General features: G+C 73.6%; 50 protein-coding genes, 1 tRNA gene and 2 riboswitches (1 of these 53 running past the window's edge). Of the genes, 30 read left to right on the top strand and 21 right to left on the bottom strand.

Annotated features, from left to right (window positions below; all coding sequences use genetic code 11):
- From Q6347_RS12895 to Q6347_RS12925, 7 genes are all read left to right on the top strand, one after another.
- Positions 1-1497, top strand: the 3' portion of a protein-coding gene (locus tag Q6347_RS12895) for a DUF2142 domain-containing protein (RefSeq protein ID WP_304607560.1). 99 nt of this gene lie to the left of the window's left edge; 1497 of the gene's 1596 nt are visible here — the last part of the coding sequence; its start codon lies beyond the left edge, outside the window; the stop codon is at positions 1495-1497.
- 57 nt (positions 1498-1554) lie between these two features.
- Complete coding sequence (locus Q6347_RS12900) at positions 1555-2517, top strand: glycosyltransferase family 2 protein (protein ID WP_304607561.1); 963 nt, start codon at positions 1555-1557, stop codon at positions 2515-2517.
- On the top strand, positions 2514-3701 hold the full coding sequence (locus Q6347_RS12905; RefSeq protein WP_304607562.1) for a glycosyltransferase: 1188 nt from the start codon (positions 2514-2516) through the stop codon (positions 3699-3701). The genes Q6347_RS12900 and Q6347_RS12905 overlap by 4 nt, the downstream gene beginning before the upstream one ends.
- The gene (locus tag Q6347_RS12910; protein ID WP_304607563.1) at positions 3698-5461 is read left to right on the top strand and encodes a class I SAM-dependent methyltransferase; all 1764 of its coding nucleotides are present in this window, start codon (positions 3698-3700) and stop codon (positions 5459-5461) included. The genes Q6347_RS12905 and Q6347_RS12910 overlap by 4 nt, the downstream gene beginning before the upstream one ends.
- Positions 5458-6198, top strand: coding sequence for a bifunctional 2-polyprenyl-6-hydroxyphenol methylase/3-demethylubiquinol 3-O-methyltransferase UbiG (locus Q6347_RS12915; RefSeq protein ID WP_304607564.1), 741 nt, complete (start codon positions 5458-5460; stop codon positions 6196-6198). The genes Q6347_RS12910 and Q6347_RS12915 overlap by 4 nt, the downstream gene beginning before the upstream one ends.
- Positions 6199-6404: 206 nt before the next feature.
- Positions 6405-7073, top strand: coding sequence for a response regulator transcription factor (locus Q6347_RS12920; protein ID WP_304603175.1), 669 nt, complete (start codon positions 6405-6407; stop codon positions 7071-7073).
- Positions 7074-7148: 75 nt separating this feature from the next.
- Positions 7149-9422, top strand: a complete 2274-nt coding sequence (locus Q6347_RS12925; protein WP_304607565.1) for a serine protease — start codon at positions 7149-7151, stop codon at positions 9420-9422.
- A 59-nt stretch (positions 9423-9481) separates the two neighbouring features.
- Here the strand turns inward: Q6347_RS12925 and Q6347_RS12930 are convergent, their stop codons facing one another.
- From Q6347_RS12930 to Q6347_RS12940, 3 genes are read right to left on the bottom strand one after another with little or no spacing between them, the layout of a single operon-like run.
- Positions 9482-10471 carry an LCP family protein gene (locus Q6347_RS12930; protein ID WP_304607566.1) on the bottom strand — a complete coding sequence of 330 codons (990 nt, stop codon included), beginning with the start codon at positions 10469-10471 and terminating at the stop codon, positions 9482-9484.
- Entirely contained in the window at positions 10468-12093 is a 1626-nt protein-coding gene (locus Q6347_RS12935) for a glycosyltransferase family 4 protein (RefSeq protein ID WP_304603178.1), read from the bottom strand. The genes Q6347_RS12930 and Q6347_RS12935 overlap by 4 nt, the downstream gene beginning before the upstream one ends.
- Positions 12090-13568 (bottom strand): glycosyltransferase family 4 protein, encoded by a 1479-nt coding sequence (locus Q6347_RS12940; protein ID WP_304603179.1) that lies wholly within the window; start codon positions 13566-13568, stop codon positions 12090-12092. The genes Q6347_RS12935 and Q6347_RS12940 overlap by 4 nt, the downstream gene beginning before the upstream one ends.
- A 237-nt stretch (positions 13569-13805) precedes the next feature.
- On the opposite strand from Q6347_RS12940, the gene Q6347_RS12945 reads away from it, so the two are divergent.
- Complete coding sequence (locus Q6347_RS12945; RefSeq protein ID WP_304603180.1) at positions 13806-14819, top strand: LCP family protein; 1014 nt, start codon at positions 13806-13808, stop codon at positions 14817-14819.
- A 136-nt stretch (positions 14820-14955) separates the two neighbouring features.
- Here Q6347_RS12945 and Q6347_RS12950 read toward each other — a convergent pair whose 3' ends face one another.
- Positions 14956-15423: a hypothetical protein gene (locus Q6347_RS12950; protein ID WP_304603181.1), complete on the bottom strand. Its 468-nt coding sequence runs from the start codon at positions 15421-15423 to the stop codon at positions 14956-14958.
- Positions 15424-15507: 84 nt separating this feature from the next.
- On the opposite strand from Q6347_RS12950, the gene Q6347_RS12955 reads away from it, so the two are divergent.
- The gene (locus tag Q6347_RS12955; RefSeq protein WP_304603182.1) at positions 15508-16821 is read left to right on the top strand and encodes an MFS transporter; all 1314 of its coding nucleotides are present in this window, start codon (positions 15508-15510) and stop codon (positions 16819-16821) included.
- A gap of 42 nt (positions 16822-16863) precedes the next feature.
- Here Q6347_RS12955 and serC read toward each other — a convergent pair whose 3' ends face one another.
- Positions 16864-17991: a phosphoserine transaminase gene (gene serC, locus Q6347_RS12960; RefSeq protein ID WP_304607567.1), complete on the bottom strand. Its 1128-nt coding sequence runs from the start codon at positions 17989-17991 to the stop codon at positions 16864-16866.
- A 39-nt stretch (positions 17992-18030) separates the two neighbouring features.
- Here serC and Q6347_RS12965 point away from each other — a divergent pair, with 39 nt between their 5' ends.
- The 5 genes from Q6347_RS12965 (at position 18031) to Q6347_RS12985 (ending at position 23386) form a co-directional block, all read left to right on the top strand.
- On the top strand, positions 18031-18732 hold the full coding sequence (locus Q6347_RS12965) for a metal-dependent transcriptional regulator (protein ID WP_304603184.1): 702 nt from the start codon (positions 18031-18033) through the stop codon (positions 18730-18732).
- Positions 18733-18867: 135 nt separating this feature from the next.
- Positions 18868-19031: riboswitch (cyclic di-AMP (ydaO/yuaA leader) on the top strand.
- A gap of 2 nt (positions 19032-19033) precedes the next feature.
- Positions 19034-19831 (top strand): C40 family peptidase, encoded by a 798-nt coding sequence (locus Q6347_RS12970; RefSeq protein ID WP_304603185.1) that lies wholly within the window; start codon positions 19034-19036, stop codon positions 19829-19831.
- A gap of 262 nt (positions 19832-20093) precedes the next feature.
- A riboswitch (cyclic di-AMP (ydaO/yuaA leader) is annotated at positions 20094-20258 on the top strand.
- 2 nt (positions 20259-20260) lie between these two features.
- A complete protein-coding gene (locus Q6347_RS12975; RefSeq protein WP_304603186.1) occupies positions 20261-21103 on the top strand; it encodes a C40 family peptidase in 843 nt (280 codons plus the stop codon).
- A gap of 201 nt (positions 21104-21304) precedes the next feature.
- Positions 21305-22255: a universal stress protein gene (locus tag Q6347_RS12980; RefSeq protein ID WP_304603187.1), complete on the top strand. Its 951-nt coding sequence runs from the start codon at positions 21305-21307 to the stop codon at positions 22253-22255.
- Positions 22256-22378: 123 nt separating this feature from the next.
- Positions 22379-23386: a DUF559 domain-containing protein gene (locus tag Q6347_RS12985; protein ID WP_304607568.1), complete on the top strand. Its 1008-nt coding sequence runs from the start codon at positions 22379-22381 to the stop codon at positions 23384-23386.
- A 58-nt stretch (positions 23387-23444) separates the two neighbouring features.
- Here the strand turns inward: Q6347_RS12985 and Q6347_RS12990 are convergent, their stop codons facing one another.
- Together Q6347_RS12990 and Q6347_RS12995 are read right to left on the bottom strand one after the other, a co-directional pair.
- On the bottom strand, positions 23445-24269 hold the full coding sequence (locus tag Q6347_RS12990; RefSeq protein ID WP_171247090.1) for an ABC transporter permease: 825 nt from the start codon (positions 24267-24269) through the stop codon (positions 23445-23447).
- Positions 24266-25285, bottom strand: coding sequence for an ATP-binding cassette domain-containing protein (locus tag Q6347_RS12995; RefSeq protein WP_304603189.1), 1020 nt, complete (start codon positions 25283-25285; stop codon positions 24266-24268). The genes Q6347_RS12990 and Q6347_RS12995 overlap by 4 nt, the downstream gene beginning before the upstream one ends.
- Positions 25286-25391: 106 nt before the next feature.
- Between Q6347_RS12995 and Q6347_RS13000 the strand changes: the two genes are divergently transcribed.
- Complete coding sequence (locus Q6347_RS13000; protein WP_304607569.1) at positions 25392-26870, top strand: serine hydrolase; 1479 nt, start codon at positions 25392-25394, stop codon at positions 26868-26870.
- A 19-nt stretch (positions 26871-26889) separates the two neighbouring features.
- Here Q6347_RS13000 and Q6347_RS13005 read toward each other — a convergent pair whose 3' ends face one another.
- Entirely contained in the window at positions 26890-27645 is a 756-nt protein-coding gene (locus tag Q6347_RS13005; protein WP_304603191.1) for a GntR family transcriptional regulator, read from the bottom strand.
- A 240-nt stretch (positions 27646-27885) separates the two neighbouring features.
- On the opposite strand from Q6347_RS13005, the gene ehuB reads away from it, so the two are divergent.
- Genes ehuB through Q6347_RS13025 form a run of 4 tightly spaced genes read left to right on the top strand, consistent with a single transcriptional unit; the run spans position 27886 to position 31063 of the window.
- Complete coding sequence (gene ehuB, locus Q6347_RS13010; protein WP_304603193.1) at positions 27886-28848, top strand: ectoine/hydroxyectoine ABC transporter substrate-binding protein EhuB; 963 nt, start codon at positions 27886-27888, stop codon at positions 28846-28848.
- Between the two features lie 4 nt (positions 28849-28852).
- On the top strand, positions 28853-29605 hold the full coding sequence (gene ehuC, locus Q6347_RS13015; RefSeq protein ID WP_304603194.1) for an ectoine/hydroxyectoine ABC transporter permease subunit EhuC: 753 nt from the start codon (positions 28853-28855) through the stop codon (positions 29603-29605).
- Complete coding sequence (ehuD, locus tag Q6347_RS13020; RefSeq protein ID WP_171247095.1) at positions 29602-30246, top strand: ectoine/hydroxyectoine ABC transporter permease subunit EhuD; 645 nt, start codon at positions 29602-29604, stop codon at positions 30244-30246. The genes ehuC and ehuD overlap by 4 nt, the downstream gene beginning before the upstream one ends.
- A gap of 28 nt (positions 30247-30274) precedes the next feature.
- Complete coding sequence (locus Q6347_RS13025) at positions 30275-31063, top strand: amino acid ABC transporter ATP-binding protein (RefSeq protein WP_171247096.1); 789 nt, start codon at positions 30275-30277, stop codon at positions 31061-31063.
- Positions 31064-31208: 145 nt separating this feature from the next.
- On the opposite strand, the gene Q6347_RS13030 is transcribed toward Q6347_RS13025, so the two are convergent.
- The 6 genes from Q6347_RS13030 to Q6347_RS13055 form a co-directional block, all read right to left on the bottom strand.
- The gene (locus Q6347_RS13030) at positions 31209-32273 is read right to left on the bottom strand and encodes a hypothetical protein (RefSeq protein ID WP_304607570.1); all 1065 of its coding nucleotides are present in this window, start codon (positions 32271-32273) and stop codon (positions 31209-31211) included.
- 259 nt (positions 32274-32532) lie between these two features.
- Positions 32533-33819 carry an aminotransferase class I/II-fold pyridoxal phosphate-dependent enzyme gene (locus tag Q6347_RS13035; protein ID WP_304607571.1) on the bottom strand — a complete coding sequence of 429 codons (1287 nt, stop codon included), beginning with the start codon at positions 33817-33819 and terminating at the stop codon, positions 32533-32535.
- Positions 33820-33829: 10 nt separating this feature from the next.
- The gene (locus tag Q6347_RS13040) at positions 33830-34657 is read right to left on the bottom strand and encodes a hypothetical protein (RefSeq protein ID WP_304603197.1); all 828 of its coding nucleotides are present in this window, start codon (positions 34655-34657) and stop codon (positions 33830-33832) included.
- A 10-nt stretch (positions 34658-34667) separates the two neighbouring features.
- Positions 34668-35150 carry an SRPBCC family protein gene (locus Q6347_RS13045; RefSeq protein ID WP_304607572.1) on the bottom strand — a complete coding sequence of 161 codons (483 nt, stop codon included), beginning with the start codon at positions 35148-35150 and terminating at the stop codon, positions 34668-34670.
- An 11-nt stretch (positions 35151-35161) separates the two neighbouring features.
- A complete protein-coding gene (locus Q6347_RS13050) occupies positions 35162-35629 on the bottom strand; it encodes an OsmC family protein (protein WP_171247100.1) in 468 nt (155 codons plus the stop codon).
- Between the two features lie 36 nt (positions 35630-35665).
- Positions 35666-36268 (bottom strand): hypothetical protein, encoded by a 603-nt coding sequence (locus Q6347_RS13055; RefSeq protein WP_304607573.1) that lies wholly within the window; start codon positions 36266-36268, stop codon positions 35666-35668.
- Between the two features lie 42 nt (positions 36269-36310).
- Here Q6347_RS13055 and Q6347_RS13060 point away from each other — a divergent pair, with 42 nt between their 5' ends.
- A complete protein-coding gene (locus Q6347_RS13060) occupies positions 36311-37129 on the top strand; it encodes a thymidylate synthase (protein ID WP_304607574.1) in 819 nt (272 codons plus the stop codon).
- 2 nt (positions 37130-37131) lie between these two features.
- Entirely contained in the window at positions 37132-37746 is a 615-nt protein-coding gene (locus Q6347_RS13065) for a dihydrofolate reductase (RefSeq protein ID WP_304607575.1), read from the top strand.
- 73 nt (positions 37747-37819) lie between these two features.
- On the opposite strand, the gene Q6347_RS13070 is transcribed toward Q6347_RS13065, so the two are convergent.
- Together Q6347_RS13070 and xylA are read right to left on the bottom strand one after the other, a co-directional pair.
- Entirely contained in the window at positions 37820-39316 is a 1497-nt protein-coding gene (locus tag Q6347_RS13070; protein ID WP_304607576.1) for a xylulokinase, read from the bottom strand.
- A gap of 124 nt (positions 39317-39440) precedes the next feature.
- Positions 39441-40604: a xylose isomerase gene (gene xylA, locus Q6347_RS13075; protein WP_304607577.1), complete on the bottom strand. Its 1164-nt coding sequence runs from the start codon at positions 40602-40604 to the stop codon at positions 39441-39443.
- 95 nt (positions 40605-40699) lie between these two features.
- Here xylA and Q6347_RS13080 point away from each other — a divergent pair, with 95 nt between their 5' ends.
- The 4 genes from Q6347_RS13080 to Q6347_RS13095 all read left to right on the top strand — a co-directional run bounded on the left by Q6347_RS13080 (position 40700) and on the right by Q6347_RS13095 (position 44216).
- Complete coding sequence (locus Q6347_RS13080) at positions 40700-41938, top strand: ROK family protein (RefSeq protein ID WP_304607578.1); 1239 nt, start codon at positions 40700-40702, stop codon at positions 41936-41938.
- 84 nt (positions 41939-42022) lie between these two features.
- Positions 42023-42095: transfer RNA gene (locus Q6347_RS13085), tRNA-Arg, on the top strand.
- 46 nt (positions 42096-42141) lie between these two features.
- Positions 42142-43581 carry a transposase gene (locus Q6347_RS13090; protein ID WP_304607579.1) on the top strand — a complete coding sequence of 480 codons (1440 nt, stop codon included), beginning with the start codon at positions 42142-42144 and terminating at the stop codon, positions 43579-43581.
- A 119-nt stretch (positions 43582-43700) separates the two neighbouring features.
- Positions 43701-44216 carry a DinB family protein gene (locus Q6347_RS13095; protein WP_304607580.1) on the top strand — a complete coding sequence of 172 codons (516 nt, stop codon included), beginning with the start codon at positions 43701-43703 and terminating at the stop codon, positions 44214-44216.
- 104 nt (positions 44217-44320) lie between these two features.
- On the opposite strand, the gene Q6347_RS13100 is transcribed toward Q6347_RS13095, so the two are convergent.
- Positions 44321-45535: an MFS transporter gene (locus Q6347_RS13100; protein WP_246246580.1), complete on the bottom strand. Its 1215-nt coding sequence runs from the start codon at positions 45533-45535 to the stop codon at positions 44321-44323.
- Between the two features lie 296 nt (positions 45536-45831).
- Here Q6347_RS13100 and Q6347_RS13105 point away from each other — a divergent pair, with 296 nt between their 5' ends.
- Together Q6347_RS13105 and Q6347_RS13110 are read left to right on the top strand one after the other, a co-directional pair.
- Entirely contained in the window at positions 45832-49962 is a 4131-nt protein-coding gene (locus Q6347_RS13105) for a hypothetical protein (RefSeq protein ID WP_304607581.1), read from the top strand.
- 31 nt (positions 49963-49993) lie between these two features.
- Positions 49994-50209, top strand: coding sequence for a hypothetical protein (locus Q6347_RS13110; protein WP_304607582.1), 216 nt, complete (start codon positions 49994-49996; stop codon positions 50207-50209).
- Between the two features lie 64 nt (positions 50210-50273).
- On the opposite strand, the gene mscL is transcribed toward Q6347_RS13110, so the two are convergent.
- From mscL to Q6347_RS13125, 3 genes are all read right to left on the bottom strand, one after another.
- Positions 50274-50675: a large conductance mechanosensitive channel protein MscL gene (gene mscL / locus Q6347_RS13115; RefSeq protein WP_369810854.1), complete on the bottom strand. Its 402-nt coding sequence runs from the start codon at positions 50673-50675 to the stop codon at positions 50274-50276.
- 167 nt (positions 50676-50842) lie between these two features.
- Positions 50843-51502, bottom strand: a complete 660-nt coding sequence (locus Q6347_RS13120) for an SAF domain-containing protein (protein WP_304607583.1) — start codon at positions 51500-51502, stop codon at positions 50843-50845.
- Between the two features lie 94 nt (positions 51503-51596).
- Positions 51597-51914: an FmdB family zinc ribbon protein gene (locus Q6347_RS13125; RefSeq protein ID WP_171247111.1), complete on the bottom strand. Its 318-nt coding sequence runs from the start codon at positions 51912-51914 to the stop codon at positions 51597-51599.
- A 71-nt stretch (positions 51915-51985) separates the two neighbouring features.
- Here Q6347_RS13125 and Q6347_RS13130 point away from each other — a divergent pair, with 71 nt between their 5' ends.
- Positions 51986-54643, top strand: a complete 2658-nt coding sequence (locus tag Q6347_RS13130) for a penicillin acylase family protein (RefSeq protein WP_369810855.1) — start codon at positions 51986-51988, stop codon at positions 54641-54643.
- Positions 54644-54659: 16 nt separating this feature from the next.
- Here Q6347_RS13130 and Q6347_RS13135 read toward each other — a convergent pair whose 3' ends face one another.
- Positions 54660-55316, bottom strand: coding sequence for a 5-formyltetrahydrofolate cyclo-ligase (locus Q6347_RS13135; RefSeq protein ID WP_171247112.1), 657 nt, complete (start codon positions 55314-55316; stop codon positions 54660-54662).
- Positions 55317-55380: 64 nt separating this feature from the next.
- Here Q6347_RS13135 and Q6347_RS13140 point away from each other — a divergent pair, with 64 nt between their 5' ends.
- Complete coding sequence (locus Q6347_RS13140) at positions 55381-56019, top strand: GNAT family N-acetyltransferase (RefSeq protein WP_369810856.1); 639 nt, start codon at positions 55381-55383, stop codon at positions 56017-56019.
- An 80-nt stretch (positions 56020-56099) separates the two neighbouring features.
- Positions 56100-57251 carry a DUF4231 domain-containing protein gene (locus tag Q6347_RS13145; protein ID WP_304607584.1) on the top strand — a complete coding sequence of 384 codons (1152 nt, stop codon included), beginning with the start codon at positions 56100-56102 and terminating at the stop codon, positions 57249-57251.
- Positions 57252-57272 lie beyond the last annotated feature (21 nt).

A 57272-nucleotide genomic window follows, 5' to 3' on the forward strand; every position in this document is an offset into this window, starting at 1 on the left:
ACCCCCGGCTTCCGGTCGCCCGACGAGCAGAACCATCTCAACAGCGCCGTGCGCATCGCCTACGGCGGTGGCTGGCCGGCGCCGGGGGAGGCGCGCTTCGCGCCGGTGACCGAGCAGGCCGTCGAGGAGGCCGCGTACCCGGCCGACCTGCCCGGACGCTGGCGCTACCGCCCCGACGAGACCCAGTTCGTCGATCTCACGCCCGTCCCCGCCGACGAGCGCGTCCGCATCGACGCCGGCAACGCGCTGCCCCCGCCCGGCAGCACCGCCACCGTCGACCAGATGACGCAGCACCCGCCCGCCTACTACGTGCTCGGGGCCGGCGTCCTGCACCTCACCGGGACGGTCGACGCCCGCTGGGACGTCGCCCTGCTCGCGCTGCGCCTGCTCGACGTCGCCCTGCTCACCGCGACGGTGCCGCTCGCCGCCGCGACCACCCGCCGGCTGACGGGGTCCCGCTCCGCCGCGCTGCTCGCCGCCCCGTTCCCGCTGCTGATCCCGCAGGTCGGGCACATCCTGGGCGCCGCGAACAACGACGCCCTCGTGGTGCTCACCGGCGCCGGCGTCACCTACCTGTCCGCCCGCGTCGTCACCGGGGACCAACGCTGGCGCACCGCCGTCGGCCTGGGGCTCGTGCTCGGGGTCGGCCTGCTGACCAAGGTGATGCTCGCGTTCGCGATCCCGACCGTCGTGGCCGCCTACCTGCTCGCCCCGGGGCCGCGATCCCGCCCGCGGGCCGGCCCGTCGGTGCTCGCCCGCAGCGGGCGGGGCCTCGTCGCCCTGGCGGTCGCCTTCGTCGTCGGGGGTTGGTGGTGGGCCCGCAACTGGATCGTCGACGGCGCCGTGCAGCCCGTCGGGCTGCCGCGCGACTACGACGGCATGACCCGGGTGCCGGCGGACCAGGTGCTGGAGGAGGCGGTCGGCCGCACCGCCCAGGCGTTCTTCGGCAACCTGTCCTGGCTGGAGATCCACCTGCCCGGCACCTTCGTCGCGGTCGGCTCGACGGTGCTGGTCGTGGCGCCACTGGTCGCGGTCGCGCTGCCCGGGGCGCGCCGCGGGGCCGTGACCGTCGCGCTGCTGCCGCTCGCGCTGGCCGTGGGCGTCGTCGGCAACGCCCTGCAGGGCTGGTCGGAGACCGGCGTGCTCGTCGCCCTGCAGGGCCGCTACGTGTTCGGCGGGCTAGCCGCGCTGGCGACGCTGCTGGCCGTCGCCCTGTGGCAGCTGTGCCTGCGCCGCGAACGCTGGACCGCCGTCGTCGTCCCTGGGTTCACGACGCTCGCCGCCGTGGCCGGTGCCGCGGGACTGGTGTGGGCGTTCGGGGCGATGTACCGGGGGCCGGGGGAGTCCGCGGCACAGGCGTGGGAGCGCTGGGCCGCGTGGAGCCCGCTGAGCGGCACCGTGATCGCCGTCGCGCTCGTGGTCGTCGTCCTCGGGTTCGTCGCCGGGCTGGTCGCCGCGTGGCGGTGGTACCCCGCCGCGCGGGACCCGCGTGGCTAGACTCGCGCACGTCAGCGCCCCGGCGCTGCCCACCGCCGTCGGACCGGAGAGGGCTCGATGAAGCTCGTCGTGCAGATTCCCTGCCTCAACGAGGCCGACACCCTCCCGCTCGTGCTGGCCACCCTGCCGCGCGAGGTCGACGGGTTCGACGAGGTGGAGTGGCTCGTCATCGACGACGGCTCCACCGACGGCACCGCCGACGTCGCGCGCAACCTCGGCGTCGACCACGTGCTGCGGCACACCGCCACGATGGGGCTGGCCCGCTCCTTCCGCGACGGCGTCGACTTCGCCCTGGCCCACGGCGCCGACGTGGTGGTCAACACCGACGGCGACAACCAGTACCCCTCGAACCGGGTCGGGGACCTCGCCGCGCCGATCCTCGCCGGCGAGGCCGACATCGTGGTCGCCGACCGCCAGACCGCCACCATCGAGCACTTCAGCCCGTTCAAGAAGCGCATGCAGCGCCTCGGGTCGCGGGTGGTCAGCGCCGCCGCGAACACCTCGCTGCCCGACGCCGCCAGCGGGTTCCGCGCCTACTCGCGCGCCGCGCTGCTGCGCCTGAACGTCATCACGCAGTTCAGCTACACCATGGAGACGATCATCCAGGCGGGCAACAAGCACCTGCGGATCGTCTCGGTGCCGGTGGTCACCAACGCCAAGACCCGCGAGTCGCGGCTGTTCCGCAACATCTGGCAGCACATGGGGCGGTCCGCCCGGGCGATCGTGCGCAGCTCGATCATGTTCCGCCCCCACCTGGTGTTCCTGACCCTGGCGGCGCTGTTCTTCCTCGCCTCCGCGGTACCGGCCGTCCGGTTCCTCGTGTTCTTCGCCCAGGGGGAGGGCGACGGGCACGTGCAGTCCCTCATCTTTGCCGCCGCGATGCTGGTGGGCACCCTGCTGTGCCTCGCGCTGCTGGTGCTGGCGGACCTGCAGCGCACCAACCGCATCCTCGTCGAGGACACCCTGGAGCGGGTCAAGAACCTGCAGTACGGGCGCGACCGGCTCGGGCGCGACGCGTGATCGTCGCGTTCGGCACGTACGACGCCGCCCGGCACCCCCGCGCCGGCGTCCTGGTCGCCGGGCTGCGCGCGCACGGCCACCGCGTCGACGAGCTGAACCGTCCCCTCGGGTTCTCCACCGCCGAGCGGGTCCGGATGCTGCGCCAGCCCTGGCGGCTGCCGCTGCTGGTGGTGCGCCTGCTGACCTGCTGGCTCGCCCTCGTGCGCGACGACGTCGCCCACCGGCGTGCGCACGGCGCCCCGGACGCGGTCCTCGTCGGCTACCTCGGCCACTTCGACGTCGTCCTGGCCCGCCTGCTGCACCCGCGCACACCGGTGATCCTCGACCACCTCGTCTTCGCTGCCGACACCGCGACCGACCGCGGCGCCCGCGGCCTGCGCGTGCGGCTGCTGCACGGGCTGGACCGGCTCGCGCTGGCCTGCGCCGACGTCGTCGTCGTCGACACCGACGAGCACCGCGCGATGCTGCCCGGGAGCCTGTTCGCGCCGGCCGTCCGAACCCGCTCCCGCCGGACGCGTCAGGCTGTCGTCGTGCCGGTCGGGGCCCCCGAGGCGTGGTTCGCGCCCGTGCGCGACGGCGGTACTCCGGACGAGGGCACGTCCGACGACGGCACCCGGGACGACGCCGGACCCCTGCGGGTCGTCTTCTTCGGCCTGTTCACCCCGCTGCAGGGGGCCGTGGTCATCGCCGAGGCGCTCGCCGACGCTTTGCCCCGCGCCGCCGCCACGGGCCGCCCCATCAGCGCCACCCTCGCGGGCACCGGCCAGGACCACGCCGCCGCCCGTGCCGCGCTCGCCGGCGTCCCGGGCGTCACCTGGCACGACTGGGTCGAACCCGGCGACCTGCCCGGGCTCGTCGCCGACCACGACGTCTGCCTCGGCATCCTCGGGGCCACCCCCAAGGCGCTCCGCGTCGTGCCCAACAAGGTCTTCCAGGGCCTCGCCGCCGGCTGCGTGGTCGTGACCTCCGACACCCCGCCCCAGCGCCGCCTGCTCGGCGACCACCTCGAGCTCGTCCCTGCCGGGGACGCCGCGGCCCTGGCCGACCGGCTCGTCGCGCTGACCGACCCGGCCGAGCTGGCCGCCGCCCGGATGCGCGCCCTCGCCGGGCGGGACGCCGTCCGGCCCGCCGCCGTCGTCGGCCCGCTCCTCGACGCCCTTGCCGCCCGCGGGGTGCGGCCGTGACCGGCACGCCTGCCAGCCGCACGGACGCCGGGGGTGCCGGACGCCCCGGCACCGTCGCCCGTCTGCTCGCCGTGCTGCGCTCGCCGTGGGTGCGCTGGGGGTTCCTCGTCCTGGCGCTGGCGCTCGCGGTGTACGCCGTGGTCTCCGTGCGGGACGAGCTGGCCGACGCCGCCACCGCGCTGTCCGCCGGCCGGCTCGCCGCGGCCGCGCTGCTCGCGGTGCTGTTCGTCGGCTGCACGCTGCTGTCCTGGCGGGCCGTGCTGGCCGACCTCGGCTCCCCGCTCGGGCTGCGCACCGCGGTCGCCGTGTTCGGCATCAGCCAGCTCGGCAAGTACGTGCCCGGCGGGGTGTGGAACGTCGTCGCCGCGGCCGAGGTCGGCGCCGACCACGGCGTCCCGCGCCGCCGCACGGTGACAGCCACCGCCGTCGCCACCGGTGTCGGGCTCGTCTCCGGGGCGGTCGTCGGCGTCGTGGCGCTGCCGTTCCTCGCCGTCGAGACCCTGCAGGGCTGGAGCTGGGTGCTCTGGCTGCTGCCCGCCGCCGTCGTGCTGCTCCTGCCGCCCGTGCTGAACCGGCTGCTCGACGCGGCGTTGCGCCTGGCCCGTCGCCTCCCGCTGGAGCACCCGCTGTCCTGGCGGGGCCTGGGGGCCGCCGCCGGCTGGGCCGTGGCCGGGTGGCTGCTCGCCGGCGGCCAGGTGTGGCTGCTCGCCACCGGTCTCGGCATGGCGAGCGACGTGCGCACCGCGGCGCTCGCCGTGGGCGGGTACGCGCTGGCCTGGATGGTCGGGTTCCTCGTCGTCGTGGTGCCCGCCGGTGCTGGGGCCCGGGAGCTCGTGCTGCTCGCCGTCCTCGCCGGGGCGCTGCCGCACGCCGCGGTGCTGCTCGTCGTGCTGGTCAGCCGGGTCCTGGTCACCCTCGCCGACCTGCTGTTCGCGGGCCTCGGGGCGCTCGGGCGCCGGCCCGCCGGGGTGCGGTTCGCCCCGCTGGCGCCGCGGGCCTGGCTGCGCTGGGACGTCGTGCGGCGCCTGCTGCCGGCCACCCGGTCCACGGTGCTGGAGATCGGCTGCGGGCAGGGCGGGGTCGGCATGCGGATCGCCGTGCGCCACGACTACACCGCCGTGGAGCTCGACGGCGACTCGTGGCGCATCGCGTGCGAGCGCGTGGCGGCCGTCGACCCGGACGCCCGGGTGCTGCACGGGGACCTGACGGTGCTGCCGCCCGAGGAGCGGTTCGACGTCGTGTGCGCGTTCGAGGTGATCGAGCACGTCGAGGACGACGCCGCGGCGCTGGTCGAGTGGGCCGCCCGGGTGCGCCCCGGCGGGATGCTGCTGCTGTCCACCCCCGCCGACCCCGACCGGTTCGGCCCGTGGGACGAGATGGCCGGCCACTACCGCCGCTACGACCCGGACGACCTGCGGGAACTCCTGAGCGCTGCCGGGCTGGCCGACGTCGTCGTGCGCCGCTACGACGCCCCGCTGGGGTACCTGCTCGAGGCCGTGCGCGACCGGCTCGCCCGGCGTCAGCCGGTCCGTGCCGGCGCGCAGGCACCGGCCGGCGCGTCGGCGTCGGACCCCGGCCTCGCCGCCCGCACCGCCGACTCCGGGCGCCGGCTGCAGCCGCGGGCCCGGCTCACCGGGATCGCGACGGCGGTCGGCACCTGGCCGTTCCGGCTGCTGCAGCGGGCCCTGCCGCACGCCGGGACCGGGCTCGTCGCCGTCGGCACCCGCCCGCCGGACCCCGAGCACAGGAGTGACCCGTGAGCACGAACCTGCCGCCCCTGACCCTGTTCGGCGCGCTGCGCTGGGACGTGGTCCGTCGTCGGCTGCCCGCCTCCGGTGTGCGCGTCCTGGAGGTCGGGTGCGGTCAGGGCGCCGTGGGGGTGCGCCTCGCCGCCGCCGGGTACGACTACACCGGCGTCGAGATCGACCGTGCGAGCGCCGAGGTCGCCGACGCCCGGCTGGCCGGCGCCGGACTGCCGGGACGCGTCGTGCACGGGTCGGTGGAGTCGGCGGGGCTGGCCGGCGGGTTCGACGTGCTGTGCGCCTTCGAGGTGCTCGAACACCTCGAGGACGACGCCGGGGCGCTGGCCTCGTGGCTGCCGCTGCTGCGCCCGGGAGGGCTCGTCCTCGTCTCGACCCCCGCCTGGCAGGACCGGTTCGGCCCGATGGACACCGCCGTCGGGCACCACCGCCGTTACGACCCGCCGCAGATGCGCGAGCTGCTGCGCGGCTCCGGACTCACCGACGTCGGCGGCCGGCTCTACGGGATGCCGCTCGGTTACGCGCTCGAGGCGGTGCGCAACCGGGTCGCACGGCGGCGGCTGACGGCCGACGGGACGACGACCGCGGAACGCACCGCGCGTTCCGGGCGGCTGTTCCAGCCGTCGACCGCCGCGACGGGGGCGGCGATCACGGCGGCCACCTGGCCGTTCCGCCTCGCGCAGCGGGCGTTCCCTCGGACGGGTCCGGCGCTGGTGGCCTGGGGCCGCCGTCCCTGACCCCCGTGGCGCTGTGGGCATGAAATCTGCAGCTCCGCAGGGGGCCAGACCTGCAGATTTCATGCCCACAACGGGCGGACGGGCCGGTGTGCGCAACGGGCGGACGGGCCGGGGTGCGCAACGGGCCGACGGGTGAATCCCGCTGCGAGGTCCGCTCTCCGGTTGCCGGTCGGCGGGACGCTGATTACAGACGTCTCATGCCGAGTGTGCCCCGAGCAATCACGCTGGTGAGCCCCGAGGGCGCGACCCTCGGCCATGCTCTCGCGGCCGCGCTGGCCAGCCGTGGCTGGACCGTCCTGATGCGGCGTACCGAGGGTGTCCTGCCGGACCTCGGCGGACAGGACGTCGTGGTCCTGGTCGAGGACGACCACGGCAACTGGACCTGCCGGCGGCCCCTCGCGGTCGGTCGGTCGTGGATCTGCATCGGATCGGTGCGGTCGCTGCCCGGCCTGCTGGCGATGCAGCGGCGTGGAGCCGTCGTGCTCAACCAGTCGGCCCCGATGCTGACACTGGTGTGCCACGTCGAGACGGCCGTCACCCGGGCGGCGCCCGCCGACCTCGCCGTGGCCGCGCTGACGCTGCGGCGCCGGTTGGCGGAGCGGGACGGGCTCAACCTCCTCACGAGCACCGAGGACGCGATCCTGCGGGCGATGCTCGCGGGAGCCAGCGCCGCGCAGATCGGTCTCCATCGGCACGCCTCGGTGAACACCGTCCGGACCCACATCAAGGCCGTGCTCGCCAAGCTCGGCGTCCGGTCCCAGCTCGAGGCCGTCGCCGTCGCGCACCGTGCGGGGTGCATGGAGTGGTTGTTCGACGCGATGGTGAAGTTCACCAATTCTGGTGACGACGACCTCGTGTGCGGCGGTCGACAGTGAAAGGGACAGCGACCTTCGTCGGATCGCGCAACCCCTCCGGCACCGGTCGACCATCCCGCACACCGGAGGACTGCCGTGCGACAGGACGTGAAGAACCCCTCGTCGACCCTGCTGAACACCACCGTGGTGGGCCAGCCCTGGGCGGACGCCTACCAGGTCGGTGCCGGCGTCGACGCCGTGACCGGCCAGCTGCGCAGCTCGGCGATCGAGAAGCCGACGCTGACCCCGAGCAAGAACCAGCGCACCGAGTACAGCTACGCCCTCATGGAGTCCCAGAAGGACCTCGAGCAGCTCGTCGAGACCTCCCTCAAGGGCTCCTACAACATCGAGGGGGTCAAGACCTCGGCGAGCACGTCCTTCCTGGAGAAGGTCGTCGTCTCCGAGCTCGCGGTCACGATCGTCGCGGCGATCTCCGTCGAGGACAGCGAGTACTCGCTCGCCCCCGACTACGTCCTGGCCGTCACGCCGGGCCCGGACTTCCGAGAGCGGCACGGCGACTACTTCGTGGCCGGCTACCGGGCGGGATCCTCCCTGTACGCGGTCTACCAGTGCCGGTTCTCGTCCACGGAGAAGCGGCAGGAGTTCGCCGCCGCGCTCTCCGCCGAGGTGCCGGACGTCCTCAGCGCCGAGGGCAGTGTGGCCTTCCAGAAGGTCGCCAGCTCGCACGAGGCTCGCGTCAACGTCGACGTCGTCGTCGACGGGGTCCGGGGCACTCTGCCGCCCCCGAAGGACGGGTGGACCCCGGGGACGATCATCTCCGAGGTGATCCCCTGGTTCATCGAGAACCTGGTGCCGGTGCCGCTGGAGAGCTACCTCGAGCACTACCGGATGATCGACCCGGAGATCTCCGGCGAGGTCCCGATCGCCCCGTCCGTGTTCGCGGACCTCAGCTATCTCTACTCCGCCTTCTGGGTGGCGCGGTCGCGCGAGCGAACCTGTCCCGCGTTCGGCAAGGGACTCGTCTCCGGACCCTTCGAGCGGCTGCGCATCGACCTCGAGGCGCACCAGGCCTCGCTCGCCACCGACCCGGAGTCGGTCCGCAAGTACACGGGTGACGTCGAGGACCTGCTGGGCACCCTCGACGAGATCGACAACCGGCAGGCCTTCTACTCCCAGGTCGTCAAGGCCGCCGCCACCGAACCGGCGAAGGGGCACCGCATCGACGCCGACAAGGGCACCGTCCGGTGGGGGTACGGCTTCCAGGCCGGCACGCGCCCCGGCGTGGACGTCAGGAGCGAGAAGTTCGACTACAAGGCGGATGCCAAGGCCTTCGGCTGGCAGGATCACGGGTTCACCTACCGGAACACCTCCCGCGTCGTCGTGGGCTGGGACGTCGTGTGCCAGTGGAACGACTTCGGCGGCGACTGGGAGAAGCGCAGCGACCGGATCATCGGTCGCGACGGCGGCACCGTCTGGGTCAAGAGCGACTACTGGCGCAGCTGCTACTGGTCCGTGACGTTCCACACGGTCGATGCCTCGCTCTACCCGGTCGGTCCCTGGACCGCCGACGCGGTGCACTCCTCGGGGTTCACGATGCACGAGGCCCCCCAGGTGACGCCGGTCGAGGAGTACTGGACCGCCGAGCGGATGCGCGCCGCGACACCCGTCGACCGCTCGACGGCCCACGAGGGTGCCCCGGCCGTTGCTGTGCGTCCTCAGGACGTGGGGCCCAGCGAGACCGTGACGGCCGAGGCGACCACGACGCCGGTCGCCGCATTCGGGGAGTACCCGGCCCGGACCGTGGGCAAGCTGTTCTTCGTCATGGGCGACCAGGACTGCGTGGCCTCGGGTGTCGTGGTGCACCGGAGCGGGATCATGACCGCGGCCCACTGCCTGGTCATGGACCACGAGGCGCACAGCCTGGTCTTCGTGCCGGCCTATATCGACGGCGAGGCGCCGTACGGCCGCTGGCCCGTCCCGACCGTCGCGTGGCCCGACGCGTGGCGGCAGGGACGGTCCACCGCCGACGACCTGGGTTTCGGCCGGGTCGCGACAGCCCCCGACGGGACAGAGATCGGGGACGTGGTGGGATGGGTCGGCATCACCACGCGGCCCGACGTGCGCCGGTGGGACGACGTCGGCTACCCCGCTCAGGCGATCGCGCAGTTCCCGTTCGACGGGCAGCGGCCCTGGCAGAGCTCGGGTGCCCGGCTCACCTCGGACGAGGAGCGCATCGTGGCCAAGGCGGACGACCTCACCGCCGGCGGCAGCGGCGGGCCGTGGTTCGCGTCCGACGACCCGACGGCGGTCAACGGAGTGTTCAGCACGTACAACACCTCGGAGCACATCGTGTGGAGCCCCGAGTTCGCGGAGTGGGTGCTGACCTTCTACCGGCACTGCTTCGGCTGACGGGACCGAGGAGTCCCTGGTCCCCGGTGCCGCGGGCGGACCGTCCGCGGCACCAGGGATCAGGGCGCGTAGTCGGTGCCGTACTCCGCGACGTACTCGTCCATCGTGTCGGTGCGCAGCGCCTCGCCGAGGGCCGCCGTCTGCGCCTCGTCCACGAGGTTCACCGACGCCCCGTCCACCGTGCCGAACCCGGTGATCGGCACCATCAGGCCCACCACGTCGTCGCGGGTCAACGACGCGGCCAGCGGGACCAGGTCCACGAACTCCTCCACGCCGAGGTCACCGGTGACCTTGACGTTGTTGAACATCAGGGCCACCAGCTCGGCCGCCTCGGTCGGGTCGTCGGACGTCTCGGCGATCCGGTCCATCATCCCGATCACCGCCGCCCGCTGCCGCTCCGTGCGGTCGAGGTCGCCCAGCGGCAGCCGCTTGCGCTCGCGCACGTAGATGAGGCCGTCGGTGTTCTCCAGCGTGATCCGGCCCTCGGGGAAGTCGACCACGCGCCCGGTCGAGAGCACCTCCACCGTCGAGCGGTGCTTGTTGTCGACCTCGAACCCGTCCAGGGCGCGCGTCAGGTTGATGAACCCGGTGAAGTTGGTCTGCATCGCGCCGTCGATCTCGACGCCGCCGAGCAGCCCCGAGGCCGTGTCCATCAGCGTCTGCGTGCCGCCGCGGGCGAACGCCGAGTTCATCTTGCCCTCGCCGAGCCCCGGGATGTCCACCCACATGTCCCGGGTGAACGACACCAGGTACAGCGCCGACAGGTCCGCGGGGACGTGCGCGAGCATCATCGTGTCCGCGTTGCCGGACAGCGAGGACGCGTCGCGCGAGTCGGTGCCGATGAGCATGATGTCGTGCGCCCCCTCGCCGAGCGGGTCCTTCCGCTCCGGGGCGGGCACCGACTGCTTGGGGGCCGTGCTCGGCTCGGGGCGCACGGTCTCGGTGGGGGCCGGCTCCGCGGTCGTCGAGGCGTCGGTGCACCCGGCGAGCAGGAGCACCCCCGCGGTCGCCAGGGCGGTCAGACGCGCCAGGCGCGATCGGGGAGTCATCCGAGGTCCTTCCGGTTCGAGGTGGCGGCGCCCGCCGCCGCGGCGTACGCCAGGTCGTAGCGCGCCACCAGCTCGCGCCAGGTCCGCCCGGCCGCCACCGACCGACCCGCCGTCACCTGCGCGGCCCGGGCGTCGTCGTCGGTGAGCAGGTGCTCGACGGCGCCCGCCCAGGCCGCCTCGTCGTCGGGCGTCACGAGCAGTGCCGCCGGGTCGCCGCCGTCGACGGGGGAGCAGACCTCCCGCAGCGCCGGCAGGTCGCTGGCGACCACCGGACGGCCCAGGGCCATCGCCTCCACCGGCTTCAGCGGCGTCACCAGGCGGGTGACCCGGTCCGGTCGCCGCGGCACCAGGACCACGTCGAGCGCCGCCAGGTAGGTGTGCGCGACGTCCCGCGGCACGCGGCCCGGCATCGTGGTGTGCTCGGCGATCCCCAGCTCGGCCGCGAGCCGCAGCAGACCCGGGCGTGCCACGCCGTCGCCGACCACGAGCGCGCCGGCGTCGACCCCGGCGTCCCGCAGCCCGGCGACCGTGCGCAGGATCGTGTCGATGCCCTCGTAGCCCACCACCGAGCTCACCGTGCCGAGCAGGTACCGGGGGCCGGTCAGCCCGAGGCGCTCGCGGGCCGCGCGCGGGTCGAGCGGGTCGGCGTCGAGCAGCGCTTCGTCGACGGCGTTCGGCACGACGGTGATCCGGTCGGCCGGGACCCCCCGGGCCGCCAGCTCGTCGCGCATCGTGCCGCTGAGCGTGACCACGTGGTCGGCGGTCCGGGCCAGCTCGGTCTCCTTGGCGCGGATCAGGGCGAACCGCTCGGACGCGGTCGCCGCCTCGCGGGCCTCCGCGGTCGGGTGCGACGCCGCCCACGTCTCCTCGGGCAGGCCGCGCACCTCGTAGACCCACGGCAGGCCGACCCGGCGGGCGGCCTCGCGGGCCGCGGCTCCCGTGGTCCACGGCGTCGTCGCGTGCACGACGTCGGCCCCGGACCCTCGCACGGCCTCGACCAGCAGCGCGGTCGCGTCCTCGGCACGGCGGGCCGGGTCCGACGGCAGCGAGCGCGGGACCAGCCGGGAGTACGGCACGCCGTCGACGACGTCGGTCCCGCGGGCGCCCAGCGCCCCGATCGTCAGCGGGTATCCCGCCCGGGTGGTCGCCGTGACCCGGTGGCCGGCGGCGCGCTGGGCCGTGAGGATCGCGTGCGTGCGCAGCGTGTAGCCGCTCTGGGTGTGCGGCAGCGAGTTGGTCAGGTGGTGGTGCACGGCCACCGGGTGCTGCGGCGCGCGGGGCGTCGTGACGCCGGCGGGTGCCTCGGCGGCCGGGTCCGGGGCGAGCGTGGCGGCCTGCCCGAGCAGGGACCGGCGCACCCGTCGCGCCGTGCGACCCTGCGGTTCCGCGTCGCGGATCGCGGTGACGTCGCCGGCCGCCCAGGCGGCGCGCAGCCGGCCGGCCGGCCCGGAGGTGCCGTCCCCGACGACACGCTCGACGCGGGGGACGACGACGGCGCTGAGCCGGGCGGGCAGGCGGCGGCTCGCCTGGAGCACCAGCCAGGCGGGGTCGGTGACCAGGGCCCCGAGGACGAACGAGGCCGTGAACCGCAGGTTGCGCGCGAGCTCGGCCGCGCGGCTCACCGCGCGGTCCTCGGCCGCAGCTCCCCCTCGGGGGCCGGCCGTGACGGGGACGGCAGCGTGGCGCGCGGCGACACCGAGCGCGTGACCAGCACCTCGGGCCCTGCCGACGGGGCCGCGGGCGCGGTGCAGGCCTGGCACGGGCCGCGGCGGTCGGCGGCCGCGTGGTGCGCGGCTGCGTCCGTCAGGTGGTCGACGAGCTGGACGTAGTGCGCACCGAGCACGTCGTCGTCGGCGTTGGCCCGGACCCAGCGTGCCGCGGCCGCCGAGGCGGTCGGGGCCGCGCCGTCGTCCACCCAGGTGCCCCACAGGTCCGCCAGGCCGTCGACGTCGCCCGGCATGACGACGGCGCCGGCGCCGGTGGTGGCGACCAGGTCGGCCGCCTCACCGGCGACGCAGGCGGTGGCGAGACGCCCCGAGGCCATGACCTCGTACAGCTTCGACGGGACCGTCCACTCGAGCGGCTCCCAGTCGCGCAGCGACACCAGCACCGTGTCCGCCCAGGCGTAGAGGTCGCGGATCTGCTCGTGGGGGACGGGGTCGCCCAGCACGACGGGAGCCTCCAGCTGGTCGACCAGGCGGCGGACGGTCCCGAGCTCGGCGCCGGTGCCGACGATCCGGACCTCGACGGCTCGGCCGCGGTCGCGCAGCCGGGCGGCGGCCCGCACGACCGTCTCGAGGTCCTGGGCCCGTCCGATCGTGCCGGCGTAGGCGGCGCGCAGGGGGCGGTGGTGCAGCGGGTGCGTGCTCACCGGGCTCTCCGGGGAGGCGGTGGGCTCCGCGGACCCGGTGCGCACCGGGTCGAACGACGTGCCGTTGCGCACGACGGCCACGCGTCGCACGCCCCGTGACCGCAGCACGTCGGCGAAGGTCTCGGTCGTGGTGACGACCGCGTCGGCCCGGCTCTGCAGGCGGCTGACCGTGCGGTGCACGACGGCGCGGGCGGCGCCCAGCACCCGGGCCTTGAGCGAGCGCCGGGCCCGGAACAGACCGGCCGGCTCGATGAGGTCCGGCCAGGCATCGCGCATCTCCACCACGAACCGGGCGCGCAGCAGGCGTGCCACGATCCAGGCGGCGAACATCGACGGGATGCCCGGGACGGTGCCCACCACGACGTCGGGGCGCCGGGTCGGGTGACGGAACAGGCGCAGCCCGAGCACGACCGTGCTCCACGCCGCCACCGCCTGGTCGACGGAGCGGGAACGGAGCCGGTTCGTGTGCTCGCGGAACCGGGTGCGCACGATCCGCTCCCCGTGCACCCCGCGGCTGACGCGGCCGGGGCGGTACTCCGGCAGGTCCGCGAACAGGCGACCGCTGGGGTAGTGCGGGGGAGGGGTCAGGACGGACACGTCCACGCCGGCCTCGATGAGCCGGGGGGTCAACGAGCCCCACCGTCGTTGGGGTGCGCCGTGCTCGGGAGCGTAGTGATGGGTGACCAGCAGCAGATGTCGCCGCGACCGTGTCGTCGTGGAGCTCATCCGTCACTTTCGTCTCGTGGTCCGGGCCGGGCGGGTGCCGCACGAGGTGCGGTCGCCCCCGGTAGATGATAGAGGCAACCGGACACACTTTCATCACCCCGTCTTTGCACGTCCGGGCGTCGCCGTCGGATGCCGGGGCCTATCATCTCCGCTGTGACGCATCCCCCGCGCGAGCCGTTGGTCCCTGGAGTCCCCGACGACCCCCCGCCGCAGCGGCACGCCAAGCGACGACCGGGGATGAGCACCACGAGTCGGTCCCTGGTCGTGGTCGGCGTCCTGGTCGCCGTGCTGGCCGGGGCGGCCTTCGGCGGCATGTGGTGGTTCCAGCAGCGCCTCGACGAGAACGTCGAGAAGCTGGGCGACCCGTTCGCCGCCGTGAGCGAGCGGCCGGAGCCGGCCCAGCCGGAGAGCGCCGAGGAGCTCACCGACGTGAACTTCCTGGTCCTGGGATCGGACTCGCGCATCTCGGCCGGCGACCCCTCGCAGTGGGAGGCGGGCGCCCAGCGCACCGACGCCATCATGCTCGTCCACCTTCCCGCCTCCCGGGAGAACGCCGTCGTCGTCTCCATCCCGCGTGACTCCTGGGTCGACATCCCCGGCCACGGGCAGGCGAAGATCAACGCGGCGTTCTCCTACGGCGGGCCGTCGCTGATGATCCAGACCGTCGAGAACCTCACCGACGTGCGGATCAACCACTTCGTGGTGACGGACTTCGACTCGTTCGTGAGCATGACCGACGCGCTGGACGGCGTCCGGATCCGCGTCCCCGAGGACATCGGCGACGGCGACGAGGTCTTCTTCTCCGCCGGCGTGCACATGATGAGCGGCGAGGAGGCCCTGGCCTACACCCGCCAGCGGTACGGGCTGTCGAACGGCGACTTCGGGCGGGTGCAGCGTCAGCAGAACTGGATGCGGGCCATCCTCGGCAAGGTCAACAACAACCGCCGCGACCCCGTGAAGATGACCCGGTTCTTCGAGACCGTCAGCGAGTCGGTGGCTGCGGACGACGAGCTGACGATCGACCGCATGCAGGAGCTCTTCGACCAGGCCTCGGAGATCTCCACCAACGACGTCGTGTTCATGACCGTGCCGTACGAGGGGGTCGGTCGCTCCGCGGACGGTCAGTCGATCGTCGTCCTCGACGAGGACCCGATGACGAAGCTGATGACGGCGATCGGAGACGGCGAGGCGATGTCGTTCATCGAGGAGCACGGCGAGGAGCTCGAGCTGCTGCCCGCGACCGTCAAGTAGGCCGTCCGGCCGGCGGCCCCGCCCGCTCCGCGCGTCCCCCCGCTGTGGGCAGGAAAGATGCCGCCTCGCACCGGTGCGAGGCGGCATCTTTCCTGCCCACAGCCCCGAGCGGGGCGGAGCGGGCGGGCCGGGTGGTTCAGGCCGCGGTGTCGACCGCGACCTGCCCGTCGGCGAAGGTCATGTTGGTGACCGTGGTGCCCGGGTAGCGGTGCGCCACGAGACGCTGCACGTCCAGCGCGATGCGCGCGTCCGGGCGGATCTCCACCGAGCCGGGCGGCAGGCCCTTGGCGGCCAGCACCGACTCGATCCGGCTCTTGGCCAGGCCGAGCAGCTTGTGGGCGGGCAGCCCGCCCGCGGAGGCGTCGACGCTCAGCACCGCGACGCCGCCGTCGAACTCCTCGACGCGCAGTCGCGTCCGCACGGCCGGGACCAGCCGCGTCGCCATCTTGAGGGGGCCCGGGAGGTTGTTCACCGCACGGGCGTCGGCGACGACCTCGAGGACGTCGCCCCGGCCGCCGACGTCGGTGACGAAGCGGGGCAGGGTCGTGCCGCCGAGGAGGCCGAGGGTGTGAAGGGTGTCTGCAAGAGTCATTTCGGTGCGCACCCGCGACAGGGTAATGGAACGGACGAACCGGACTGAACCCCCGGGGGAATACATCTCGCCGTGCGATGGTTGACCCGGGCGCTGATGAGTGCCACCTTCTCCTCCCTCCGCTACCCGAACTACCGCCTGTGGTTCGGCGCTGCCCTCGTCGCCAACATCGGCACCTGGATGCAGCGCATCGCCCAGGACTGGCTGGTGCTCACCGACCTCACCGACGACTCCGGCGTCGCCGTCGGCATCACCACCGCCCTGCAGTTCCTGCCGTTCCTGCTGATCGGCCCCTGGACCGGGCTGCTCGCCGACCGGCTGCCCCGCCGGCAGCTCCTCATGGCCACGCAGGGCGCGATGGGCGTCCTGGCCCTCGGCCTCGGCGTGCTCGTGCTGTCCGGCGCGGCCGAGCTCTGGCACGTGTACGCCTTCGCGCTCGGCCTCGGGGTCGCGACCGCCTTCGACAACCCCGTGCGCCAGGCCTTCGTCGCCGAGCTCGTGCCCCCGGAGCGGCTGTCCAACGCCGTCGGCCTCAACAGCGCGTCCTTCAACGCCGCCCGACTGGTCGGACCGGGCGCCGCCGGCCTGCTCATCGCCGCCGTCGGCTCCGGCTGGGTGTTCGTCATCAACGGCCTGACCTTCGCCGCCACGATCGCGGCCGTGGCGCTCATGCGCCCCGCCGCCATGTGGGTCAAGGACCGGGCACCGCGCGGCAAGGGGCAGATCCTCGAGGGTCTGCGGTACGTGCGGGGACGCTCCGACATCGTCGTGATCATGGTGGTCATGGCCGTCGTGTCCACCTTCGGCCTCAACTTCCAGCTCACCAGCGCGATGATGGCGCGGGTCGAGTTCGACCGCGGCGCCGGCGAGTTCGGGCTGCTCGGCTCCGTGCTGGCGATCGGGTCGCTGACCGGCGCGCTGCTCGCCGCCCGGCGCGAGCGCCCGCGGGTGCGGCTCGTCATCGGTGCGGCCTTCGCCTTCGCGGTCGCGACGGCGGTCAACGCCCTCATGCCGACCTACTGGCTCTACGTCGTCACGACCATCCCGGTCGGCCTGTCCGCGCTGACGATGATGACCGCGGCCAACTCCACCATCCAGACCTCGATCGACCCGGTGATGCGCGGGCGGGTCATGGCCCTCTACATGATGGTGTTCCTCGGCTCCACGCCGATCGGCTCACCCGTCGTCGGCTGGATCGGCGAGGCGTTCGGGCCGCGCTGGTCGATCCTCGTCGGGTCGATCACCACCCTCGCCGTGGCGCTCGCGGCCACCGTCTGGGCGATGCGGTCCTGGCGCGTCACGGTGCGCTACCGGCTGCTGCGCCGACCGCACCTCGAGGTCGTCTATCTCGACCCGCCGGTCCCGGCCGGGGACGAGCCGGTCCCGGCGGAGCAGGCCCGGCCGGCCTGACGTCGGGCGCGCCGGCCGCGCTCGCCGTCCCCGTCAGCCTCGTCAGCCGAGCCGGTCGACCACGTAGGTGATGCACTCCGTGAGCGCCGCGACGTCGTCCGGGTCCACCGCGGGGAACATGCCGACGCGCAGCTGGTTGCGGCCCAGCTTGCGGTAGGGGAAGACGTCGAGGATCCCGTGGTCGCGGAGCAGCCCGACGACGGCCCCCGCGTCGACCGACGGGTCCAGGTCGATCGTGCCCACCACCGGGGAGCGCTCCGCCGGGTCGGTGACGAAGGGTGTCGCCCACGGCGTCGCCGCCGCCCAGCCGTACAGGACCTGCGCCGAGCGCTCGCAGCGGCGCACGGACCAGTCCAGCCCGCCGTGCTCGAGCAGCCACTCGACCTGGTCGGCCAGCATGACCAGCGTCCCGACGGCGGGGGTGTTCAGCGTCTGGTCCTGGCGGGAGTTCTCCAGCGCCGTGGTCAGCGACAGGAACTCCGGCACCCACCGGCCGTCGCCGGACGACTCCACCTCCCGGGCGCGCTCCACGGCCGCCGGGGAGCACAGCGCCAGCCACAGGCCGCCGTCGGCGGCGAAGGCCTTCTGCGGGCCGAAGTAGTAGACGTCGGTCTCGTGCAGGTCGACCGGCAGCGCGCCCGCACCCGAGGTCGCGTCGGTCAGCAGGAGCTGGTCGGGGCCGCCCGGGCGGCGCACGGGGGCGACCGCCCCGGTCGAGGTCTCGTTGTGCGGGGTGGCGTAGACGTCCACGGCGTCCGACGGCGTCAGGTGGGCCACCGTCCCGGGTGCGGCCTCGACCACCTCGGGGTCGTCGAGGAAGGGTGCCCGGGCGGTGGCGGCGGCGAACTTGGCCCCGAACTCCCCGAACACGGCATGCTGGGCCCGCCGTCGGACGAGGGACGCCGTGGCGACCTCCCAGAAGGCGGTCGACCCGCCGTTGCCGAGGGCCACCTCGTACCCCGCGGGCAGGTCGAACAACTCGGTCAGGCCCGTGCGCACCCGGTGCACCAGATCCTTGACCGGCGCCTGCCGGTGCGACGTGCCGAGCACCGGGCGTGCCGGGTCGCCGGCCGCGACGAGGGCCTCGACCTGGCCCGTGCGCACCTTGGAGGGGCCGGAGCCGAAGCGGCCGTCGGAGGGCAGCATCGACGCGGGGATCTGGAGGGTCATGCGAATAGACTAGGCCCGGGCCTCAAGACGGGAGCGGACGTGACGGACCTGATCGACACCACCGAGATGTACCTGAAGACGATCTACGAGCTGGGTGAGGAAGGCATCACGCCGCTGCGCGCCCGGATCGCGGAACGTCTGGGGCACTCGGGCCCGACCGTCTCCCAGACGGTCGCGCGGATGGAGCGGGACGGTCTGGTCGTCGTCACCGGTGACCGGCACCTCGAGCTGACCGCCGACGGTCAGGAGAAGGCCGTGCGGGTCATGCGCAAGCACCGTCTGGCCGAGCGTCTGCTCACCGACGTCATCAAGCTCGACTGGCCGCAGGTGCACAACGAGGCCTGCCGGTGGGAGCACGTCATGAGCGACCTCGTCGAGCGTCGGCTGGTGACCCTGCTCGACCACCCGCACCACGACCCGTACGGCAACCCGATCCCGGGGCTGTCGGAGCTGGGGGAGCAGTACGAGGAGCTGCCGTTCCTCGAGGGCGTGCAGTCCCTGCCGCTGTACCTGGAGTCCGGGGCCGACGCCTCCGCGACGGTCGTGCTGCGCCGCATCGCCGAGCCGGTCCAGGTCGACGACGAGTTCCTCCTGCGGCTGTCCGACGCGGGCCTCTTCCCGGGCGCGAGCATCGAGGTGGAGCGCGCCGGCGACGACTTCGTCGTCCGTCTGGTCGACGGTGACGGTGCCCTGGAGCTGCCGGAGGAGCTGGCCAAGCACCTCTTCGTCGCAGCCCGCTGAGATCTCGACGCGACGCATCGGACGCGAGACGTGACCGGAGCGTGACATCGGCGGGGAGGTTCCGGTACGGTCAGACTCGCTCGCGCGGGTGTCTCGCGCGAGTACCGGGACGGGCGCCTAACCCTGTCACCGTCCTGGTTCCCACGGATGACCGCACGACAGGGGCGGGGGACCCACGATTCGGGCACCGGTGACGGTGTCCTCGGGGTGAAGTCCCACGGTTCGTACGGACCGCGGGGCCGGGTGTTTTCTCCCACCCGAACCCGACAGCTGACCTCGTAGGCGAACGGAGAGGTTGAACGTGACTGCTCGCAGCATGCGCGGTAAGCACCGCGCCGCACGCCGCCCCATGATGGCGGCCCCCTCCGCGGCCGCAGGCCGTCGGGCTGCTGTGGTGGCGACCGCCGGTGGTCTCCTGGTTTCCACGATCGGTGGCGCGAGCGCCGCCCACGCGGCGCCGGTGGACGCGGACGCGGCCAAGAAGCTGAGCACCGTGGACCTGGGTGCGCTGACCGACCAGGCGCGCCAGGCGCTCGAGGCGGCCCCGGTGGTCACCGTCGACGCCGAGGCCAAGGTCCAGGTCGAGCGCGTGACGCCCACGATCGTCGAGCGGGCGGACATCAAGGCCGCGCCGGAGCCCGAGCCGGAGCCCGTGCGCGAGGCGGCGCCGTCGCGCTCCTCCGAGCGCGAGTCGCTCTCGAGCTCGTCCTCCTCCTCCTCGACGACGACGTCCTCCTCGGCCACCACGGCCGTGCCGGACTCCGCCGTCGGGTCGACGATCGTCTCCATCGCCTCGCGCTACGTGGGCGTCCCGTACGTCTCCGGTGGCACCACGCCGTCCGGCTTCGACTGCTCCGGGTTCACCCAGTACGTGTACGCCCAGGCCGGTATCTCGCTGCCGCGGTCGTCCTCGGACCAGCGCTACGCCGGCAGCGTGGTCTCCCGCTCCGCCGCGCAGCCGGGCGACCTCATCTGGACCCCGGGCCACATCTCCATCTACGCGGGTGGCAACACGCAGATCGACGCCCCGCGTCCGGGCAAGACGATCCAGTTCCGGAACATCTGGCAGTCCAACCCGACCTTCATCCGAGTCGGCTGAGACGCCGGCACCTCGTGCCGAGGGCCCTGTCGCGCGCAGAGCGCGGCAGGGCCCTCTGTCGTGCCGCGAGGTGCTCCCGGGGGTCCCGGACGCCGGACACCCCTCGAGGGACTCAGCGGGGGGCGCAGTGCCCTCTGCGGGCCCCTCGGACGTGTATCGCCGCAGATCGTGATCGAAACGTGACATCGGGGCGTGTATCAGATACCGTTCTCGCGTCCGGTGGAGCAGTCTGCCGGACCTCGACCGGACGCCGAGCCCTGCCGCCGGTCGGGAACCGAGACCCTAGGCAGGGGCGGGGGACCCACTCTCGGGCACCGGACACGGTGTCCTCGGGGTGAAGTCCCACGGTTCGTCCGAACCGTGGGGCCGGGTGATTTCTCCCACCCGAACCCGACAGCTGACTTCGTAGGCGGACAGGAGAGGGAAGACGTGAACGCACGCACCACGACGCGCGGTCGGCACCTGGCCGCCCGCCGCCCCATCACCGCACCATCTGCAGCCGCGAGCCGTCGTGCTGCCGTGATGGCCACCGCCGGCGGTCTGCTGGTCTCCACGATCGGTGGCGCCACCGCCGCGCACGCCGCGCCCGTGGACTCGGACGCGGCCAAGAAGCTGAGCACCGTGGACCTCGGTTCGCTGACCGACCAGGCCCGCGAGGCCCTGGAGTCCGCGCCCGTGGTCACCGTCGACTCCGGTGCCAAGGTCCAGGTCGAGCGCGTGACGCCGAAGATCGCCGAGAAGGCGGACATCAAGGCGGCCCCCGAGCCCGAGCCCGAGCCGGAGCCCGTGCGCGAGACGACCACCTCGCGCTCCGCCGAGCGGGAGCCCACGTCGACGTCGAGCTCGTCCTCGTCGTCGTCCTCGTCCTCGTCGAGCTCGACCGAGAGCTCCAGCTCCAGCTCCTCGACGCCGACGGCCGACAGCTCGCGGGGTTCGCAGGTCGTGTCCATCGCGGCCCGCTACCTCGGCACGCCGTACGTCGTCGGCGGCGCCTCGCCGTCCGGGTTCGACTGCTCGGGCCTGGTGACCTACGTGTACGCGCAGGTCGGCGTCTCGCTGCCGCACTCCTCGAGCGCGATCCTCAGCGCGTCCAACACGACGCAGATCTCGCAGTCGTCGGCGCAGCCGGGCGACCTCATCTGGTCCCCGGGGCACATCTCGATCTACATCGGCAACGGCCAGCAGATCGAGGCCACGCGCCCCGGCGGCTGGACCGTCCGCCAGTCCAGCCTCTGGCAGTCCAGCCCGACCTTCCTGCGGGTCACCGGCTGACCGACGCCTCGACCGTCCGCCCCGACGCCCCGGCACTCCTCGTGAGTGCCGGGGCGTCGTGCGTCCGGGCACGGCCCGGCCCCCGAGCGCGCCACGCGGTGTCGCCGGGCGGCCTTTGCTGCGTCTTGCGGGGCGCTTTCGTTAGGCTTGAACCAGGCGGATGCCGGACGGCGAGGTCCGGACGCAGACGGGAGGCGCGAGATGACACGTCCTGAGGTCGTCCTGGTGGGGGTCGACGGTTCCGACGCGAGCATGCACGCCCTGGACTGGGCCGCGGCGTACGCGGCACGTGTCGGGTGGAGCCTGCACGTCGTGTGCAGCTACTCGTTGCCGTCCTTCACGGCCGCCTCCCTGGACGGCGGCTACGCGGCCCTCGACGACACCGCGATCGCCGAGGGGGCCAAGGCGGTGCTGTCCGAGGCCACGGCAAGGGTCGAGGGGATCGGCGTCCCGGTCACGGGGACGGTCGCCACCGGGGACGCCGCCGGGGTGCTCGTCGAGATGTCCGCGGAGGCGTGCCTGGCCGTCGTGGGGACGCGCGGGCGCGGCGGATTCACGGAGCGTCTGCTGGGGACGGTGTCCTCGGCGCTGCCGGCCCACGCGCACTGCCCGACGGTGGTCGTGCCCTACCGGCAGGAGGTCGCCGAGACCGACGACCCGGAGCGGCGCGACGGCGACCGGATCCACGACGTGCGGCGGATCGTCGTCGGGGTCGACGGGTCGCCGACCGCGGAGATCGCGTTGCGGCACGCCGTCGAGCAGGCCGAGACCTGGGACGCCGAGCTCGTCGCCGTGGCCGGGGTCCCGCTGGGCAGCGGGGCCGGCGTGCTGGCGTGGCTGCCGTCCCAGATCGACCACGAGCAGATCCTCGACGACGTCAAGGCAGGTCTGGACGTCATCGTCGACCGGGTCGCGGCCGAGCACCCGGGGCTGACGATCAAGCGCCACGTCCTGGACGGGTCCGGTGCCGAGCTCCTGACGGAGTTCTCGGGCGCGGCGGACCTCGTCGTGGTCGGTTCGCGGGGGCGGGGCGGGTTCCGCGGGCTGCTGCTCGGGTCGACGAGCCAGGCCGTGCTGCACCACTCCAAGTGCCCGGTGCTCGTGGTCACCCGCCGGTGCGACGAGGAGCTGCAGGCCGACTCGGCCGCCTGACCGCCTGTTGTGGGCATGAAATCGGCAGCCCGACACGGGTCCGCGCCTGCAGATTCCACGCCCACAACGCGGGGTTGTGGATGACGGGCCCGCGGCGGGGCATGGCTCTGCCACGGTCGTGGCGTGCTGCGAACCACGGCGGAGGGACCCACCCGTGAACCGTTCCGCGTCGCCGACGCGCTCGCTCAGGGGGCGGACCCCGCCGCGCTGCGCCGGGTCGACCTCGACGCGCCGTTCCACGGCGTCCGCGCCCCTGCCGCGTCCGTCTCCGACCTGGAGGGACGGTGCCGGGCACTGATGGCCGTGCTGGACGACGGTGTCGTCTTCAGCCACGTCACGGCGCTGCGGCTGCTCGGGGTCGACGTGCCGTGGACCCTGCGGCACGAGGCGGGCGACGACGCGCCGCCGCACGTCGTCACCTCGCGCGAGGCGGACCGGCCGCAGCGTCAGGACGTGGTCGCCCACCGGTCACGGCAGGAGTTCCTGGACACCATGGTGGTCCGAGGGCTCCCGGTCACCACGCCGGCGCAGACGTTCGTGCATGTCGCGGCAGGCCTCCGGGTGCCGGACGACGTCGTCGTGCTCGGTGACGCGATGATGCGGCACCGGCGCGAGCTCGTGCTGCCCGCGCAACTGGCCGACGTCGCCGGACGGACGCGGAAGGTCAAGGGGATCGCCCAGGTCCGCGCCCAGGTCCCGCGGGTCCGACCCGGCACCGACTCGGTGATGGAGACGCGGACCCGCCTGCGGCTCACCGACGCCGGCCTGCCGGAACCGCTGGTCAACGCCACCCTCCGGCTGGCCGACGGGACCTACGTCAAACGCTGCGACCTGCTGTATCCGGACCACCGCGTGATCGTCGAGTACGACGGCGACCAGCACCGCAGCGACCGCGCGCAGTGGCGCGACGACGTGAGGCGACGGCGGTGGACGGAGCGGCTCGGGTACACGGTCGTCGTGGTGGTCGGTGACGACTTCGTCGAGGCGCTCACGGCAGGGGCGGGGTCCGCCGTCGACCGCGTGCGTGCTCTGCTCGCCGGGCCGGTGCCGCCGCTGCCGCCCCGAGCGCCCCGGACCGTGGCCGTCCCGTACGTGCCCTCCGCGCCACCCGCCACCCCGTTGTGGGTATGAGATCTGCCGGTCGACCGGGCGTGTCGGCTGCAGATTCCATGCCCACAACTGGCAGGGGTCAGCGGCGGTTCCGGTACAGGTACATGGTGATCGGCGCGAAGATCGCCGTCATCACCACGGCCGAGACGAGCACCGTCACGATGTCGCCGGTCACGGGGACGCCGGCCATGAGGCCACGGATCGCCGTCACCAGGTGGGACACCGGGTTGACGTCCACGAACGCCTGCAGGCCCGACGGCATCGTCGAGGGGTCGACGAAGATGTTCGAGGCGAACGTCAGCGGCATCAGCACCATCATCGACACGCCCATCACGGCGTTCGGGGTGCGCAGCAGCAGGCCCAGGATGGTGAAGATCCAGCTCAGCGCGAACGCGAAGACGAGCAGCAGCGCGACGCCCGCGACCACGCCCAGGACGCCGCCGGCCGGCCGGAACCCGATGAGCAGCCCGAGCCCGATGCACATGATCGACGCGATCGTGTACCGCACCTGGTCCCCGAGCAGCGCCCCGACGATCGGGGCGGGCCGCCAGATCGGCAGGGACCGGAACCGGTCGAAGACTCCCTTGGTGATGTCGGTGTTCAGGGTGTAGCCGGTGTACACCGTGACGATGATGATCGTCTGCACCAGGATCCCCGGCAGCAGGAACTGGATGTAGGCGTCCGTGGACCCGGCCAGCGCCCCGCCGAACAGGTACGTGAACATCAGCGTGAAGATCACCGGGGAGACGAGCACGTCGAAGAGCTGTTCCGGCACGTGCTTGATCTTCAGCAGGGCACGCCACCCGAAGGTCAGGGAGGTCGAGACCGCGGAGGGCCGCGCCGGTCGCTCCTCCAGCGCGACGGCCTCCCGCAGCGTCGTGGTGCTCAGCTCGGTCGCGGTCATCGGGACATCTCCTGCTCCATCGCGGGTTCGTCGGAACCCTGGTCGTCCTCCGGCAGGGGCCGGCCGGTGAGCGTCAGGAACACCTCGTCCAGGCTGGGCTGCCCGAGGGAGAACTCCGGCACCTCGATCCCGGCCTCCCCGAGCGCCGGCAGGACCTGCGCGACGTGGTGGGTGCCGTCGTCGGGCACCCGGGCCGTGAGGGCGTAGGGGTCGGTGGGCAGCGTCGGCTCCGTGCCGAGCACCCGGTGCACGATCCCGGCCGCCTCGGCGCGCCGGGAGGCGTCGGCCAGGCGCAGGGCGACCGCCCCCTGGCCCACGGAGTGCTTGAGCTCGCTGGACGTGCCCTCGGCGATGAGCCGGCCGTGGTCGATGACCCCGATGCGGTCCGCGAGCTGGTCGGCCTCCTCGAGGTACTGGGTGGTGAGCAGAACCGTGGCGCCGTCCTCCACGAGCACCCGCACGATGTCCCACACCTGGTTGCGCGACCGCGGGTCCAGGCCCGTCGTGGGCTCGTCGAGGAACAGCACGCGGGGTGACAGCACGAGCGACGCCGCGAGGTCGATCCGGCGCCGCATGCCTCCGGAGTAGGTCTTGACCTGGCGCCCTCCGGCGTCGGTCAGGCCGAAGGCGGCGAGCAGGTCGTCGACCCGGCGTCGCGCGGCCGGGCCCCGGAACCCGTACAGCCTGGCCAGCATCAGCAGGTTCTCGGTGCCGGTGAGGTCCTCGTCCACGGACGCGTACTGGCCGGTCAGCCCGACCGCGGCCCGGACCGCGTCGGCCTCGGCGACGACGTCGTGCCCGAGGACCTTCGCGGTGCCGGCGTCCGGCCGCAGCAGGGTGGCGAGCATGCGGACGACCGTCGTCTTGCCCGCCCCGTTGGGTCCGAGCAGGCCGTACACGCTGCCGGTCGGGATGGACAGGTCGACCCCGTCGACCGCCTTGGTGGTCTTCTTGCCGGAGGTGAAGTGCCGGACGAGTCCGGCGGCCTCGACGGCGAGCTGAGGCGATGCGGTCATGGGGTCTCCTCGATGGTCCTGACGTCAATCTAGAACGTAGGACGAGGGACCGACAGAGGATTCATCGCCGGCCGACACCGGATCCCGGGGTCGCTAGGGTTTCGCCATGATCTCCCGCACCTCGCCCCGGGCGCGCGTCGGCGCGACCGCCGACCGCCTGAACGTCGCCTACCTGGCCGACTGGGTCGCCACGCAGGCGGGACTGGCCCGGCTGCCGGGCGTGCAGTACGCGGTGAGCGTCGACGGCGACCTCGTGCTCGACGGTGCGTGGGGCGTCACCGACCTCACCTCCGGCACACCGCTGCGGACCGACCACGTCTTCCGGGTCGCCTCGCACTCGAAGACGTTCACCGCCACTGCGGTCGCCCGGCTCGTCGACGCCGGCCGGTTGCGGATGGACGACCCGCTGTCCCGGCACGTCGCCGAGCTCGGCGGTACCGACGTCGGGCAGGTGACGGTCCGCGAGGCCCTCGGGCACACCGGCGGGATGCTGCGCGACGGTCGCGACGCCGACTACTGGCAGCTCGCGACCCCGTTCCCGGACCGCGCGACCCTGCTCGACGAGGTCCTGAACCACGGCCAGGTGTACGGCCGCGGCGAGCACTTCAAGTACTCGAACCTCGCCTACGGCCTGCTCGGCATGGTGATCGAGGAGGTCACCGGCGCGTCGTACGCGGACCACGTCCGGGCGGACCTGCTCGAGCCCCTGGGCCTGGCCGACACCTCGCCCGAGCTGGACGACGACGTCGCCCGCCGCGCCGTCGTCGGCCACAGCGCCCGCGCTCTCGCCGCCCCGGGCCTGGCCACGACGTTCGCGGACGGCAGGCTGCCGGTCGCTGCGGTGACGACGGGAGCGCTGGCCGCGGCCACCGGCTTCTGCTCCACGGCACGCGACCTGGTGCGCTGGGCCGACGCGCACGCGGGCGGGGCGACGCTGGTCCGCCCCGAGACCCGCCGGCTGCTGCAGCGGGACGAGTCGGTGATCGACCGTCCGCACAGCGCCCGGCGCGGCTACGGCCTGGGCTTCGAGAGCCGCGTGGTGGACGGACGGCGGCTGGTCGGGCACTCGGGTGGCTTCCCGGGGCAGATCACGCGGACCTGGTTCGACCCGGAGGAGCGGATCGCCGTCGCGGTGCTGACGAACGCGATCGACGGCCCGGCCGACGTGCTCGCGCTGGGGATGCTCGGGCTGGTCGGTGCGGCGCTGGACGCGACGGACCCCGAGCACGGGAAGAACCCGGATGCCGGGGACGACGCTCCGGACGACGCCGCCGCCGCGCACCCGTTGGACCGGTGGACCGGCCGGTTCGCGAACCTGTGGGGGATGACCGACCTGGCCCGGCTGGGCGACCGGGTGTGGGCGATCGACCCGCGACGTGCGGACCCGTTGGACGGTGCCGAGCGGCTCACGGTCGACGGCGACGTGCTGCGGCCGGAGCCGCACGCCGGGTTCGGCCCCGTGGGCGAGCCGATCCAGGTGCTGCGCGACGCGGCGGGTCTGCCGAGCGCCGTCGTCGTCGGCGGGATGACGTCGTGGCCGGCGGACGCGTTCGAGCGGCAGCGGCGGGCGCACGCCGCGGGCTAGGTGCCGCCGGCCCGACCGGTCACAGGTGCAGGGGGTCCAGGTGCGGGGGCGGCAGCGGGCTGGGGTCCTCGAGGGTCTCCGCGCCGACGGACTCCGGGGCGAGGAGTCGCATCACGGCGTCGTCCAGGTTCGCCCGGATCGCCGCCTCCAGCCCGTCGGCGTCACGGGCCTCGAGCCGCTCCACGAGCGGCGCGTGCGCCTCGGCCGCGTCCTTGCGCACGACGTACACCTCGCTGACGGTGAAGCTGGCGATGCGTACCTCGACGATGAGGGTGCTCATCCACCCCATCAGCCAGGCGTTGCCGCTCGCCGCCACCAGCTGCCAGTGCAGGTTGAGGTCTGCGGCGCCGACGCGCAGCGCGTCGTGGGTCGCGTCGGCGCGGGCCAGCTCCTCGTGCGCCGTGCGGACGGCGGCGATCTGCTGGTCGGTGGCCTGGTCGACGGCGATCCGGGCCGCCGAGGTCTCCACCGTCGCGCGCGCCGCGTAGAGCTGGCGGACCTGGTCGCGGCCGATCTGCCGCACCGACAGGCCGCGCCCCGGTGTGGCGACGACGAGACCCTCCGACACCAGCCGTTGCGCCGCCTCGCGGAACGGGCCCCGGCTGACACCGAGCTGCCGGGCCACCTCGATCTCCCGGATCGGCGACCCCACCCGCAGCGCGCCGGTGTAGATCGCGTTGCGCAGCTCGACGGTGATGAGGTCGACCGTGGACGGCCGGGTGACGCGCGAGAGGGTCGGTGCGGCACCGGGTGCGGGACGGTGTGACGGGGGCATGGAGCTCCTTCCGAGGTCACGACACGACAACGATCCGGGGCCGTGGATGTTGCCAGCAGGTATCGCCGGGTGACTTCCGCCGTGCCGAGCGGCGTGATCACGCCGATTCTGCGATTGTAGGACAATCAGACGCAACGACACGCCCATTGTCGGATCGTTCAGAACGCGGCTACCGTAACGAATTGTCCACACATCCAGCCCCGCAGCGTCACGCGTCCGGGGCGACGGAAGGAGACTCCCGTGCAGTCCATCAGGACCACGCATCGCCGCCGGGCCCTGGCCGCGGCCGGCTCTGCTCTCGCTCTGACCGCCCTCGCTGCGTGCTCGAGCGTCGACGACGGCTCGGACAGCGGCGACAGCGGCGGTGACAGCGGCGACGGCGAGTCGATGTCCACGCTCGCCGACCTGCAGGAGGCCGGCTCCATCAACGTCGGGTTCTTCGGCGAGGTGCCCTACAGCTACGAGGAGGACGGCGAGCTCACCGGTGCCACCATCGAGCTGGGCCGTGCCATCTACGGCGAGCTCGGCATCGACGAGGTCACCGGCACCCAGGTCGAGTGGGGCGCCCTCATCCCGGGCGTCAACGCCGACCGTTTCGACGCCGTCAGCGCCGGCATGTCGATCCTTCCCGAGCGCTGCGAGCAGGTGGCGTTCGCGGAGCCGACGATCATGTACACCACGGCCTTCCTCGTGCCCGAGGGCAACCCGGAGGGACTGACCGACTGGCAGTCCGTCGAGGGCAGCGGCCTCAAGCTCGCGGTGACGTCGGGTGCCATCGAGGCCGGCTACGCCAGCGAGACCGACGTCGACGCCATGGAGGTCCCGGACCGCCAGGCCGGCCTGGACGCCGTCGTGTCCGGTCGTGCCGACGCCTACGCGCTGACCGGCATCTCCCTGCGTGCCCTCGCCGAGGAGACCGACCAGCCGGTCGAGGCCACCGAGGCGTTCGTCGCGACGATCAACGGTGAGCCGCAGATCGGTGCCGGTGCGGAGGTCTTCCGCCAGGACGACACCGAACTCCTCGCCGCGTACAACGACGGCCTCTCCACCTACCTGGAGGACGAGGCCGCCTGGCTCGAGGTCATGGAGCCCTTCGGCTTCAGCGAGACGGAGTTCCCGCCGTCCGGCCTGACCGCCGAGCAGCTCTGCGACCCGGAGCAGGACCTGTCGGACCTCGCCGACGAGCTGGGCATGGACTACTGAACGCATGAGCGATGACATCCAGGAACTCGTCGAGAGGCTCCCACTTCTCGGAGACGCAGTTCTTGTCACGTTGCAGATGACACTGGGCGGGGCTCTCCTCGCCATCGTCATCGCCGTGCTGCTCGGGTTCGGCTCGCGCACCCGGTCCCTCTGGGTGCGCGGGCCGTCCCGCGTCGTCGTCGAGTTCTTCCGCGGCACGTCGCTGGTGGTCCAGCTCTTCTGGCTCTTCTACGTGCTGCCGGTGTTCGGCTTCAAGATGGAGGCGCTCGCCGTGGCCGTCGTGGCCCTCGGCCTCAACTACGGCGCCTACGCCTCCGAGGTCGTGCGCGGCTCGATCGCGTCCGTCCCGCCGGGCCAGTGGGAAGCCGCCACCGCGCTGAACATGACGTGGTTCCACAAGGTGCGCCGCGTCATCTTCCCGCAGGCGTGGGCCCTCATGATCCCGATGCTGGCGAACCTGCTGATCCAGCTGGTCAAGGGCTCGGCGCTGGCGTACTACATCACGCTCCAGGACGTGAACTTCTGGACCGTCGAGCTGCGCCGCGCCACGGCCGACACGTTCTTCAGCTACACCGCCGGTCTGCTCGTCTACTTCATCATCGCGTACCTGCTGACCTGGGGGATGAACATCCTGGAGGAGCGTGCCAAGCGTCGGCTCGGCCGGGGTACCCGACCGAGCCTCCGCGAGACGCTCGGGCTCAAGCCCCGGGGCCTGTACACCCCGAAGGTCCCTGAGCCGACGGGGGGTGCCCGATGAACGACAGCATCTGGGACTGGGACCGCGCCTGGGAGGTTCTCCCCCTCCTCCTCGAAGGGCTCTCGGTCACGATCCAGATCACCGTGCTCGGCATGCTCATCGCGTCGATCCTGGGTCTCTTCATCGCGCTGGCGATGCGCACGCCGAGCCGGTGGGTGACGGCGCCGTTGAAGTTCCTCGTGGACTTCATCCGCATGACGCCTCTGCTCGTGCAGCTCGTGTTCGTCTACCTGCTGCTCACCTGGGTGCCCGGCTACGTGGTCGGCTTCGTCGTGCTCGGCGTGCACTACGCGACGTACATGTCCGAGGTGTACCGCGCCGGCATCGAGGCCGTGCCGAAGGGTCAGTGGGAAGCCGCCACGGCCCTGAACATGGCCAAGGGGCGCACCTGGCGTGCCGTCATCCTGCCGCAGGCGATCCGCAACACCCTGCCCGGTCTGGGCAACTACGCGATCTCCATGTTCAAGGAGACGCCGTTCCTCTTCGCCATCTCCGTCAACGAGATGTACAAGGCGGGGCAGGACTACGGTGCCAACACGTTCTCGTACATCGAGGCGCTGACGATGGTCGGTCTGCTCTTCCTCGCGGTGAGCTACCCGACCTCGCTGCTGGTGCGCAGGATGGAGATCCGCCTTGCCTGACCCGACCAACTCCGCAGAGAGCCAGACCATGACCAACACCTCGGGCGACGTGCCCGCCATCGAGTTCCGGGACGTCGTGAAGCGTTTCGGCGACAACGTCGTGCTCGACGGGCTGAACTTCTCGGTCCCGCAGGGTCAGCGCATCACGCTGATCGGCCCGTCAGGGTCGGGCAAGACGACGATCCTGCGCCTGCTGATGACCCTCGAGGAGCTCAGCGGCGGCCTGATCCTCATCGACGGTGACCCGTACACCCACGAGTACAAGGGTGACAAGTGGGTCGCCGTGCCGGAGAAGCGTCGCCGCGTGGTGCGCAACCGGGTCGGGATGGTCTTCCAGCAGTTCAACCTGTTCCCGAACATGACGGTCCTCGGGAACATCATCGAGTCGCCGATCCACGTGCTCGGCAAGTCCAAGGCCGAGGCCGTCGCCGACGCCGAACGGCTGCTCGAGAAGGTCGGCATGTCCGAGAAGCGGGACTTCAACACCAACGAGCTGTCGGGCGGTCAGCAGCAGCGCGTGGCGATCGCCCGCGCGCTGGCGATGGACCCGGAGATCCTGCTGCTCGACGAGGTCACCTCGGCGCTCGACCCGGAGATCGTGGCCGACGTCCTCGACGTGCTCCGCGAGATCGCGGAGACCACGGACATCACGATGCTGCTGGTGACGCACGAGATGCAGTTCGCCCGCGAGGTGTCGGACCGCGTGCTGATGTTCGACAAGGGGCAGATCGTCGAGGAGGCCGACCCCGAGACGATGTTCACCAACCCGACGCACGACCGGACCAAGGAGTTCCTCAAGGCCGTCCTCGGCGGCTGAGCTCCGCGCGGCGCACCACCCGCGTGACGTGCACGAACGGCCCGGGGTGTCCAGTTCTTCTGGACACCCCGGGTCGTTCGTCGTCCGGGCCGGGTGGACCGTCGGCCCACCCGGTCGCCGTCGGTCTGCCCCCGATCGTGGTCGGTCAGCCCGCGGTGCCGTCCGCTCCGGAGCCGTCCGTGCTCGACCCGACGTCGGTTCCGGGCTCGGTCCCGGACGAGGCCCCGCCGTCGCCGGGCGACGCGGGGTCGGTGGGTTCGGCCGGGTCGGTCGGCTCGACCGGATCTGTCGGATCGACAGGGTCGGTGGGTTCGGCCGGGTCGGTCGGCTCGACCGGCTCGGTCGTTCCGGGGCTCGGCGTCGGCGTGGCGGTCGAGCCGTCCTCGGTCTCCGTGGCCGAGCCGTCCGTGGAACCGTCCGTCGTCGTGCCGTCCTCCGGGCCGGAGTCCTCCGTGCCGGAGGCCGGTCCGGACTCCTCGTCGTCCGTGATCCTGTTGCCCGAGCCGATGGTCTCGGCGGCGTCCCGGTCCACCGTGCGGCTCAGGCTCGTCCCGGACCCCTCGACCCCCTGGACGGCGGCCGACAGGGGCTTGCCGAGGACGAGCTCGGTGACGAGCACGACCCCCATGACGACGACGAACAGGACCCCGGCCGAGGCGGCGAGGACCCGGACCGTGCCGTGACGGTCGATCAGCCGGAGCCACGCGTTGCGAGGCGTGCCCGCGGCGGGTGCCTCGTCGGCCGGTCGGGCGGCGTCGTGCGGGCCGGCCGTGTCGGTCCCCTCGGCGGGCAGCGCCATGGCGTTCGGCCCGGTGCCGGCGGTCGGCCCGGTGCCGTCCGGAGGGGTGCCGTCGTCGGCGGGCCCGGTGACGACGGTCCCGGCCGCGGTGGACACGGCGCTGACGGCGCGCGTCCCCGGCCGGGTCCGCGCCATCTGGCCCATGACCGGCTTGAGCTGGGCGTGCGTGCGCTCGATGGATCGCGTGTAGAGGAAGTTGGCGACCACCGTCAGCACGCTGGCGACGCCGGCACCGATGATCGTGCCGGCGATGCCGAAGAAGGAGAGCATCACGGTGGTGCTGACGGCGGCGAGCGCGCTGGCCACGATCTGGGTGATCGAGAGCTTCGTGGCCGTGGACTCGGACGGCTTCTCCGGGCCCTCGGTGCGGGCCGGGCGCTCGTCGGTCGGGGGAGGGCTGGTCGCGGTCACGGGCGCCTCCTGGGTGCGAAGGGACGGCGGAGCCCGCGCCACCCGTCGGCTGACCTGCCGTGCGTTGCTGCGGTTCCGGCGTCGGCCGCGGGCGTTCACCCGCAGCCTAGGTCGGCGGCTGTGCCGCCCGCGGTGAGGAGCCGGGGAGGTTCCGTGCTGTGACGGACGCCTCACGACCCTGCACACGCTTGTGGGCACGAAATCTGCGGTCGTCGGCGACGACGAACCGCAGATTTCATGCCCACAGCGAGGGTGCGGATCAGGCGGAGGCTGCCTCCGCGGCGGCCAGCAGCATGCAGGTCGCGACGCCGTCCATGGCGACGCGGACCTCCTCCAGCGGCGGCATCGACGGGGCGAGACGGATGTTCGCGTTCCGCGGGTCCTCGCCGTACGGGAACGTCGCGCCGGCCGGGGTCAGCTTGATCCCGGCCTCCTGCGCGAGCTGCACCACCCGCGACGCCGTGCCCGGCACGACGTCCACGGAGACGAAGTAGCCGCCGGCCGGCTCCGTCCAGGTCGCCACGCCCGTGTCCCCGAGACGGTCGGCGAGGATCTCGACGACGGCACGGAACTTCGGCGCGAGGATCTCTCGGTGCTTCGCCATGTGCGCCCGCACGCCGTCGGCGTCCCCGAAGAACGCCGCGTGGCGGAGCTGGTTGACCTTGTCCGGGCCGATCGAGCGGAACGCCAGGTGCTGCTTGAACCAGGCCACGTTGGCCGGCGACGACGCGAAGAACGACACCCCGGCCCCGGCGAACGTGACCTTGGAGGTCGAGGCGAACATCAGCACGCGGTCCGGGTTGCCGGCCTCGACGGCCAGGCCGACCGCGTCCGCCGTCGGCGTCTCGTGCTCGGTCAGGTGGTGCACCGCGTAGGCGTTGTCCCAGAAGATGCGGAAGTCGGGCGCGGCGGTCGGCATCGACACCAGGCGGCGGGCGACGTCCTCGGTGATCACCGACCCGTCCGGGTTGGCGTACGTCGGCACCGCCCACATGCCCTTGACGGACGGGTCGTGCGCGACGAGCTCGGCGACGGCGTCGACGTCCGGGCCCTCCGGCGTCATCGGCACCGTCACCATGCGGATGCCGAGCTCCTCGCAGATCGCGAAGTGGCGGTCGTAGCCGGGCACCGGGCACACGAACGTGATCTCGCCCTGCTGCGACCACGGACCCTCGCCGCCCGGGACGCCGAACAGCATCGCCTGCACGACGGAGTCGTACATGAGGCGCAGCGACGCGTTGTCCTGGGCGAGCAGCTGGTCGACGGGCACGCCGAGCAGCTCGGCGAAGATCTCGCGCAGCTCCGGCAGCCCGTCGAGGCCACCGTAGTTGCGCACGTCGGTGCCGGCGGCGGAGGTGTGTCGTCCCTCGCCGGGCAGCGCCAGCAGCGGCTCGGACAGGTCGAGCTGTTCGGCGGACGGCTTGCCCCGCGTCAGGTCCAGGGACAGGTCCCGGGCCTGGAGGGCTGCGTACTGCTCGCGCAGCTCCGGCAGGCGTGCGGCGAGCGCGGGGTCGACGGCGGCTTGGTCGGCTGGTGAGGTACTCACGCCTCCGAGCCTACGCGCCGGTGGTGCCGCGGTCGTCGTCGGGAACGGCCACATTCCGGCGCCGAAAACTGCGGCGACGTCCACGTGTCGGTGCCTGGGGACCCTCGATCAGGTCGGCCGGGGGCTGCTCGATCACCGGGGGGAACCGGCCGGGCGGGACGCCGAACGCACTGCGTGACTGCGCGACGACGCCGTGCCCCAGGGCACGGCCGCCGGCGAAGCCGACGACGGCACCGACGCCGAACGGGATCATCCGGCCCAGGGCCAGCGTGCCCTGCTTGGCGAGCTGGCGGCGCAGGAACCGGTGGGTGAGCACGCGGTTGACCCGCTTCAGGGTGGACTGCGGCATCGAGGTCAGGAGCACCTTGCCCCAGGCCATCTGGGACCCGGCCGCGGCCTTCTCGACGTCACGGGCGCCGGCCTCGCCGAGCACGGTGGCCAGCAGCAGGGCGCGGCGGCGGGCGACGTCCTCGATCGCGATGCCGTGCACGCTGGCGACACCCAGGGAGAAGACGGCCGACGACGCGAAGAACGTCGCGATGTCGCTCGTCGTCAGCACGGCAGCCGCGCTCGTGCCGACCGCGGGGGCCGCCGCCACCGCGCCGACCGCGCCGCCCGCCGTCGCGACGAGCGTCAGGTACTCCTTCTCCAGGATCCGGATGACTTCGGCAGGGTCCGCCTGGGGGTTGCGGCGGCGCACGGAGTCGACGTGCCGGTGGATCGCTGCCGAGGGGATGGTGACGGCCTTGGTCAGCAGCGCGTCCAGCACCGGCGTCGGCCGGTACCGGGTCCAGGACTCCAGCTCCTGCGGGGGCTGTGCGTCGTGCGGCGTGGTCATCTCCGCGACTTTACCGACGTCGCTGCAGAAGGCGACTCAGACGGAAGAGCGACGCGTGCATCATGCCGCGCAGGAACAGTCCCACCAGCACCTCGTTGGCGCGGCGCGGCCAGGGTCCCGCCAGGTAGGCCTCCTCCCACCAGACGATCCGGGTGCGGTCCAGGTCCACGGGGACGACGTCGAACCCGGCCACACCCCGCAGGTACGGACCCTCCTTGCGCACCGCGCTGCGTCCGATGGTCCCGGCCCGCGTGGACGGCCGCTGCTCGGCGGTGATGGTCATGCGGTCCGGGAACCCCGGCAGGCCGCGCCTGATCCCCGGACCGCTCACCATCGTGAACGTGTCCCCAGGGCCCAGCGGGGCCGTCGGTTCGGGGGAGAGGTGCGTCAGCGGGATGAACCGGGGGTGGGTGCGCGGGTCGGCGACCCAGGCGAACGCGACGTTCGCCGGCACGGGGACGACGCGGGAGACCTCGACGCGGTGCGAGTGCATGGTTCCTCGGCTCAGTCCTGGGGCGGGAGGAACTCGGCGGGCGGCACCTCGGCGCCGGCCTTGAGCGTGCGGCCCACGGTGCAGGCCCGGTCGATGGAGCGCTGGGCGAGCAGCAGCGTCTTGGCGCGCGTCTTCTCGTCGAGGCCGGACAGGTCGATCTCGAAGATCTCGCTCAGCACCGGGTAGCGGTCGTCCTCCATGTCCTTTCCGTTCTCGACCCGGATGGTGGTCTCGTAGTCGTCGCCGAGCACGCGGGAGAACTTCGTGTCGCTGGACATGCCCGCGCAGGCGGCCAGGGCGATCTTCAGCAGCTCGCCGGGGGTGAAGACGGCTCCCTCGGACGACGGGCCGATCTCCACGGTCGCGCCGCGTGCGCTGAACCCGCGGTAGGTGCGGGTGCCGGTGCGCTCGACCCACAGCGGGTCGGTCGGCGACGGGGTGACGGCGGCCGGGGCGTCCTCAACAGTCTGATCGGTCATGGGTCGATCCTCGCACCTTCTCGCGGGGTGCCGATGTCAGCGCGCGAGCAGCTGCTGGGTCCGCGCGACGGCGGCCTCCCGGTGCGCCGCCGTCGGCCAGGCGCGTTCCTCGTGCGACGTCGGGACGAGCTGCAGCCGTGCCGCCGGGTCGCGGACGGTCAGCGCGGTCAGCTCCCGGCGGCCGGGCCGCACGGTGCCGGCGGCGACCGGGGCCGGCAGCGTCACCCACCAGCGCGGGGCGTCGTCGCCGCGGACCCACAGCTCGACCCGGTCGGGCAGGAACGCGTAGACGACGTGCTCCCGGTCGGGGCAGTCGGGCGGCAGGCCGCGCGTCCCCGCACGCAGGGACCGCGCCTCGGCCGTCAGTGCCGTCGTCGGGCGTCCCACCACCAGCGGCGCTCCCGGGCGGTGACGGGCCACGTGGCGCACCTGGCCGCGCACCCGTGCCGCGACGAAACCGAACCAGGCCAGCACGCCGAGGACCGCCACGGCTGCGGCCACGCCGATCATCAGCCACACCCCGGGCTCGTCCAGCCGGCGGCCGATCCGGGCCATGACCAGCAGCACGACCAGGACCGAGACCAGCCCGGCCAGTCCGCCCGTGGTGAGTCCCCGGCCGGGCAGCGTGCGACGCGGCATCCCGTCCCCCTCCGTGAGCGATGCGTCCGTAGACTCTCGCACATGAGCGGAGCCCCGGCGTCGAGCATCCCCACCCCGTACGAGGACCTGCTGCGTGACGTCCTCGCGACCGGCACCCCCAAGGGTGACCGCACCGGGACCGGCACCCGCAGCGTGTTCGGGCGCCAGCTCCGCTACGACCTGTCCGCCGGGTTCCCGCTGATCACCACCAAGCGGGTGCACCTGAGGTCGATCGCCTACGAGCTGCTGTGGTTCCTGCGCGGCGACTCGAACGTGCGCTGGCTGCAGGAGCGCGGCGTGACCATCTGGGACGAGTGGGCCGACGACGACGGCGAGCTCGGCCCCGTCTACGGCGTCCAGTGGCGCTCGTGGCCCACCCCGGACGGACGCCACCTCGACCAGATCGCGGCCGTCGTCGAGCAGATCCGCACCAACCCCGACTCCCGCCGGCACGTCGTCACCGCGTGGAACCCGGCCGAGATCGAGGACATGGCCCTGCCGCCGTGCCACGTGATGTTCCAGTTCTACGTCGCCGACGGCCGGCTGAGCTGCCAGCTCTACCAGCGCTCGGCCGACCTGTTCCTCGGGGTCCCGTTCAACATCGCCTCCTACGCGCTGCTGACCCACATGGTCGCGGCGCAGACCGGGCTCGAGGTCGGGGACTTCGTGTGGACCGGCGGCGACTGCCACATCTACGACAACCACGTCGAGCAGGTGCGGACCCAGCTCGCCCGCGAGCCCTACCCGTACCCCGAGCTGCGGCTCGCACCGCGCGAGTCGATCTTCGACTACACCTTCGAGGACATCGAGGTCCTCGGGTACCAGCACCACCCGGGCATCAAGGCCCCGGTCGCGGTCTGAGCGTGATCGGACTCATCTGGGCCCAGGCACGCGACGCCGCCGGGCGGCCCGTCATCGGGGCCGACGGCGGCATCCCGTGGCACGTGCCCGAGGACTTCGCGCACTTCCAGCGCACGACGTCGGGGCACCCCGTCGTCATGGGACGGCTCACCTGGCAGTCCCTGCCGGACCGGGTGCGGCCGCTGCCCCGTCGGACGAACGTCGTCGTCACCCGCGGTGCTCCTGCGGATGTCGTGGCGCTCGCGGTGGTGGAGCGGCGCGCGGACCTGACGGTGGCGGGGTCGGTCGAGGAGGCGCTCGCCGCGGCCGCCGCGGCACCCGGCGGCGACGAGGTCTGGGTGATGGGTGGGTCCCGGGTGTACAGGGACGCGCTGGCGCTCGCGGACCGGCTCGTGGTCACCGAGATCGACCTGGAGGTCGCGGGGGACGCCTTCGCCCCCGACGTCGACCCGGACGCCTGGGAGCTCGTGGCCGAACCCGCGGATACCGGGGCCGACGACGGCGGCTGGGTCGCGTCGTCGGGCGCGGACGGGCTGCGGTACCGGATCCGCACCTACCGCCGCCGCGCGGTCGTACCGTCCGTCACGGGGTCGCACCCGCGGGGTACGACCGCCTGACGGGAGGTACGACCTCGGCCGCACGTGCGACCGCGCGGCGACGGAACGCTGCGTCGTCGGTCAGGATCGTGGGTCAGACGAGGTCCCGGACCGCGGCGTACTGCTCACGGACCTCCGGCCGCGGGTCGGCCTCGAGCGTGGTGGCCACCGCTGCCGACCACGCCGGCGCCTGCGCACCCCGTGACGCCGCCGCCGCGAGCACCCAGGCCGCCTGGCGCGCGGCGCCGTCGGCGACATACTCACCAGGCTCCGGGATGGAGATCGGGAGCCCGAAGACCTGCGTCGCGACCGTCTGCACGGCCGGCGACTGCGCCGCGCCGCCGATGAGCAGGACCCGCTCGACCGGCACGTCCTGGGCGCGCAGCGCGTCCAGGCCGTCGGCGAGCCCGCAGAGCATCCCTTCGACGTAGGCACGCGCCAGGTGCTCGCGGGTGGAGGTCGCCAGCCGGATGCCGTGCAGGGTGCCGGTGGCATCGGGCCGGTTGGGGGTGCGCTCGCCCTCGAGGTAGGGCACGAGGACGAGGCCGTCGGCGCCGGCGGGGGCGGCGAGGGCGAGGTCGGAGAGCTCGTCGAACCCCGCGCCGAGCACGCTGCGGGCGGCGTCGAGCACGCGGGCGGCGTTGAGCGTCACGGCGAGCATCAGGGCGTTGCCGGTGGCGTCGGCGAACCCGTTGATGGCCCCGGACCCGTCGGCGGTGCGCCGCGGCGCCACGGCGGAGACGACGCCGGAGGTCCCCAGCGAGATCGCGATGTCGCCGGGCTGCATCCCCAGGCCCAGCGCCGCGCCCGCGTTGTCGCCGGTGCCCGGGCCGAGCAGTGCGCCGCCGTCGACGTCGGCGCCGGCCACGCTCGGGTGGGCGATCCCGCCGGACGCGGACGGGGCGAGGATGCGGGGGAGCGCGACGTCGTCGCGATCGAACGCGAGACGCAGCAGATCGCGGCGGTACGCACCGGTGGTGCCGTCGTCGTCCCCGGGGGCCTCGGCGTCGTAGTAGCCGGTGCCCGAAGCGTCGGAACGGTCGGTGAACAGGGCGCCGAAGTCAGGCCCGAGCGGGGAGTCGTCGGCCGGCCCGTAGCCGGCGATGCGCCAGCTCAGCCAGTCGTGGGGGAGGGCGACGGCGGCGACCCGGGCGGCGTTCTCGGGTTCGGCATCCCGCAGCCAGCGCAGCTTCGTGATCGTCAGGGACGCCACGAGGACGGAACCCGTGGCGTCGGCCCAGCGCTGGGCGCCCGTGGCGCGGTCCCCGTCGCCGAGCTCGGTAACGAGGTCTTCGGCGGCCGGGGCGGAGCGGGTGTCGTTCCAGAGGAGGGCCTCGCGGACCACCCGACCCTCGGCGTCGAGGGCGACCAGCCCGTGCTGCTGACCGCCGACGGCGATCGCGGCGACGTCGTCGAGGCCGTCGGCGTCCCGTGCCGCCTCGCGGAAAGCGTCCCACCAGCGGTCGGGATGGATCTCGGTGCCGTCGGGGTGCTTCGCCGAGCCGCTGCGCACGAGGGCGCCGCTGTCGGCGTCACGGACGACGATCTTGCAGGACTGCGTGGAGGTGTCCACGCCGGCCACGAGGGGCATCGTTGCTCCGAGGGAATCGAGGTCCTCCCCCCAGGACCGATGGCTACGGATTGCTGCAGACAGCGCCGCCTACTGCAGCAATCCGTAGCCGTCGGCCCCGGGTGGAGAGGACGGACGGTGGTGGTCAGCCGATGAGGTGCTGCAGCGCGAGCTGGTGCAGCTTCACCAGGCCGTAGTCGCGCTCGGCGGCGTCGTCGACGTCGAGCCCGTCGACGGACTCGTCGGCCAGGAACGCGTCGAAGGACTCGCCCTCGGCCAGCGTGGACTGCCCGAGGTCGAAGATCCCGGCGTGCTCGAACGCCGCCTGGACCGCGGGGTCCTGCCGGTACGCGGCGGCCTTGGCGGCGAGCATGTCGTAGGTCTCCATGTTCGCCTTCGCCGACTCCCACACGCCGTCGAGGTACTCGGTGCGCGAGGGCTTGTAGTCGAAGTGGCGCGGGCCCTCGTAGCGCGGCCCGCCGTTCGGGAACCCGTTCTCCAGCAGGTCCACGGTGAAGAACGCGTTGAGCAGGTCGCCGTGGCCGAACACGAGGTCCTGGTCGTACTTCGGGCCGTGCTGGCCGTTGAGGTCGATGTGGAACAGCTTGCCGCAGTACAGCGCCAGCGCCAGGCCGTGCGTGTAGTTGAGGCCGGCCATCTGCTCGTGCCCGGTCTCGGGGTTGAGGCCGACGATGTCGCCGTTGTCGAGGGTGTCGATCAGGGCGATGGCGTGACCGATGGTCGGCAGGAAGATGTCACCGCGGGGTTCGTTCGGCTTCGGCTCGAGCCCGATGCGCAGGTCGTAGCCCTTCGACTTGATGTAGGCGGCGACGGTGTCGATGCCCTCGGCGTAGCGGGCGTGCGCGGCGTGGAGGTCCTTGGAGTTGTCGTACTCCGTGCCCTCGCGGCCGCCCCACATGACGAACGTCGAGGCGCCCATCTCGGCGGCGTTGTCGACGCTGCGCAGCACCTTCTTCAGGCCGAAGCGGCGCACGTCCCGGTTGTTCGACGTGAACGCCCCGTCCTTGAAGACCGGGTGGCTGAAGGTGTTGGTGGTCACCATCTCGCAGACCATGCCGGTCTCCTGGGCGGCCTTCTTCACGGCGTCGATGCCGGCCTGGCGCTCGGACTCCGAGGCGCCGAAGGGGAACACGTCGTTGTCGTGGTACGTGAAGCCCCAGGCGCCGAGGTCCGCCAGCTTGCGGACGGAGTCGGCCGGGTCCAGGTCGGGGCGGGTCGCGGCGCCGAACGGGTCGTTCGCGGGCCAGCCGACGGTCCACAGGCCGAAGGAGTACTTGATGTCGCTCACGGGTTTCTCCTCGTCGAGTCGGTCGCCGGGCGACGACGGCCACGGCGTTTGTTCTATGAATGAACTATTACCCGTCGCTGGGCTAGAGTCAAGACGTGACCGAGCCGACGACGCGTAGCCCGGGTGCCGCTGACGACGCGAGTGCATCCCGCCAGCACACGCTGCGCGAACGCAACCTGCGACTCGTGGCCCGCGCCATCTACGACGCCGCGGCGGCCCCCGGGCCGCCCGACCTCGTCCCGCCGTCCCGCGCCGACGTCGCCACCGCCACCGGGCTGACCCGTGCGACGGTGTCCACCCTCGTCGACCGGCTCCTCGCGGCACGCCTCGTCACCGAGCTCGCTCCCGTCCCCGCGCAGCGTGCCGGACGCCCCGCCGTGCCGCTGGTCCCGGCGCGGCGCACCGTCGTCGGAGTCGGCCTCGAGGTCAATGTCGACTACCTGGGCGTGCGCGTCCTCGACCTCGCCGGGGACGTGGTGGCCGAGCGGGTCGAGACCGGAAGCTTCCACGACTCCGACCCCGCCGCCGTGCTCGCCCGTCTCGGGGCCCTCGCATCGGACGTCGTCGCGGGCGTCCGGGCCGACGGGATGCAGGTGGCGGGCGCCCGGCTCGCGCTGCCCGGCCTCGTCGACGCCCGCACCGGCGAGCTCGAGGTCGCCCCGAACCTCGGCTGGTCCTCTCTCGACCCGGTGCCGCCGCTCGGCCTCGGCGAGCTGCCCGTCGTCGTCGCCAACGAGGCCAAGCTCGCCGCGCTCGCCGAGCTCGCCGGCGATGTGCCGCCATCGTTCCTCTACGTCTCCGGCGACGTCGGCATCGGTGGCGGGATCGTCGTCGACGGTGCGCTCTTCCTCGCCGAACGGGGGTGGAACGGCGAGATCGGGCACGTCGTCGTCGACCCCGCCGGGCCGCGCTGCACCTGCGGCGCCCACGGCTGCCTGGAGCAGTACGCCGGCAAGGAGGCGATTCTGCGGGCCGCCGGGCTGGCGGCCGACGCGCCGCTGGATTCGCTGGTCGCGCTGCTGAGGGCCGACGGCGGTGCTCCTGCCGGGCAGGCGCGTGCTGCCGTGGTGCGGGCAGGGCAGGCGCTCGGCTCGGCGCTCGCCGACTTCGTGAACCTCACCGGCGTCTCGACTGTCGTGCTCGGCGGCGTGTACACGGACCTGGAGGAGTGGCTGCGTCCCGAGGTCGAGGCAGGGCTGGCCGACCGGGTGCTGGCGGCGCCGTTCGCGCCGGTCGTGGTGCGGGCCGCGGTGGCCGGCGAGCACGCGGCGCTGACCGGGGGAGCGCGGGAGGTGCTGCGCGAGGTCGTGGCCGACCCGGCGGCGTGGGGCTGATTCCTGCTCCGGCGGGCTCGGGCGCTAGGCTGTGGGCGTCGCCGGGGCTCCGGCTGTGGCGGCGCGTCGTCATCGAGGCGGCGAGCGCCCGTAGCTCAGGGGATAGAGCACGCGCCTCCTAAGCGCGGTGTCGCGCGTTCGAATCGCGCCGGGCGCACACCTGTTCGACTCAATGTCGGTGCCTCCTGGCAGGCTGACCAGCGATGACCCGGCACACGACCTTCCGCTTCAGCCTCGACCCGACGGTCGAGCAGCGGGGCGTGCTCGAGCGGCACGCCGGGGCGTCGCGGTTCGCGTTCAACCAGTGCCTGCGCTTCGTCTTCGACGCCCGCCGAGCCCGGGAAAGTGGCGAGGACGTCACGGTCCCCCGCACCGGCTACGACCTCATCACCACGTTCAACGCGTGGAAGAAGTCCGAAGCGGCGGGGCGCGTCTTCACCGTCGCCCCGGACGGGGCCGCGCAGATCACCGACCTGGGCCTCGTGTGGCGACGGGAGGTCTACCAGCAGGTCTTCGAGGAGGCCGCCGTCGACCTGGGGCGCGGGCTGGCCGCATGGTCGGCCTCCCGGCGGGGCGAGCGTGCGGGCCGGAAGGTCGGGCACCCGGGCTTCCGGAAGAAGGCCACCGCTCGGCAGTCCTTCCGCATCCGCAACCAGTTCCCGCGGCGCGGCAAGCCCGCGATACGGGTCGGGGAGGCCACGCCGCGGTCGGTCCTCCTGCCCGGAGTCGGGACGCTGCGGGTCCGCGAGGACACGCGTCGCCTGCGGCGCATGCTCGCGAAGGACCGGGCGCGGATCCTCTTCGCCACCGTCTCGCGCGGTCAGGGTCGTTGGTGGGTGTCCCTCAACGTCGAGGCGGCGGACCTGCACCCGGCCCAGCGGCATCCGGGCCGGGGAGTCGACGCGGCGGAGGCGGACGCGCGGTGGGTCGGCGTCGACCTCGGGCTGACTTCCCTGGCGGTCGCTGCCCGCAGCGACGGCACCGAGGTGGACCGCATCGACGCCTGGCCGCGGCTGCTGCGCTCCACCGCGCGCCGCCGTCGGGCACTGCATCGCGCCGTGACCCGCAAGCGGCAGGGCTCCCGCCGTCGTCGGCGGGCTGTCGCCCGGCTCGCCCGCTACTACGCCTGGACGGCGCGTCGGCGCCGTCACCACGCGCACCTGATCTCGAACCGGCTGGTCAAGACCCACGACCGGCTCGTCCTCGAGCATCTCGACGTGCGGGGCATGCTCGCGCGCAACCCCACCCTGGCCGAGTCGACCCACGACGTCGGCTGGTACCAGCTCACCCGGCAGATCGCCTACAAGCAGGCGTGGCGCGGTGGGGAGCTGGTCCGGGCCGACCGGTGGTACCGCTCGTCCCAGACCTGCTCGGCCTGCCGGTCCGTGCAGGACATGGGTGGGGTGGCCGTGCGCCGTTTCGACTGCCGCACGTGCGGGCTGTCCCTGGACCGCGACCTCAACGCCGCGGCCAACCTCGCCGCCTGGGCCGAGCTGCACCACGGTGCAGACGTCTGGGCCCGGGACCTTCCAGCAGAGGGCCCGGTCATCAACGCCCACCGACGGGAACGCTCTGGCCGCCGCCTCCGCGGCGGCGAAACGGGCCCGGAGGACGTGGGAACCGGGGCTCGGGCGTCGGCCTGACCTCCGGACGCCCGAGGAGGGCGGTGCTCTGCCGACCGCAGGCATGCTGCAAAGACGGGGTCGGTGACGAGCACGCTGCAAGCGAAAGGTTGCCGGCGGCCGCGCCGTACCCTGCCCGCATGCCGCTCTCCGACGTCGAACCCCGCCTCGACTCCACCGACCCGGCCGCCCAGTTCGTGGCCTATCTCGACTACTACCGAGCCGCCGTCGCGCGGAAGCTCGGCGGCCTCACGGGCGCCCAGCTCACCACCAGCGTGCTGCCGTCCGGGTGGACGCCCGCCGACCTGCTGATCCACCTGGTGCACATGGAGCGCCGCTGGTTCGTCTGGGGCTTCCTCGGCGAGCAGGTCGACGATCCGTGGGGCGACTCGGGCGGCGACCCCGAGGGTCTCTGGCAGGTGCCCGACGGCGTCACCGTGGCGGCGCTGCTCGAGGAGCTGCACGCCGGGGGTGAGCGCACCCGGGCCGTGCTGGCCGAGCACGAGCTCGCCGAGCGTGCCGCCGTCGGCGGGCGCTTCGCCGAGGACCCGCCGACTCTGCTGTGGATCTGCTTCCACGTGCTCCAGGAATACGCGCGGCACGCCGGCCACCTCGACGTCGCGCGGGGGCTGATCGACGGATCGACGGGGGAGTAGGCCGCCCGGCTGCCGGCCCGCCACCGCCCTACCGCTGTGGGCATGAAATCCACGGCTCCGCACCGCCGCCGGGCTGCAGATTTCATGCCCGCAGCAACACGGGGTCAGGGGGCCTCGGTGTGCGCGATGTGCGCGAGCTGGCGCCACACGAGCGCCAGCGTCAGCCCGGCGCCGACGAACGCGAACCAGAACGGGGCCGTGATCCCCCACCACTCGGCGAGCAGCCCGCCGAGGAAGTTGCCGACGACGATCCCGCCGAACAGCCCCAGCAGGTACACGGACCCGACGCGGCCCTGGTACGCCGTGGGCACGGCGCGCTGACGCACCGTGTTCGACACGGTGCCCCACACGAACGTGTAGAGCCCGAACGCGAACAGCGCGAGCATGGCGACCCAGCCGGTCGTGGTGAGCGCCAGGACCAGGTGGAAGGCGACCTCGGCCGAGAGGCACACCTTCATGAGGGTGGCCAGCGTGAACCGCCGCTCCAGGCGGCCGTACAGCACGGTGGCGACGACCCCGCCGACGGCGGAGGACGTGATGAGCAGGCCGTAGCCCACCGGCCCCATCTGCACCTGGTCGCGCGCGTAGAGGACCAGCACGCCCCAGGGGGCGGCCCAGGTGAGGTTGAAGGTGAAGATGACCAGCGCGAGGGTCCGCACGGGCGGGTGGTTCCACAGCCAGCGCAGCCCGTCGCGGATCTCGCCGCGGGTGCCGGACGTCGTCGGAGGCGGGACGGCCGGCAGCACGACCCGGCTCACCAGCACGATCGCGAGGGCGAGGGTGACGACCTGCACGACGAACGGCCAGGCGTGCCCCGCGGCGAACAGCGCCGCGCCGACGGGCGGTCCGACGAGCTGGTTGCCGGTGAGGAACCCGGCCTGCAGGCGGGCGTTGCCCGTGCCGAGGTCGCGCGAGTCCACGAGCATCGGCAGCAGCGTCTGGGCCGTGGTGTCGGCGAACACCTCCGCGACGCCCATGAGCAGCATCGCCACGAGCACGACGGTGATGTTGACGTGGTCGGTGAGGATGAACGCGCACAGCACCGCCACGACGACGGTGCGCAGGACGTTCGAGACGATGACCAGCCGGCGCCGGTCGAGCCGGTCGGCGAGCGCCCCGGCCCACAGCCCGAGCACGACCCAGGGCAGGCGTTGCAGCAGCGCGGCGAGCGCCACGAGGAACGCCGAGTCGGTCTGGGAGGCGACGAGCAGCGGTCCGGCGGCCAGCGCGATGCCGTCGCCGATGTTGCTGGTCCAGCTCGCCGACACGAGCCAGCGAAAGCTGCGTCCCAGCCGGGCAGGGACGATCGCCTCGAGCATCTTTCGCACCGACCGATGGTAGGCCTCCGACCAGGCGTGATGCCACGTCATTACTTGCTGGACGGTCGTGCGAATCGTTTCGAGGTGCGCACCGTGTATTGACGTGTTAGCGACATCACCGGCACACTCTCGGGTGGCAGCGCGCACCGCCCGCCCCCTGCGCGGTGCGCGCTGTCTTCATCCGGACTCGTGCCGGACGGCGCCTCCTCGGCCCCCACCGAGGGGGCGTTCGTGATTCCCCGGTGGCCCGGCGTGCCCGCCACCATCCGGGAGGGAGGTCGGACTACCGTGCTGGCGTGAGAGTGTTGCGCCGATCCACCGCCGCGACCGGGGCCCAGCCCGCGGCCGGACCGCACGACGCCACGGGACAGGCTGACCGGTCGGGCGACGGCGCCGCGCCGGAGCCGTCGCGGACCGACGCCACCTCCGACGACGACACCGCCCGCAGCGCCTCCTCCGCCGCGGGACCGACGACCACGACCCCGCTCGTCGACGCCGTGCGCCGGTGGCGCGCCGGGCTCGTCGAGACCGCCGGCGGCGCCGGTGTGGCCGACGTCGGGCTCCTCGGTGAGGCCGTCGTCGACCTGTCCGCCGCGCACCCCTCGGGCGTCGCGCAGCTGTTCGCCGGGCGGGCCACCCGCTTGTCGAACCTGGTCCGCGAGGGCGACTCCTTCCCCACGGCACGACGCCGGGCCCGGGCCGTCATGGTGCGGTCGGCCGAGCACGCCGCCCGCTACGGCATGGCCCCCACCTACCTCGCGATCGGCGTGGCCACGTGGACCGAGACCGTCGACGCCGACGGCGAGCCCACCGCCGAGCGCCGCGGGAAGCTGACGGCGCTCGCCGAGGTGGCGGCGTCGGGCACCAGCGCCGCGTCCGCCGCGAGCGCCTCCTCCCCGCCCGAGGCCGTCACGACCTCCATCCCCGTGGTCAGCGTCGCCGCACGCGAGCCCGAGGCGCGAGGCGTGCCGTCCGGCGAGGACGGCGCCGGCGGCACCCGGACCGTGCACGCCCCGGTGCTGCTGCGCCCGGTCCTGCTCGCCCCACGCGGCGAGGGGGAGACCGACTACGAGCTCACGCTCGAGCCGACGGTCGAGGTCAACCCCCAGCTGGTCCGCACGCTGCGGGCACGCGGTGCCCGGCTGGACGCGGCCGGGCTCGCCGGCGCGACCTTCACGGCGGCCGGTTTCGACCCTGACGACGTGCTGGAGCGCCTCGCCGACATCGCCGCCGAGCACCTCGACGACTTCAGCTGGGAGCACCGCGTGCTGGCCGGCACGTTCGTGCACCCCGCTCAGGCGCTGGTGGACGACCTCGACGAGCTCGCGCCGGCGCTGGGCCGTCACGAGCTGGTCGCCGCGCTCGCCGGTGCCGAGCCGGCGCGCGAGCGCGTCGCCGGCGTCGAGCTGCCGGAGCCCCGGCGCACGGACCCCGACCCGGCGCGGGAGCGGGGCGTGGGCGACCTGGACCCGGACCAGCGGCAGGTGGTCGAGGCGGCCGCGACCGGTCACCACCTCTTCGTCGACGCCCCGGTGGGCGCCGACGTCGCCGGGACCGTCGCCGCCGTGGTGGCGGAGGCGGCCGCCGCCGGCCGGTCGGTGCTGTACGTCACGGGGCACCGCCGCGCGGCGGACAGCCTGGCCCAGCGGCTCGACGAGCTCGGCCTGGGCGGCCTCTCGCTCGACGTCACCCCCCGGCCGACCTGGCGCGACGACATGGCCCGGCGGCTGCTCGCGGCGATGGCCAGCGAACCGGAGGACCTGGACACGACCGGGCCGGCCGAGGTCCGCGACGCCCTCATCGGGGCGCGGGCCCAGCTGACCGGCTACATCGACGCCCTGCACGCGCGGCGCTCGCCGTGGGGCGTCTCCGCCTACGACGCGCTGCAGGAGCTGGCGCGCCTCACCTCGGAGCGGCCGTCGCCGTCGACCCGCGTCCGGCTGGACCCGACGACGGCGCTGGCCCTGGACACCGAGCGACGGCACCGGCTCGCGGCCGACCTGGAGCGCGCCGCGACGCTGGGGGCCTTCACGCTGCGCCCGTCCGGCACGCCCTGGTTCGGGGCCGACCTGCTGACGATGGACGCCGCGCGGGACGCGCTGGCCCGGGTGCGACGCCTCAAGGACGCGACGCTGCCGCAGCTGCGGCGCCAGATCGCCTACACCGGCGAGGTCACCGGTCTGGAGGTGCCTCGTACCACCCGCGCCTGGGGCGAGCAGCTCCGCATGCTCGCCGGGATGCGCAGCACGCTGGACGTCTTCCACCCGATGGTGTTCGAACGCACCGCCACCGACCTGGTGCAGGCGACCGCCCCGCGCGCCTGGCGTCGGGAGCGGGGGATCGAGATGGGGTGGTTCACCCGTCGTCGGCTGCGCAAGCGCGCCCGCGACATGGTGCGCCCCGGGGTGCGGGTCACCGACCTGCACGGCGCGCTGCAAGAGGTCTCCGCGCAGCGCGACCTGTGGGCGGAGCACTCGGCGCGCGGTGGCTGGCCGACGCTGCCCGAGGGGCTGGCCACCATCGAGGACACCTACGAGGCGGTGCGGATCGACCTCACCGAGCTCGAGCCGGTCCTGGCCCCCACGACGGCGGGCGGGCGTCTGCTCGACCTCGACCTGGACGCGCTGGCCCAGCGGCTGCACCAGCTCGCGGGGGACCCGAAGGCCCTCGAGACGCTGCCGGAGCGCACGGCGCTGCTGCGCCGTGCCCGTGAGGCGGGGATCGGCGCGCTCGTGGACGACCTGACGACGCGGCGCGTGGCCGGTGACCGGGTCTGCGCGGAGCTGGACCTGGCCTGGTGGTCGACCGTGTTCGAGCAGGTCCTCGCCGAGGACCCGGTGCTGGCCGGGCAGGACGGTGCCGGGCTCGACGCCCTGGCCCGGCGCTTCCGGGACCTGGACACGCGCCACCTGGCGGCGCTGTCGCAGCCGGTGCGGGTGGCGACCCGGTCGCACCTGGGCACGGCGATGCGTGCGGACCGGCAGGGCGCCGAGGACCTGTTCGCCGAGCTCATCGGGGGACGCCTGACCTCCCTGCGCGACCTGGTGGAGCGGTACGGGGACCTCGCGCGGCGGCTGCGGCCGGTGGTGCTCGCGACGCCCACGCTCGTGCCGCACCTGATGCCGGCGCACCGTACCGCGGACCTCGTGGTGATCGACGCCGTCCAGCACGTGCCGACGGAGGTGGTGCTCCCTGCGCTGGCGCGCGGGCGCCAGGTGCTCGTCGTCGGCGACCCGCGGTCGGCCTCGGGCACGAGCGTCGCCGACCTGTCGGAGCTGCTGCCGACCCTGACGCTGCAGCCGCGGGAGAACCGTCGCGACCCGGCCCTGACCCGCCTCCTGGCGGCCCACGGGTACGACGAGCTGCTGCGGCCCGCCCCGGTGCCGCGGTCCGAGGAGCTGATCCGCTTCGACCTCGTCGACGGCAGCGGGATGCCCGACCAGTCCAGCGGCTCGGTGCAGAGCACGCGGGCCGAGGTGGACCGGGTCATCGAGGCGTCCATCGAGCACGCGATGACGCGGCCGGAGGAGACCCTCGGCATCGTCACGATCACGGCGACCCACGCCGACCGGATCCGCGAGGCCCTGCTCGCCGAGGTGCGCGCGAACCCCGCCCTCGCCCCCTTCTTCTCCGGCCGGCGCCCCGAGCCCGTGGTCGTCGCCGACATCACCGGGGTCGCCGGGCTGTCGCGCGACACCATCCTGCTGTCCGTCGGCTTCGGCCGGACGCCGCACGGCCGGGTGCTGCACCGGTTCGGCGTGCTCGGGGAGGACGGCGGCGAGGCCATGCTGCTCGGCGCGCTCGGCGCCACGCGGCGCCGCCTGCACGTGGTGAGCTCCTTCGACGCCGCGGCCCTGGATCCCGACCGGTTGCGCGGTGCCGGTCCGCGGCTGCTGCGCGAGGTGCTGGAGACGGCCGAGCGGCGTTCGGGCGTCGCCGACCAGGTCGAGCTGGGCAACGGCGTCGACGTGGGCCGCGTCCCGGACCGGCTGGTCACGGACCTGGGTGAGCGCCTGTGGCGGCTCGGGTACCTCGTCGAGACCGACTACGGCACCGTCGACGGCGATCACGTCCCCCTGGTGGTCGGGCACCCGGACCTGCCCGGCGAGCTGCTGGTCGCCGTGCTCACCGACGACGAGGACTACGTGGCCGAGCCGTCGGTGCGGCTGCGTGACCGGCAGCTCGCGCAGCGGCTCGAACGTCTCGGCTGGACCGTCACGCAGGTGTGGTCGGCGGCCGTGTTCCTCGACCCCGACGGTGAGGCGGACCGGGTGCGCCGGCTGGTGCAGCGGGTCCGCGACGAGCGCGTCGGCACCCCGGGCGGTGTGCCCGTGCCGCCGGAGATCGTCGTGCCGGTGCTGGACGACGAGGGCGAGCCGGACGACTCCCCGGTCGGGCCGGTCGCGGACCGGGACCAGGTCGACTGATCCTCGACCGCGGGGCGGGCAGAATGGTCCCGTGAGCGAGAACGCCGAGCCCCCCGTCGACCCCGTCGACCCGGCCGGGACCCCGGAGGCGCCCGCCGCGCCGGCGGGCGCACGCCGACGCGGGCCCCGCCGGGCCGTGCGCCGGGGGAGCGAGAAGGAGACCCACTGGGGCGTCAGCACGGACGAGTCTGGCGGTCACGGGTCCAACGACGACCGGCTGCGCGGGGACGTGCCCCCGCACTGGTGACCCCGGCGCCGGCCCCGCAGGTCGGTTCCGGTCGGGCGGTCGCCCGACCGGTGGTGCTCGGGCGTCAGGCGCGGCGCTCGGCGAGGAGGTCGCGGATCTCGGTCAGCAGCACGACGTCCGGGGAGGGCACGGGCTCCGGCTCCGGCTCCTGACCGCGGGCGCGCCGCTCGGCCAGCCTGTTCATCGGCAGCACCACGACGGCGTAGAGGGCGGCCGCCACGAGCAGGAACCGGAGCACGGCGTCCAGGAACAGCCCGATCGAGAACTGGGCGCCGTTGAGCGTGAAGTTCCCGACCCCGGCCAGGCTGGCCTCGCCGAAGACGGCCGCGATCAGCGGGGTGAGCAGGCCGTCGGTCAGCGCGCTGACGACCCCGGCGAACGCGCCGCCGATGACGATGCCGACCGCGAGGTCGACGACGTTGCCTCGCATGATGAACTGCTTGAACCCGGACAGCATGCCTGTCATCTGACGGCGTCCCTTCGGAGTGCGGATCGCGGCGGTTCGCCGCGCGCGACGGTCGACCGGCATCCGATCAGCCCGGGAGCCGTCGCGCAAGGCAACGCACCGTCGCCGGCGCGACGCACCGTCGCCGGCGGGGCGGCTCCCGGGCGCACGGGTCGTCGGCCCGGCCGTCACGGCACGAGGACCGGGGCGATCGCGCCCCACCCGGAGGAGGCCGACACCGCGGGGGCCTCCTCGGGCGAGACGGCGACCAACGTCACGCCGGTGGAGTCGCCGGCGCCCGGGACGCCGAGCAGGCCGGCGCCCGGCTCGTCGACGGCGCTGGATCCGGGATCCTCCGCGGCCGGCGGCAGCACCTGGGCGCGCCGCGCCAGTCGTGTCCCGCCGTCGTCGGTGGCGACGAGGTCGATGCGGTCCCCGGGGCGCAGCCAGCCGGACTCGGTGAGGCGCACCGCGACGACGACGGTCCCGGGCGGAGCGGACCCTGCCGGCCCGCCCGGCCGGACCACCGAGGCGGACAGCGGGGTGCCGGCCGCCAGGTCGACGACCGTCGTCCGCCCGAGGGCCTCGTCGGGGTCGCGCAGCAGCGTCGCCGGGGCCAGCGCGGCCGGGACCGGCACGGTGGTCACGTCGTCGGACGTCAGGGTGTGGCCGGTGGTGACGTCGTGCGCGGTGACGAGGACGTCCAGGGTCGGGGGCGGCGCGGGTCGGACGGCCGCGACGACCGCCCAGGCGGCGAGCCCGCAGCAGCAGGCGGCCACGACGAAGCGTGACCGCCACACGACCAGGCGCAGGTACGCACCGACCTGACGGTTCGCACTGAGGTCCATGCCGGGGAACGCTAGGCCGGCGGTGCGGGGTCGCGGCGCAGGCGGGCACCCGTCTGTGGACACCTGCGCCGGTGGGTGGGCGGGGCCCCTGAAGTCAGGCGGAGGCGGCTTGCGAGGACCCGCCGGAGGAGGAGCTCGAGGAGGAACCGCCCGAGGAGCCGGAGGAGCCGGAGGAGGACCCGCCCGAGGACGAGGTCCCGCCCGAGGAGGAGGAACCCGAGCTCTTGCCCCCGCCGGCGCGCGAGTCCGTGCGGTAGAAGCCGGACCCCTTGAAGGTCACCCCGATGGAGCCGTACTGCTTGCGCAGCCGCCCGGCGCACTCGGGGCAGACGGTGAGCGCGTCGTCGCTGAACGCCTGGCGGATGTCGAAGGCGTGGCCGCAGTCGGCGCACCGGTAGGCGTACGTGGGCACGGTCTCTCCTCAGATGGCTGGCACTCGGATCCTGCGAGTGCCAATCATACTCGGGCGGTAGTCTCGCCTGCGTGTCTGCGAGCACCGACCCCGTCACGCACGAATCCGACCCGCCCCGCTCGGGCGACGAACCGCCCGAGGACGACGCCGCCCCGCCCCGACGGTCGCGGCTGCGCCGCACCGCCGTCGGCATCGCCGTGCTCGTCGTGCTGGCCGTCGTCGCGACCGTCACGTTCACGGTGGTCACCGCCCGGCGGCCGCTGCCCGACCACGCCGCGACCGAGCAGGTGCCCGGTCTGAGCGGCGAGGTGACGGTGCAGCGCGACGCCCAGGGCGTCCCGCACGTCTACGCCTCGACCGCGGAGGACCTGTTCGCCGCCCAGGGCTTCCTGCACGCCCAGGACCGCTTCTTCGAGATGGACTACCGGCGGCACGTCACCTCCGGCCGGCTCGCCGAGCTGGTCGGGGACGTCCCCGCCGCCATCGACGCCGACAAGGTCATCCGGACCTTCGGGTGGCGCGACGTCGCCGAGGAGGAGTGGAACCTCATCTCCCCGGAGTCCCGCTCCTACCTGCAGGCCTATGCCCAGGGCGTCAACGCCTACCTGGCCGACCGTGCCCCGGAGGACCTCGCCGTGGAGTACACGGTGCTGGGCGTCACCGTGGACGTCGCGGACCCGGACCCCTGGGACCCGGTCGACTCGCTGGCCTGGCTCAAGGCGATGGCGTGGGACCTGCGCGGCAACTACGACGACGAGCTGGCCCGCGCCAAGGCCTACAGCACGCTGGAGGACGTCGAGCTGGTCGACGAGCTCTTCCCCGCCTACGCGGCGGCCGGCAACACGCCGATCCTCGCCGAGGAGGACCTCAGGGCCTCCGACGCCGACACGGTTGCCCGGACCTCCACCGAGCTGCCGTGGGGCACCGAGGCCCTCGACGCGGCCATCGAGTCCGCCACGGCCGCGCTGGACTCCGTCCCGGTGCTCGTCGGGCGGGGGGAGGCCTCCGGGTCGAACTCCTGGGTCGTCTCGGGGGACCTGACGGCCTCGGGCGAACCCCTGCTGGCGAACGACCCGCACCTGTCCCTGGGCGCGCCCGGGATCTGGTCCCAGGTCTCGTTGCACTGCGAGCAGGTCGACGGCTCGTGCCCGTTCGACGTCAGCGGGTTCTCCTTCGCGGGCTTCCCGGGGGTGATCATCGGCCACAACGGCGACCTGGCCTGGGGCCTGACGAACCTGGGTGCCGACGTCACCGACTTCTTCGTCGAACGCGTCCGCAACGACACCTGGCTGCGCGACGCCGACGCCGAGGAGTGGGTCGACATGGAGTCGCGCACCGAGACCATCCGCGTCAACGGAGGTGACCCCGTCGAGCTGCCGGTACGGTCCACGGAGCACGGGCCGGTGGTCTCGGACGTGCTCGACGTCGGCGCGGTCGTAGGGTCGCCCACGGAGGACGGAACGGAGTTCGGCGAGTACGCCGTCTCGCTGGCCTGGACCGCCCTCGAACCCGGGCGGACGGCCGATGCCGTGTTCGCGCTGGGTGTCGCGAGCGACGCCGCCGACGTGACCGAGGCGGCCGCGCTCTTCGACGTGCCGGCGCAGAACATCGTCTTCGCCACCACGGACGGGCACATCGGCTACCAGGCGCCCGGGCGGGTGCCGATGCGTCGGGACGTCGACGGGCCCGTGCCGTCGGACGGCACCTGGCCTCGACCCGGCTGGGACCCCCGGTTCGACTGGACGGGGTACGTCGACCCGGCCGACATGCCGCGCGCGCTCGATCCCGAGGAGGGGTTCATCGTCGCGGCGAACCAGGCCGTGCTGCCCGACGGCGTCGGACCCGAGCTGGGGAAGGACTGGGACCACGGGTTCCGGTCCGAACGGATCCGCACCCTGCTCACCGAGCAGATCAGCGCGGGCCGGCAGTTCACCGTCGAGGACATGAACGAGATCATGCTCGACGACTGGTCGCCGTTCGCCGCGGCCCTCGTGCCGGTGCTGCTGGAGATGGAGATCGACGACCCCTACGACGCGGCGGGGCAGGAGCTCCTGGCCGGGTGGGACTACCGCACGGACGCCGACTCGGCGGCCGCCGCGTACTTCAACGCCGTGTGGCGCAACCTGCTCTCGGCCACCTTCTGGGACGACCTGCCCGCCGACGCCCTGCCCTCGGGCGGCTCCCGCTGGCTCGTCGTGGTGCGGGACATGCTCGAGCGGCCCGACGACCCGTTCTGGGACGACCGCTCCACGCTGAACGTGCTCGAGACGCGTGACGAGCTGCTCACCCGGGCGCTGGTCACGGCGCGTCACGACCTCACGGTCGAGCTCTCGAAGGACCCCGGCGACTGGAGCTGGGGAGCGCTGCACGAGCTCTCCCTGGAGCACCCGGTCCTCGGAGGTCCGGACGTCCCCGGCGTGGTGCGCGACTACGTCAACCCCGGAGCGGTGGAGATGGCGGGCGGCAGCTCGATCGTCAACGCCACCGGGTGGGACGCCTCCACCGGGAGCTTCGCGGTGCAGACCGGACCCTCGATGCGGATGGTCGTCGACCTCGCCGACCTGGACGCGTCGACCTGGGTGACGGTGACGGGGACGTCGGGCCACCCGGCCTCGCCGCACTACGACGACCAGCTCTCCGCCTGGGCGGCGGGGGAGACGTTCGCCTGGCCGTTCTCGCGCGAGGCCGTCGAGGAGAGCGCCGAGGACACCGCGACCCTGGTGCCCTGACCCGCTGCCCGCCCCGTCAGCGGGCGGGCAGCGGCTGCCAGCCCTCGGGGGTGGCCACGGCGTGGACCGGCACGTCGTGGTCCTCCACGGGGAGCGGGCGCTCGGTGGCGTCGTAGAACTCTTCCGGGAACACCATCGCGACCACCGGCACGCCGGGGCGGGCCCGCTTCAGCGACCGGTCGTACCAGCCGCCGCCCTGCCCGAGGCGTACGCCCTGGGTGTCCACGGCCAGTGCCGGGGCGATGACGACGTCGGCGTCGGCGATCGCGTCCCCGCCCAGCGTGCGGCCCCCCGGTTCGGGCGGCCGCCCCGGGGCGCGCTCCAGCAGGTCCTCCGGCCCGGTGTACTCGGCCCAGTCCCGCGCGAGACCCGCGCCGAGGACGGGCAGCAGCACCCGGGCGCCGCGGCCGGCGAGCTGTTCGAGCAGTGCCGCGGTGCCGGGTTCGGTGGGCCGTGAGGCGTAGGTGGCCACGACGGCGGCCTCGGTGACCGAGGGGAGCGTGGCCAGCACCTCGGCGAACGCGGCCGCCGCCTCCTCGCGCAGCCGCGGCGAGCGCTCCTGGCGCTGGTGGCGGATCGCGCGGCGCAGCTCGTCCTTGGCGTCGCCCGTCTCCATGCCGTCGACGATCGGGTACGGCTGCGGGGTGGTCAGAGGCCTGCGGTCGCCGTGCATGCCCTCATTGTGGCAGGGTCCGGGAGTCGAGGGGCCCGGCATGCCGGGCGTGGACGGGGGTCGGATGAGCGACACGAGAGGGTGGGCGGTGACCAAGCCCTGGCCGGTCACGCTGCGCGAGGACATGCCCTCGGGTGGTGCGGTGGTGCTGCGGCCGCTGCGCCGACGCGACGGCGCCGCGTGGATGCGGCTGCGGCGTGCGAACGCGGACTGGCTGGACCGCTGGGAGGCCACGACGCCGGGGGACCGGCCCGGCACGTCGTCGTTCGGCGAGTACGTCCGGGCCCTGAGCGCGCAGGCCCGTGCGGGGACGGCGCTGCCCTTCGCCGTCGAGCTGGACGGTGAGCTGGTCGGCCAGCTCACCGTGTCGTCGATCCAGTACGGGTCGTTGTGCTCGGCGAGCATCGGCTACTGGATCTCCCGGGAGCAGGCGGGCCGGGGCATCACCCCGACCGCGGTGGCCATGGTGACCGACTACTGCTTCCAGGTGGTCGGGCTGCACCGGGTGGAGATCAACATCCGCCCGGAGAACGCCGCCAGCCTGCGGGTGGTGGCCAAGCTCGGGTTCCGCGACGAGGGCGTGCGCGAGCGGTACCTGCACATCCAGGGGGACTGGCGGGACCATCGCACGTTCGCGCTCACCACCGAGGAGGTCCCCGGGGGGCTGCTGAGCCGCTGGCAGCGGACCCGCGACGAGGCCTGAACGCTCGCGCGCCGTCCAGGTCGCGGACACGCCGCCCCGTGGTGCGGCCCGGGCGTGCCCGCCTCGCCTACCGTCAGGTCATGGAAACGTCGCCGGCCGGGCTCGCAGTCATCGCACTGTTCGTGCTCTGGCTCGGCTACTGGGTGCCGCTTCAGCTGCGCCGACGGACCGAGCTCGCCGCGGCCAGGGTCGACGACCGGTTCTCCGGCGGCCTGCGGATGCTGACGGTGGCGGACGGAGCAGGAAAGGGACGAGTGATGCCCACGAACCGCGCGGCGGGGCACGGGCCCACGACGGGCAGCACGCCTCGCGTGTCCGCGCACACCTCCGGCCCGGCGTCGGGCATGACGCCGCAGGTGCGGGCGTCACGGCTCGCCGTGCTGGAGCGCCGGGCGGCCCGTGCGCGCCGCCGGCTCGCGCTGAGCGTCGTGCTGGCGCTCGTGACGGCGGCCGGGTGGACGCTCGTGGCCCTCGGGTCCGTGCCGTGGCCGGTCGCCGCGGTGCCGTCCGTGCTGCTGGCGGTGGTGCTGGTGCTGGGCCGGCTGGCGGTGATGACTTCGCGCCGGTCGGACACCCGCTGGCGCGCCGAGCGTCGTGCCGAGCAGCAGCGTGCGACCCAGCGCCGCACGCTGGCGCACGGCGGGCCGTACGCGCCGCGCAACCGTGCCCGGGTGACCGGGTACGCGGTGCACCCCTCGGACACGAACACCCAGATGATCCCGCGCGTCCAGCCGCCGCCGTCGGCCACGTCGGCCCGGGACCGGCGGGAGACCGTGGCCCCTTCCTCCGACCGGCCGGCCGAGCCCGCCGAGGAGGACGAACCGAGGTCCTCTCCGCAGGCTCCGACGTCCGACGACGTCAGCGAGCGCTCCGCAGGCGAGCGCCCGGGGTCGCCGGACGGCACGGACGGGACAGCGTGGCGCGTCGGCGGTGCTCCCTGGGACCCGGTCCCGGTCCCGCTGCCGACCTACGTGACCAAGCCGGAGGCTCCGCCGCGCGGTTCCACGACGGCCGGGCTGCTGGCCTCGCTCGCCGGCTCGACCCACGGCGAGGGCGGCCCGGTCCGCAGCGAGCGGTGGACCGTGGAGGACCGTGCCGGCCGACGGTCGACGGCGGACGGACCGGCTGCGACGACGCCGGAGCCGTCGGCCGGTGACGACCCGCGCCCGCGGTCGGAGACGCTGGGCCTGCCGCTGGACCAGATCCTGGCGCGGCGGCGCGCGGCGGGCTGAGGTCGCCGTCGGTCGCTGCGA

This window comes from Isoptericola sp. b408, from assembly GCF_030588085.1.
Lineage (GTDB): Bacteria > Actinomycetota > Actinomycetes > Actinomycetales > Cellulomonadaceae > Isoptericola > Isoptericola sediminis.

Bases quoted from the DNA above. Each gene is read 5' to 3' on its own strand.
- Q6347_RS12990 (WP_171247090.1), bottom strand. From the start codon at position 24,269: ATGACCGCGACCGAGCTGAGCACCACGACGCTGCGGGAGGCCGTCGCG.
- Q6347_RS12995 (WP_304603189.1), bottom strand. From the start codon at position 25,285: ATGACCGCATCGCCTCAGCTCGCCGTCGAGGCCGCCGGACTCGTCCGG.
- Q6347_RS13140 (WP_369810856.1), top strand. From the start codon at position 55,381: ATGAGCGACACGAGAGGGTGGGCGGTGACCAAGCCCTGGCCGGTCACG.
- mscL (WP_369810854.1), bottom strand. From the start codon at position 50,675: ATGACAGGCATGCTGTCCGGGTTCAAGCAGTTCATCATGCGAGGCAAC.
- Q6347_RS12980 (WP_304603187.1), top strand. From the start codon at position 21,305: ATGACACGTCCTGAGGTCGTCCTGGTGGGGGTCGACGGTTCCGACGCG.
- Q6347_RS12955 (WP_304603182.1), top strand. From the start codon at position 15,508: ATGAGTGCCACCTTCTCCTCCCTCCGCTACCCGAACTACCGCCTGTGG.
- Q6347_RS13135 (WP_171247112.1), bottom strand. From the start codon at position 55,316: ATGCACGGCGACCGCAGGCCTCTGACCACCCCGCAGCCGTACCCGATC.
- Q6347_RS12900 (WP_304607561.1), top strand. From the start codon at position 1,555: ATGAAGCTCGTCGTGCAGATTCCCTGCCTCAACGAGGCCGACACCCTC.
- ehuC (WP_304603194.1), top strand. From the start codon at position 28,853: ATGAGCGATGACATCCAGGAACTCGTCGAGAGGCTCCCACTTCTCGGA.
- Q6347_RS13045 (WP_304607572.1), bottom strand. From the start codon at position 35,150: ATGCACTCGCACCGCGTCGAGGTCTCCCGCGTCGTCCCCGTGCCGGCG.
- Q6347_RS13025 (WP_171247096.1), top strand. From the start codon at position 30,275: ATGACCAACACCTCGGGCGACGTGCCCGCCATCGAGTTCCGGGACGTC.
- Q6347_RS13070 (WP_304607576.1), bottom strand. From the start codon at position 39,316: ATGCCCCTCGTGGCCGGCGTGGACACCTCCACGCAGTCCTGCAAGATC.
- Q6347_RS13120 (WP_304607583.1), bottom strand. From the start codon at position 51,502: ATGGACCTCAGTGCGAACCGTCAGGTCGGTGCGTACCTGCGCCTGGTC.
- Q6347_RS13040 (WP_304603197.1), bottom strand. From the start codon at position 34,657: ATGACCACGCCGCACGACGCACAGCCCCCGCAGGAGCTGGAGTCCTGG.
- Q6347_RS12930 (WP_304607566.1), bottom strand. From the start codon at position 10,471: ATGACTCCCCGATCGCGCCTGGCGCGTCTGACCGCCCTGGCGACCGCG.
- Q6347_RS13050 (WP_171247100.1), bottom strand. From the start codon at position 35,629: ATGACCGATCAGACTGTTGAGGACGCCCCGGCCGCCGTCACCCCGTCG.
- Q6347_RS13060 (WP_304607574.1), top strand. From the start codon at position 36,311: ATGAGCGGAGCCCCGGCGTCGAGCATCCCCACCCCGTACGAGGACCTG.
- ehuD (WP_171247095.1), top strand. From the start codon at position 29,602: ATGAACGACAGCATCTGGGACTGGGACCGCGCCTGGGAGGTTCTCCCC.
- Q6347_RS13095 (WP_304607580.1), top strand. From the start codon at position 43,701: ATGCCGCTCTCCGACGTCGAACCCCGCCTCGACTCCACCGACCCGGCC.
- Q6347_RS13090 (WP_304607579.1), top strand. From the start codon at position 42,142: ATGACCCGGCACACGACCTTCCGCTTCAGCCTCGACCCGACGGTCGAG.
- Q6347_RS13100 (WP_246246580.1), bottom strand. From the start codon at position 45,535: ATGCTCGAGGCGATCGTCCCTGCCCGGCTGGGACGCAGCTTTCGCTGG.
- Q6347_RS13000 (WP_304607569.1), top strand. From the start codon at position 25,392: ATGATCTCCCGCACCTCGCCCCGGGCGCGCGTCGGCGCGACCGCCGAC.
- Q6347_RS13055 (WP_304607573.1), bottom strand. From the start codon at position 36,268: ATGCCGCGTCGCACGCTGCCCGGCCGGGGACTCACCACGGGCGGACTG.
- Q6347_RS13145 (WP_304607584.1), top strand. From the start codon at position 56,100: ATGGAAACGTCGCCGGCCGGGCTCGCAGTCATCGCACTGTTCGTGCTC.
- Q6347_RS12940 (WP_304603179.1), bottom strand. From the start codon at position 13,568: ATGAGCTCCACGACGACACGGTCGCGGCGACATCTGCTGCTGGTCACC.
- serC (WP_304607567.1), bottom strand. From the start codon at position 17,991: ATGACCCTCCAGATCCCCGCGTCGATGCTGCCCTCCGACGGCCGCTTC.
- Q6347_RS13005 (WP_304603191.1), bottom strand. From the start codon at position 27,645: ATGCCCCCGTCACACCGTCCCGCACCCGGTGCCGCACCGACCCTCTCG.
- Q6347_RS12945 (WP_304603180.1), top strand. From the start codon at position 13,806: ATGAGCACCACGAGTCGGTCCCTGGTCGTGGTCGGCGTCCTGGTCGCC.